Annotated in this window: 46 protein-coding genes, 1 tRNA gene and 1 pseudogene (2 of these 48 only partly in view); 17 read left to right on the plus strand and 31 right to left on the minus strand. The window is 68.2% G+C overall.

The window, feature by feature from the left end; translation table 11 throughout:
- Positions 1-288, plus strand: partial view of an NAD(P)H-dependent oxidoreductase gene (locus ACO07Z_RS10325; RefSeq protein ID WP_421698643.1) — the final stretch only. Its footprint begins 1,014 nt before the window's first position; only the last 288 of its 1,302 coding nucleotides appear in the window; its start codon lies off the left edge, out of view; the stop codon is at positions 286-288.
- Positions 289-363: 75 nt separating this feature from the next.
- Here the strand turns inward: ACO07Z_RS10325 and ACO07Z_RS10330 are convergent, their stop codons facing one another.
- The 7 genes from ACO07Z_RS10330 to ACO07Z_RS10360 all read right to left on the minus strand — a co-directional run bounded on the left by ACO07Z_RS10330 (position 364) and on the right by ACO07Z_RS10360 (position 9,864).
- A complete protein-coding gene (locus ACO07Z_RS10330) occupies positions 364-645 on the minus strand; it encodes a hypothetical protein (protein ID WP_421698644.1) in 282 nt (93 codons plus the stop codon).
- 76 nt (positions 646-721) lie between these two features.
- On the minus strand, positions 722-4,156 hold the full coding sequence (locus ACO07Z_RS10335; RefSeq protein ID WP_421698645.1) for an error-prone DNA polymerase: 3,435 nt from the start codon (positions 4,154-4,156) through the stop codon (positions 722-724).
- 7 nt (positions 4,157-4,163) lie between these two features.
- Entirely contained in the window at positions 4,164-5,603 is a 1,440-nt protein-coding gene (locus ACO07Z_RS10340) for a Y-family DNA polymerase (RefSeq protein ID WP_421700790.1), read from the minus strand.
- 64 nt (positions 5,604-5,667) lie between these two features.
- Positions 5,668-6,507 (minus strand): ImuA family protein, encoded by an 840-nt coding sequence (locus ACO07Z_RS10345; RefSeq protein WP_421698646.1) that lies wholly within the window; start codon positions 6,505-6,507, stop codon positions 5,668-5,670.
- 78 nt (positions 6,508-6,585) lie between these two features.
- Positions 6,586-7,029, minus strand: a complete 444-nt coding sequence (locus ACO07Z_RS10350; RefSeq protein WP_421698647.1) for a GtrA family protein — start codon at positions 7,027-7,029, stop codon at positions 6,586-6,588.
- 40 nt (positions 7,030-7,069) lie between these two features.
- Positions 7,070-8,758 carry an ArnT family glycosyltransferase gene (locus tag ACO07Z_RS10355; protein WP_421698648.1) on the minus strand — a complete coding sequence of 563 codons (1,689 nt, stop codon included), beginning with the start codon at positions 8,756-8,758 and terminating at the stop codon, positions 7,070-7,072.
- A 68-nt stretch (positions 8,759-8,826) separates the two neighbouring features.
- Positions 8,827-9,864 (minus strand): glycosyltransferase family 2 protein, encoded by a 1,038-nt coding sequence (locus ACO07Z_RS10360; protein ID WP_421698649.1) that lies wholly within the window; start codon positions 9,862-9,864, stop codon positions 8,827-8,829.
- 133 nt (positions 9,865-9,997) lie between these two features.
- Between ACO07Z_RS10360 and ACO07Z_RS10365 the strand changes: the two genes are divergently transcribed.
- Positions 9,998-10,903: a ChbG/HpnK family deacetylase gene (locus ACO07Z_RS10365; protein WP_421698650.1), complete on the plus strand. Its 906-nt coding sequence runs from the start codon at positions 9,998-10,000 to the stop codon at positions 10,901-10,903.
- Here ACO07Z_RS10365 and ACO07Z_RS10370 read toward each other — a convergent pair.
- Positions 10,886-11,251: a DUF983 domain-containing protein gene (locus ACO07Z_RS10370; RefSeq protein ID WP_421700791.1), complete on the minus strand. Its 366-nt coding sequence runs from the start codon at positions 11,249-11,251 to the stop codon at positions 10,886-10,888. The two genes, ACO07Z_RS10365 and ACO07Z_RS10370, sit on opposite strands and share 18 nt — an antisense overlap.
- A 393-nt stretch (positions 11,252-11,644) precedes the next feature.
- Here ACO07Z_RS10370 and ACO07Z_RS10375 point away from each other — a divergent pair, with 393 nt between their 5' ends.
- Entirely contained in the window at positions 11,645-11,857 is a 213-nt protein-coding gene (locus ACO07Z_RS10375; RefSeq protein ID WP_244379308.1) for a hypothetical protein, read from the plus strand.
- 30 nt (positions 11,858-11,887) lie between these two features.
- Here the strand turns inward: ACO07Z_RS10375 and ACO07Z_RS10380 are convergent, their stop codons facing one another.
- On the minus strand, positions 11,888-12,550 hold the full coding sequence (locus ACO07Z_RS10380) for an exopolysaccharide biosynthesis protein (protein ID WP_421698651.1): 663 nt from the start codon (positions 12,548-12,550) through the stop codon (positions 11,888-11,890).
- Between the two features lie 396 nt (positions 12,551-12,946).
- Here ACO07Z_RS10380 and ACO07Z_RS10385 point away from each other — a divergent pair, with 396 nt between their 5' ends.
- On the plus strand, positions 12,947-14,233 hold the full coding sequence (locus tag ACO07Z_RS10385) for an Hsp70 family protein (RefSeq protein ID WP_421698652.1): 1,287 nt from the start codon (positions 12,947-12,949) through the stop codon (positions 14,231-14,233).
- On the opposite strand, the gene ACO07Z_RS10390 is transcribed toward ACO07Z_RS10385, so the two are convergent.
- The gene (locus ACO07Z_RS10390; RefSeq protein ID WP_421698653.1) at positions 14,196-15,581 is read right to left on the minus strand and encodes an aldehyde dehydrogenase family protein; all 1,386 of its coding nucleotides are present in this window, start codon (positions 15,579-15,581) and stop codon (positions 14,196-14,198) included. The two genes, ACO07Z_RS10385 and ACO07Z_RS10390, sit on opposite strands and share 38 nt — an antisense overlap.
- A 242-nt stretch (positions 15,582-15,823) precedes the next feature.
- Here ACO07Z_RS10390 and ACO07Z_RS10395 point away from each other — a divergent pair, with 242 nt between their 5' ends.
- Positions 15,824-17,305: a diguanylate cyclase domain-containing protein gene (locus tag ACO07Z_RS10395; protein WP_421698654.1), complete on the plus strand. Its 1,482-nt coding sequence runs from the start codon at positions 15,824-15,826 to the stop codon at positions 17,303-17,305.
- Between the two features lie 31 nt (positions 17,306-17,336).
- Here the strand turns inward: ACO07Z_RS10395 and ACO07Z_RS10400 are convergent, their stop codons facing one another.
- Positions 17,337-17,762, minus strand: a complete 426-nt coding sequence (locus tag ACO07Z_RS10400; RefSeq protein ID WP_421698655.1) for a VOC family protein — start codon at positions 17,760-17,762, stop codon at positions 17,337-17,339.
- A 197-nt stretch (positions 17,763-17,959) separates the two neighbouring features.
- Here ACO07Z_RS10400 and ACO07Z_RS10405 point away from each other — a divergent pair, with 197 nt between their 5' ends.
- Positions 17,960-18,733 (plus strand): ferredoxin--NADP reductase, encoded by a 774-nt coding sequence (locus ACO07Z_RS10405; RefSeq protein WP_421698656.1) that lies wholly within the window; start codon positions 17,960-17,962, stop codon positions 18,731-18,733.
- Positions 18,734-18,775: 42 nt separating this feature from the next.
- Here the strand turns inward: ACO07Z_RS10405 and ACO07Z_RS10410 are convergent, their stop codons facing one another.
- Complete coding sequence (locus ACO07Z_RS10410) at positions 18,776-19,087, minus strand: hypothetical protein (protein WP_421698657.1); 312 nt, start codon at positions 19,085-19,087, stop codon at positions 18,776-18,778.
- Positions 19,088-19,246: 159 nt separating this feature from the next.
- Between ACO07Z_RS10410 and ACO07Z_RS10415 the strand changes: the two genes are divergently transcribed.
- Positions 19,247-19,732, plus strand: a complete 486-nt coding sequence (locus tag ACO07Z_RS10415; RefSeq protein WP_421698658.1) for a GNAT family N-acetyltransferase — start codon at positions 19,247-19,249, stop codon at positions 19,730-19,732.
- Positions 19,733-19,868: 136 nt separating this feature from the next.
- On the opposite strand, the gene ahcY is transcribed toward ACO07Z_RS10415, so the two are convergent.
- The 6 genes from ahcY to ACO07Z_RS10445 form a co-directional block, all read right to left on the minus strand.
- The gene (gene ahcY, locus ACO07Z_RS10420) at positions 19,869-21,275 is read right to left on the minus strand and encodes an adenosylhomocysteinase (protein ID WP_421698659.1); all 1,407 of its coding nucleotides are present in this window, start codon (positions 21,273-21,275) and stop codon (positions 19,869-19,871) included.
- Positions 21,276-21,495: 220 nt separating this feature from the next.
- Positions 21,496-21,783 carry an HPr family phosphocarrier protein gene (locus ACO07Z_RS10425; protein WP_421698660.1) on the minus strand — a complete coding sequence of 96 codons (288 nt, stop codon included), beginning with the start codon at positions 21,781-21,783 and terminating at the stop codon, positions 21,496-21,498.
- Positions 21,780-22,181, minus strand: a complete 402-nt coding sequence (locus ACO07Z_RS10430) for a PTS sugar transporter subunit IIA (protein ID WP_421698661.1) — start codon at positions 22,179-22,181, stop codon at positions 21,780-21,782. Before ACO07Z_RS10430 ends, ACO07Z_RS10425 begins: the two co-directional genes overlap by 4 nt.
- A gap of 183 nt (positions 22,182-22,364) precedes the next feature.
- Positions 22,365-22,841: an HPr kinase/phosphorylase gene (locus ACO07Z_RS10435; RefSeq protein ID WP_421698662.1), complete on the minus strand. Its 477-nt coding sequence runs from the start codon at positions 22,839-22,841 to the stop codon at positions 22,365-22,367.
- 8 nt (positions 22,842-22,849) lie between these two features.
- Positions 22,850-24,754 carry a stimulus-sensing domain-containing protein gene (locus tag ACO07Z_RS10440; RefSeq protein WP_421698663.1) on the minus strand — a complete coding sequence of 635 codons (1,905 nt, stop codon included), beginning with the start codon at positions 24,752-24,754 and terminating at the stop codon, positions 22,850-22,852.
- 7 nt (positions 24,755-24,761) lie between these two features.
- Positions 24,762-25,460 (minus strand): response regulator transcription factor, encoded by a 699-nt coding sequence (locus ACO07Z_RS10445; RefSeq protein WP_421698664.1) that lies wholly within the window; start codon positions 25,458-25,460, stop codon positions 24,762-24,764.
- Positions 25,461-25,647: 187 nt separating this feature from the next.
- Here ACO07Z_RS10445 and ACO07Z_RS10450 point away from each other — a divergent pair, with 187 nt between their 5' ends.
- Positions 25,648-26,400 carry a HugZ family protein gene (locus ACO07Z_RS10450; protein WP_421698665.1) on the plus strand — a complete coding sequence of 251 codons (753 nt, stop codon included), beginning with the start codon at positions 25,648-25,650 and terminating at the stop codon, positions 26,398-26,400.
- A gap of 117 nt (positions 26,401-26,517) precedes the next feature.
- Positions 26,518-27,999 (plus strand): phosphoenolpyruvate carboxykinase (ATP), encoded by a 1,482-nt coding sequence (locus tag ACO07Z_RS10455; RefSeq protein ID WP_421698666.1) that lies wholly within the window; start codon positions 26,518-26,520, stop codon positions 27,997-27,999.
- 15 nt (positions 28,000-28,014) lie between these two features.
- Here the strand turns inward: ACO07Z_RS10455 and ACO07Z_RS10460 are convergent, their stop codons facing one another.
- A complete protein-coding gene (locus ACO07Z_RS10460) occupies positions 28,015-29,469 on the minus strand; it encodes a sodium:proton antiporter (protein WP_421698667.1) in 1,455 nt (484 codons plus the stop codon).
- A gap of 282 nt (positions 29,470-29,751) precedes the next feature.
- On the opposite strand from ACO07Z_RS10460, the gene recR reads away from it, so the two are divergent.
- Positions 29,752-30,357, plus strand: coding sequence for a recombination mediator RecR (recR, locus tag ACO07Z_RS10465; protein WP_421698668.1), 606 nt, complete (start codon positions 29,752-29,754; stop codon positions 30,355-30,357).
- 16 nt (positions 30,358-30,373) lie between these two features.
- Here recR and ACO07Z_RS10470 read toward each other — a convergent pair whose 3' ends face one another.
- The 7 genes from ACO07Z_RS10470 to ACO07Z_RS10500 all read right to left on the minus strand — a co-directional run bounded on the left by ACO07Z_RS10470 (position 30,374) and on the right by ACO07Z_RS10500 (position 44,482).
- Positions 30,374-31,720 carry an AmpG family muropeptide MFS transporter gene (locus ACO07Z_RS10470; RefSeq protein ID WP_421698669.1) on the minus strand — a complete coding sequence of 449 codons (1,347 nt, stop codon included), beginning with the start codon at positions 31,718-31,720 and terminating at the stop codon, positions 30,374-30,376.
- A gap of 114 nt (positions 31,721-31,834) precedes the next feature.
- Positions 31,835-32,635, minus strand: coding sequence for a SapC family protein (locus ACO07Z_RS10475; RefSeq protein WP_421698670.1), 801 nt, complete (start codon positions 32,633-32,635; stop codon positions 31,835-31,837).
- Positions 32,636-32,842: 207 nt separating this feature from the next.
- Entirely contained in the window at positions 32,843-33,760 is a 918-nt protein-coding gene (locus ACO07Z_RS10480; protein WP_421698671.1) for a transglutaminase family protein, read from the minus strand.
- A complete protein-coding gene (locus tag ACO07Z_RS10485; protein WP_421698672.1) occupies positions 33,757-36,270 on the minus strand; it encodes a circularly permuted type 2 ATP-grasp protein in 2,514 nt (837 codons plus the stop codon). The genes ACO07Z_RS10480 and ACO07Z_RS10485 overlap by 4 nt, the downstream gene beginning before the upstream one ends.
- A gap of 144 nt (positions 36,271-36,414) precedes the next feature.
- Positions 36,415-39,726 carry a DUF2126 domain-containing protein gene (locus ACO07Z_RS10490; RefSeq protein WP_421698673.1) on the minus strand — a complete coding sequence of 1,104 codons (3,312 nt, stop codon included), beginning with the start codon at positions 39,724-39,726 and terminating at the stop codon, positions 36,415-36,417.
- A 295-nt stretch (positions 39,727-40,021) separates the two neighbouring features.
- Positions 40,022-43,216: an efflux RND transporter permease subunit gene (locus ACO07Z_RS10495; RefSeq protein WP_421698674.1), complete on the minus strand. Its 3,195-nt coding sequence runs from the start codon at positions 43,214-43,216 to the stop codon at positions 40,022-40,024.
- Positions 43,217-43,324: 108 nt separating this feature from the next.
- Positions 43,325-44,482 carry an efflux RND transporter periplasmic adaptor subunit gene (locus tag ACO07Z_RS10500; RefSeq protein WP_421700792.1) on the minus strand — a complete coding sequence of 386 codons (1,158 nt, stop codon included), beginning with the start codon at positions 44,480-44,482 and terminating at the stop codon, positions 43,325-43,327.
- Between the two features lie 545 nt (positions 44,483-45,027).
- Here ACO07Z_RS10500 and ACO07Z_RS10505 point away from each other — a divergent pair.
- Both ACO07Z_RS10505 and ACO07Z_RS10510 read left to right on the plus strand, forming a co-directional pair.
- Complete coding sequence (locus ACO07Z_RS10505; RefSeq protein WP_421698675.1) at positions 45,028-45,426, plus strand: hypothetical protein; 399 nt, start codon at positions 45,028-45,030, stop codon at positions 45,424-45,426.
- Positions 45,427-45,683: 257 nt separating this feature from the next.
- Positions 45,684-45,773 (plus strand) — tRNA-Ser (locus tag ACO07Z_RS10510).
- Positions 45,774-45,955: 182 nt separating this feature from the next.
- Here ACO07Z_RS10510 and ACO07Z_RS10515 read toward each other — a convergent pair.
- Together ACO07Z_RS10515 and ACO07Z_RS10520 are read right to left on the minus strand one after the other, a co-directional pair.
- Positions 45,956-46,174, minus strand: coding sequence for a hypothetical protein (locus ACO07Z_RS10515; protein ID WP_421698676.1), 219 nt, complete (start codon positions 46,172-46,174; stop codon positions 45,956-45,958).
- Positions 46,175-46,212: 38 nt separating this feature from the next.
- Positions 46,213-47,967 (minus strand): hypothetical protein, encoded by a 1,755-nt coding sequence (locus ACO07Z_RS10520; RefSeq protein ID WP_421698677.1) that lies wholly within the window; start codon positions 47,965-47,967, stop codon positions 46,213-46,215.
- A 236-nt stretch (positions 47,968-48,203) separates the two neighbouring features.
- On the opposite strand from ACO07Z_RS10520, the pseudogene ACO07Z_RS10525 reads away from it, so the two are divergent.
- Positions 48,204-48,398 (plus strand): annotated as a pseudogene (locus ACO07Z_RS10525) (hypothetical protein); the annotation flags it as partial.
- Between the two features lie 1,088 nt (positions 48,399-49,486).
- On the opposite strand, the gene ACO07Z_RS10530 reads toward ACO07Z_RS10525, so the two are convergent.
- The 3 genes from ACO07Z_RS10530 to ACO07Z_RS10540 form a co-directional block, all read right to left on the minus strand.
- Positions 49,487-49,921, minus strand: a complete 435-nt coding sequence (locus tag ACO07Z_RS10530; RefSeq protein WP_421698678.1) for a hypothetical protein — start codon at positions 49,919-49,921, stop codon at positions 49,487-49,489.
- A 190-nt stretch (positions 49,922-50,111) separates the two neighbouring features.
- Positions 50,112-51,812 carry a methyl-accepting chemotaxis protein gene (locus ACO07Z_RS10535; RefSeq protein WP_421698679.1) on the minus strand — a complete coding sequence of 567 codons (1,701 nt, stop codon included), beginning with the start codon at positions 51,810-51,812 and terminating at the stop codon, positions 50,112-50,114.
- Positions 51,813-51,897: 85 nt separating this feature from the next.
- Entirely contained in the window at positions 51,898-52,788 is an 891-nt protein-coding gene (locus tag ACO07Z_RS10540; RefSeq protein WP_421700793.1) for a LysR family transcriptional regulator ArgP, read from the minus strand.
- Between the two features lie 72 nt (positions 52,789-52,860).
- Between ACO07Z_RS10540 and ACO07Z_RS10545 the strand changes: the two genes are divergently transcribed.
- The 4 genes from ACO07Z_RS10545 to ACO07Z_RS10560 form a co-directional block, all read left to right on the plus strand.
- Positions 52,861-53,502: a LysE/ArgO family amino acid transporter gene (locus ACO07Z_RS10545; protein WP_421698680.1), complete on the plus strand. Its 642-nt coding sequence runs from the start codon at positions 52,861-52,863 to the stop codon at positions 53,500-53,502.
- Positions 53,503-53,586: 84 nt separating this feature from the next.
- Entirely contained in the window at positions 53,587-54,954 is a 1,368-nt protein-coding gene (locus tag ACO07Z_RS10550) for an ABC transporter substrate-binding protein (RefSeq protein WP_421698681.1), read from the plus strand.
- Positions 54,951-56,876, plus strand: a complete 1,926-nt coding sequence (locus tag ACO07Z_RS10555) for an ATP-binding protein (protein ID WP_421698682.1) — start codon at positions 54,951-54,953, stop codon at positions 56,874-56,876. The genes ACO07Z_RS10550 and ACO07Z_RS10555 overlap by 4 nt, the downstream gene beginning before the upstream one ends.
- Positions 56,873-57,671 carry the 5' portion of a sigma-54-dependent transcriptional regulator gene (locus ACO07Z_RS10560; protein WP_421698683.1) on the plus strand. It continues 578 nt past the right edge of the window, so only the first 799 of its 1,377 coding nucleotides appear in the window; it begins with the start codon at positions 56,873-56,875; its stop codon lies beyond the right edge, outside the window. Before ACO07Z_RS10555 ends, ACO07Z_RS10560 begins: the two co-directional genes overlap by 4 nt.

Below are 57,671 nucleotides of genomic sequence, written 5' to 3' on the forward strand. Positions count from 1 at the left end.
GACCATCCCGTCGCCGAATGCACGGCGGTGGCCAAGCGCGACCTCAAGCCGGGGGATGTCCTCGGCAAGATCGGCGAATATGATTATCGCGGCTACACGATGAGCTGGCGCGATGCGCGCGACAGCTTCGCCTTGCCGCTCGGCCTTGCCGAACGGGCGCGAGTGCTGAAGCCGGTGAAGGCTGGCGAGCGGCTGACCTATGACAATTGCCTGCCCGACGAGCAGCTCATCGTCACCCAGATCCGCCGCCGCCTCGATCAGACCGACGCACAGTTCCTCGCGGCGTAGCGGGACTGGCTAAAGGTCACATCACCGGCCGGCCCGCAGGGCCGCGCCGGGATCGGGCGGTGAAAGGCCCTCGCCTCAGGCGTTGCCGGGGCGTGAGGTGGCGATGTTGGTGAAGCGGGCATCGGCGAGGCGCGCCTCGGCCTCGGCCAGCGCTTCGGCCAGCTGCCGCACCTGGGCGGGGTCGAGCACCAGCTGCAGCGCTGGCACGGGCTCGCCGGGCTTGGGCTGCTGGGTGCCGATCTCCAACCGAAGGCCCACCTTGTCGGTGCCGAAAAGGGCGGTGGTGAAGGCCAGCATCGGCCACACCTTCAGATGGCCCTTGTCGTCCTTCTCCCAATCGTCGAAGCGCTGCGCCATGGGGTGTCTCCTCCTTATGTCGCTCCCCGTCTAGCACCGAACCGGCCGCACGCGACAGGCCGGGCTGCCGGTGGCTTCAATGGAAATCCCGCGATTTCGGCAGCACCCGCACCTGTCGGGGATGACCCTGCCCGGAACGGCGGCCAGCGAGCAGATGTCCGGGCGGCGAGGGTTTCCCCTGCCCCCGCACATCCTCGCCCGGGTCGGCCTGCGGCGAGGGCATGGCACGCACATCCTCGAACAGGCGGGCGAGTTCGGCCGTGCGGTCGAACACCCGCTCGCCCATCACATGCACCACTCCCTCCTTGCTCTTCTGCACCCGTCCCTCCACCACGACGAGCCGGGCGCCCATCACTTCCGCCCGGTAGCGCTCGAACTGACGGGTCCATAGCAGCACATTGACGATGCCGGCCTCGTCCTCCAGCGTCATGAAGATGGCGTTGCCCTTGCCCGGCCGCTGGCGCACCAGCACGATGCCGGCCGCGCGCAGCCGCATCCCGTCCCGCGCCGCCGCGACCTCGGCGCTGGAGGCCACGCCCTCAGCGGCGAACACCGCACGCAACATGCCCATGGGATGCCCTTTCAGCGACAGCCGCGTGGTCTGGTAATCTACCGCGATCTGCTCGGGCAGTGGCATCAGCGGCAGATGCGCATCCGTATCGCTGCCGAGTTCGCGCGCCTCGACCGCGGCGAACAAGGGCAATGGCGCATCGTCCGGCAGGCGGCGCATGGCCCAGGCGGCCTCGCGCCGGTCGAGCCCCATGGAGCGGCAGGCATCGGCATCCGCCAGCTTGGCGAGCGCTGCCGCCGGCAGGCGGGAGCGGTGGGCGAGCGTCTCGACATCGTGCAGGAAGCCCCGCGCCCGCGCCTCAACCAGTTGCTCGCTCCATTCCTCCTTGAAGCCGTCGAGCTGGCGCAGGCCGAGCCGCAGCGCCAACGGTACACCGGGCGCGTCACGCTCCAGCGTATTTTCGTGGAAGCTGAAATTCACGTCCGGGCCACGGATCTCCACTCCGTGCTCTTGCGCATCACGCACGATCTGCGCCGGGGCATAGAAGCCCATGGGCTGGGAATTGAGCAGCGCGCAGGCGAAGATCGCGGGATAGCGGCATTTGAGGAAGGCGGAGATATAGACCAGCTTGGCGAAGGAAGCGGCGTGGCTTTCCGGAAAGCCATATTCGCCAAAACCCTTGATCTGCTCGAAGCAGCGGGCGGCGAAAGCGGGGTCGTAGCCGCGCGCACTCATGCGCTCCACCAGCAGCTTCTGGAAGGTGCCAATGGTGCCGTTATGGCGGAAAGTGGCCATGGCGCGGCGCAGCCGGTTCGCTTCTGCATCGGTGAATTCCGCCGCCACCATGGCGAGGTGCATCGCCTGCTCCTGGAACAGCGGCACGCCGAGCGTCCGCTCCAGCACATCGCGCAGTTCGCCCGACGGGTTCGGCGGGGCCGGCGAGGGATAGTCCACCGTTTCCAGCCCGTCGCGCCGACGGAGATAGGGATGCACCATGTCGCCCTGGATCGGGCCGGGGCGGACGATGGCGACCTGGATGACGAGATCATAGAGCCGGCGCGGCTTCAGGCGCGGCAGCATGTTAATCTGCGCCCGGCTTTCCACCTGGAACACGCCGATGGAATCGCCCTTGCACAGCATGTCATAGACATCCGGCTGCTCGCGCGGCACCTCGGCGAGGCCCCAGTCGATTTCCTCATGCGCGCGCAGCAAATCGAGCGACTTGCGGATGCAGGTGAGCATGCCGAGCGCCAGCACGTCGACCTTGAGCAGGCCGAGCGTGTCGATATCGTCCTTGTCCCATTCGATGAAGGTGCGGTCCTTCATCGCGGCATTGCCGATCGGCACCGTCTCGTCGAGCCGGTGCTGGGTCAGCACGAAGCCGCCGACATGCTGGGAGAGGTGGCGGGGAAAGCCGAGCAGGCGCGTGGCGAGGCCGATGGCCCGCGCCACCATCGGATTGCCGGGGTCGAGCCCGGCCTCGCGCGCTTGGCGCTCTTCGATCTCCTTGCCCCAGCTGCCCCACACCGTGCCGGCGAGGCGGGCGGTGATGTCCTCGGTGAGGCCGAGCGCCTTGCCGACATCGCGGATCGCGCTTTTCGGGCGGTAGGAGATGACGGTGGCAACGATGCCGGCCCGTTCCCGCCCATAGCGCGCATAGATGTACTGTATCACCTCCTCGCGCCGCTCATGCTCGAAATCGACATCGATATCGGGCGGCTCGTTGCGCTCGCGGGCGATGAAGCGTGAGAACAGCAGGTTGCTGGTGGCGGGATCGACGGCGGTGATGCCGAGCACGTAGCACACGGCGGAATTGGCCGCCGAACCACGCCCCTGGCAGAGAATGCCCCGTCTCTCCGCAAAATCGACGATGTCGCGGATGGTGAGGAAATAGGGCGCGTAGCCGAGCTCGCCGATCAGATTCAGCTCGGTCTTAAGCTGGTCCTCCACCTTTTTCGGCACGCCGTCGGGATAACGGATGGCGGCGCGCTGGAAGGTCAATTCCTCCAGCCGCTGCTGCGGCGTGTAGCCCGGCGGGACGGGTTCGGCGGGATATTCATATTTCAGCTCCCCGAGCGAGAAATCGAGGCAGGCGAGATAGGCGGCGATCTCCTCCACCGCCTCCGGCGCCGCGCGGAACAGCCGTGCCATCTCGCCCGGGCCTTTCAGATGACGCTCGGCATTGGCCTCCAGCAGCCGCCCGGCGGTCTCGACGGTGACGCCCTCGCGGATGCAGGTGAGCACGTCCTGCAAATCGCGCTCCTCGGGATGATGGTAGAGCACGTCATTGGTGGCGAGGAGCGGCAGGCCTGCCTTGGCCGCCAGCGCTTTCAGCCCCGCCAGGCGGCGCCGGTCATCGCCCCGCCGGAGCATGGTGGCGCCGAGCCATAGCGCACCGGGTGCCGCCTGCCTCAGCCGGGCGAGAACGGGCGCGAGGTCCGGCAGCTTCTTAGCCGGCATATCATCCGGCGGCATCACAATGAGCGAGAGTCCGCCGGCATCGGCCAGCAGGTCATCGAGAAGCAGCCGGCACGCCCCCTTGCCGACCCGCAAATTGCCCTGCGTGAGCAGCCGGCAGAGCCTCGCCCAGCCGGCGCGCGAGCGCGCATGGGCGACGATATCGGGCGTGCCGTCGGCAAAGACCAGCCGCGCGCCCACGGCGAGGGTGAAGGGCAGCGCCGCCTCGCGCGCGGCATCGGCCGCCGCCTCCGCCCGGTGGCGCAACACGCGGGTGAGGAGATCGTCTTCCTCCACCGCTGCTGGCGCGGGGGGCGGGTGCCCGTTCCGCCGAGCGGTCCAGAAGGCGGCGTAGCGCTCGGCGCATTCCTTCACCGCCGCATGCGCCCGCACCACGCCGGCGACGGTGTTGCGGTCGGCGAGTCCGAGCCCGCCATGGCCGAGCAGCAGCGCCTGCGCCACCAGATCGCCAGCAGCCGAGGCGCCGCGCAGGAAGGAGAAGTTCGAGGCGGCGACGAGTTCGGCATAAAACGGCGCGCTCATCCCCGCCTCACGGAAACAGGCCGTGCAGGAACCAGCGCGGCTGGCCGGTAAGCCCCGCCGCCTCGCGGCCGTAAAGCCCGGCGCGGAACAGCCAGAAGCGCCGGCCCTCGCGGTTTTCCACCCGATAATAGTCGCGTGTCGGCGCCGCCGGCTGGCGCCACCATTCCGGGGCGAGCCGCTCCGGCCCCTCGGCACGGGCAACCTCGTGCACCACCCGTCGCCAACGGAAGCGCAAGGGCGGGCCGTCCGGCACCTCGGCCAGCGCCTCCACCGGCTGGGGCGGGTCGAACAAAGTGAGCGGGCGTGCCGGCACCTCCGGCAGGGTCGGCGCAGGCGATGGCGCGGGTGCGCCGCCCGCCGGCACCAGCGCGCTGGCACGGTCGGGGTCATGGGTGTCGCGCTGAAGGAAGCGCAGCACCCGCTCGCGGCCCAGCCGCACGCTGAGCCGGTCGATCAGCGCGGCGACCTCCTCTTCCTCCACCGCGCGGCCGTCGAGGCTCACCTGCGCCGGAGTGAGCGGTTCGGCCCGCAGCACGCCGAGCCGCACGAGATCGAAGCCGAAGCCGGGATCGAGCGGGTCGGCCAGCGCCTCGATCCGCTCGCGCCACAGCCGCGCGAGCGCCGCCCCGTCGCGCAGCGGCCGCGCGGTCTCGATCCGCAGCCGTCGCACAGCGCCATCCGTGCGGAAGAAGCCGGCCTCGAAGACCCGCCCGCCCGCGCCGCGCGCCTCCAGCATCAAGGCGAGGTCGTCCACCAGCAAAGCGAGCGTCGCCTCGATATCGGCGGTGCGGGCGATGGGCTCGGCGAAACGCCGCTCGGCGATACATTCCGGCAGCGGGCGGCGCGGCACCAGCCGCACATCCTCGCGCCCCAGCGTGCGCGCCAGACGGGTCAGCAACTCCATGCCGAAGCGGGCGGCGAGCGGCGTGCCAGGGCGGGCGGCAAGGTCGCCAATGGTCTTGAGCCCGGCGCGGGACAGCCCGGTGACGATCTCCGTACCGATCCCCAGCCGGGCGACGGGCAGGCCGGCGACCGCCTGCGCCTCCCCGCCCGGCGGCACCACCCCGCCCTTGCCGGAACGGGCGAGCGCCCGCGCGGCATCCGGCGTGCCGGCGATGACGGCGAGCGCCTCGAGGCCATGGTGCTGGAGATGGGCGAGAAGCCGCGCGCGCAGCGCCGCCTCGCCGCCGAACAGATGCGCGCAGCCGGTAATGTCGAGCATCAGCCCATCCGGCACGCCGTCGGGTGTGTCGAGCGCCACCAGCGGCGTCCAGCGGTCGCAATCATCCGCCACCTCTTCCAGAAAGGCGGCATCGGCGGCGGGGTCGTGGTCGAGCACGGCAAGATCCGGCACACGCGCGCGCGCATCCGCCAATGTCAGACCGGGCGCCAGCCCGGCGCGGCGCGCGGCCCGGTCGAGCGCGGCGAGGCGCAGCGTGTTGTGCACCTTCTCGACGAAGACCAGCGGCGCAGGAGCCAGAGGATCTGTTGGAGCACCGGTCCGCCCGGCATCAGCCGGCGCGGCGCAGCGCGACGACCTCGCCCCGCCGCGCTTCCGCCGCAGCCGCTCGATCCGGTCGGCCGGCAGGAACGGGAACCATAGCGCGAGATAGCGGGTCGAGGTCGCGGAAGCTACAGGCCTCATGGTCCCACTCCAGTTTCCAATCGCCACCCTCCACCGGCCGCCCGCCCTCGCCGCCGCGATGGCGCAGCAAGGTGGCGTGGAAGGCCGGGACGCCCGGCGCGTCACCCTCCAGCGGGAAGGAGGCCGCCGGTGCCACCTGCCAGCGCGTCGCCACCGCCGTCGGCGCGGCTTGCGCCGCCCGGTGCAGCAGAAAGCTCGTCACCCCGGAGGACGCCGCCCGCAGCCCGAGGCGGCGCGTCGCGGTAAGGTCCAGCGCCTTCGGCGTGCCCCAGATTTCGATCAGCAGCCCGCCAAGCCCGGCGCAGCGCACGGCGTCTCCGGCCGCGCGCAGCGCCTCCGCCCCGTCGCGCGCCCGCACCAGGATGAGGCGGGACGGGTCAAGGCCGAGCGCGGCAAGGCCGGGCGCGTCGAGCCGGCCGAATTCGGTGTCCGCCATGTCCTGGCGTACCCAAAGCAACGGCCGCCCCTCCCCCGAGCCGTCGCGTCGGGCACGCAACGCCAGCGCCAGCGCGAAGCCGGTGGCGGCCGGCATGTCGGCGCTGGCCAGTGCCTGCACCTCATGCAAGGCGCCCCGGGCGAGGCGCACGCCGCCCTCTTCCGGCCCGGCGGCACCAAGGGAGAAGAACTGTTCGACGCCGGGCAGACGCTCCGCCTCCAGCCCGGCGAGCATCTGCCGCAGCGCCGCCACATCGCGGATCGGGTCCATGGGGCGCTCATATGTTCATGCTTTGTTCCCTCTAAAACGACTCCATCCGCGCCGAGAGTCAAGCCGTCTTGAAAAGACTCACCCCTGCTTCGAAGACTGCGCCGGGTGCGCCGCCCGGAATGTCCACAAAGCATTGCCGGCATAGTGCCAGAGCACCAGAAGCCCGGTGACAAGGATTTGCGCCGGCAGATAGGGCACGGCCAGCGGTCCGGTGAGCAGCGTCATCAACAGCGCGTTCAGTGTCAGACCGATGCCGGCGACGGTGAAGAACTTCGCCATGGCCTCGCCATGCGGCTTGGACGAGCGAAACACCAGCCGCCGACCGAGCTGGTAGTTCACCAGCCCGCCGGCAACGAAGCCGGCGCAGGAACCGGCCACTGGCCCGGCAAGGCCGCTCTGCACCAGCGAAATGAGCACGGCATATTGCGCCAGCGTACCGACGCCGCCGAGCGCGGCGAACAGCAGAAGATGGCGCAGCCGCGCGAGAAGCGCGGCCTTCCGGCCTATGGCCACCTCGCTCATGCCAGGCTCCGCGTGGAACGATGCGTCATGGACTGTTCACTCACGGCTTGGCCTTGGCGACCTGCGGCCCCGCCCCCTGCGCGCCGTTCTGCGAGACGACGGGCGCATCGACATCGGGGGCGTCGAGGTCCGGCCCGTCATCGTCCTGCTGCGGCACCTCCACCGGCGTGTGGCGCAGGCGCTGGTCCCGCACCGAGGCGAAAGCGAGACCCATACGTCTCACCGTCGCATAGGGCAGGCCCGGCGCCGCATCGCAGCCGACATGGCGGGCGGTCAGGATGAAATCGGCGTCTTCCCAGTCCTCCACCGCCTCGAAACGCGGACCGAGATAGGTCAGAGCCTGCACGTCCTCGGCGCAGACCGAAACCTTATAGGGATGGGCCGGCGGCTTCTCGCGCTCCATGCCATGGCGCAGCGCCAGCGCCGCCTCACGCAGGCTCGACGACCAGTAATCGCCCTCGAAGCGCCCCCACGCCCCCGGCGTGCCGCCGACGAGCTGGTTATAGGCGACATATTCGTACGGGTGCAGCCGCCACAGCACCGACGCGTTGAACAGGAACAGCCCCAGCGCCGCCAAGGCGAACGCCGCCCCGGCCAGCCGCGTCTGCCGGCTCAGCGCGTGGAAGGCGCCGACCAGCCCGAGCGAGGCCAGCACCGTCACCGGCGGCAGCACGAAGAGGAAATGCCGGATGCCGTTGTAGAGCGGCGGGTCGGTCAGTACCGCGACGGCCACCGGCACCAGGATCGCCAGCGCCAGCGGCACAGCGAGGAGCAGGCGCTCGGCCGACAGACCTGTGCCGGCCAGGCCTGCGCGGGTACGGGGCGCGCGCAGGCGCTCCACCAGCCCCCAGAGTGCCAGCCCAAGCCCGGCGAGCAGGCCGAACAGCGTCACCTCTGGCAGCTTGATGACGAGATATTCCGGCATGTAGGTCGCCGGCAGCTGGTCGATCGGCAGCAGCCGACCATTGATCAGCGTCTTCAGATCGAAGCTGAAATGGCTGAACGCGCCCAACGCCTTGAACAGGTTGGTCGGCGGCAGCAGCGACCAGGGCCAGGTCACCGCCATGATGGCGAGCGCGACCAGACCCGCGACCAGAAGGCGCGGCAGTAGCCGCACGAACAGGCGCGCATCCCGCAGCAGCAGCATCGCCGCGCCGAGGGTAATGGCGAGATAGAGAACCGCGAACACCCCGCCAACCCGCAGCCCCAGCGCGCAGCCGACCGCCACGCCGAGGCCGAGCATGGTGCGCCAGCGCGGCAGGGCCAGCATCTCGCCCGCGAAGGCGGTAATGAAATACAGGCTCCACACCATGGCGGCGGCGAAGGGCACGTCCTTGGTATGGGTGAACATCGCCCCGCCATACATGCCGGTGACGGCAAGCAGCAGCACCGCCACCACCCCGGCCCCCTCGCCGCCAAGGCGGGTCGCCAGCCGCCACGTGCCGATCAGACCGACAAAGCCGAAGCCGGCCGACAGCAGATGGCGCCACTCATAGAGCGGCAGCGGCACATAGGGCTCAAGGCCGGCCGCGATCAGATCGAACAGCCCGCCATAGAGATAGAGGTTGATGTAGTGGAACGCCCGGTCATCGGTGAAGCCGCTCGCATACCAGGCCAGCAGCAGCTGGCCATAGGTGTGCTGCACCGGCTCGTCATTGCTGATGCCGTAATCGCGGAAGGTCAGGACGATGAAGGCCGCCACCGCCGCGAAGACAGCGAGAGTCGCCAAGCGGGCCAGCGGGAGGGAGCCCAGTCCGGTGGACGGGGCGACGCGGAGATCAGACGAGGGGAAGAAGGTCACGAGGCGAAGCCCTCGGGAACCAGCGCCGGCGCGGTCCGGGCTTCAGCATGCAGCGACGCGGCCGGCAGCGCCGCGGGCGGGGCGAAGCCGATCTCGTCGGCAATGAGATAAAGCGGACGACGCTTCACCTCGGTGAAGATACGTCCGACATATTCGCCGATGACGCCGAGGCTGATGAGCTGAACGCCGGAAACGAAGAGCATGCTGACCATGATGGTGGGGAAGCCGGGGGTGCGCACGCCGAAGACCAGCGCCTCGCCCAGAAGATACAGACCGTAAAGCCCCGACAGCCCGGCGAGGATGACACCCGCGAGCGACCAGACACGCAGCGGCACCATGGAGAAAGAGGAGAGGCCGTCGACTGCATAGCGCAGCAGGCGCAGCGTGTTGAACGAGCTCACCCCGCCGGCGCGCTCGGCGACCTCGAACTCGACCTCTTCCTGGCGGAAGCCCACCCAGCTGGTGATGCCCTTCATGAAGCGGTTGCGCTCGGGCAGGGCGTTGATGGCGTCGACCACCCGGCGGTCGAACAGGCGGAAATCGCCCGCGCCCTCGGGAATCTCGACCTCACACAGCGCGTGGAAGAAATGATAGAAGCCGCGCGAGAACAGCCGGCGCCCCAGGGGATCGGTGCGGCGCGAGCGGCGCACCGCCGTCACCATCTGGGCGCCAGCGCGCCAGCGTTCGATCATCTCGGGAATGACCTCCGGCGGGTGCTGCAGGTCGGAATCCATCAGCACCACAATGTCGCCCACCGCCGCCCGCAACCCAGCGGCCATCGCCGACTCCTTGCCGAAGTTCCGGGCGAAGCGCAGCGCCTTGATGACGGGGTCCTGCGCGCCCAGCGCCGCCAGCAGCTCGAAGCTGCCGTCGCGGCTGCCGTCGTCGACGAAGACGAACTCCCGCTGCAGGCCGGGATAGGCATCGAGCACCGCACACAGGCGCGCATGCAGCGCCGCCAGGCAGCGCGCCTCATTATACACAGGCACCACGATCGAGATCAGGCCCGGCCACCTACGAGAAGCTGTCATCATGTTTTCAAGCTGATTTTACTTGATTGCGGACCCGCCAGCGGCGATGTTTACGTCAGGTAAGACATTCTTCCCTATAGTAAACACGCGCCAACTTTCGCGAAGCTTGCATTGAAGTAGGCGCCGATTGTGAACTTTGTTTGTCGGCCGAGACAGGGGCAAAATTCTGAAACCAATTGTCATCTGCGCCGATGATTACGGGCTGAGCGATGGCGTCAGCGCCGCGATCGAGGAGCTTATCGAACGCGGCCGTCTCTCCGCCACCGGCGCCATGACCGGGATGCCGGGCTGGAAGCGGCGGGCGGCCGGGCTGAAGGCGCTGGTGGCGCGTCATCCCGCCGATATTGGCCTGCACTTCACCCTCACCGGCCAGCGCGCACTCTCACCGGCACTGGGCCTCGCCCGGGATGGCCGCCTGCCGGAGATCGGCCCGCTGGTGCTGCGTGCGCTCGCCGGCGCCTTGCCGCGCGCCGCGTTGCGGGACGAGTTGCGCGCCCAGCTCGATGCCTTCGAGGATGAATGGGGCGCGCCGCCGGATTTCATCGACGGCCACCAGCATGCCCACGCTCTGCCGGGCATCCGCGCCATCCTCATCGCCGAGCTGACGGAGCGCTACGGCGCGCGCCTTCCCTGGCTGCGCAACTGCACGGAGCCCGCCTCATGGGCGCGCCAGCGCAAGCTCGGTCTGCGCAAGGCGCTCATCGTCGGCACGCTCGCGGCCGGCAGCGCGCCGCAGGCGGCCAAGGCCGGCATCGCCACCAATGACAGTTTTCGCGGCCTCTACGGCTTCACCGCCGATCCGCCCTATCGCGCCGTATTCCGTGCGAGCCTCAGCGGGCCGGGCGCGCGGGTGCTGGTGCATTGCCATCCCGGCATCGTCGATGATGAACTGCGCCGGCTCGACCCGCTGCTGGAACCGCGGGAGCGCGAACTCGCCTATTTCCGCTCCGAAGCCTGCGGGGAGGATCTGGCGGGCGCCGGCGTGCGGCCGGCCCGCTTTCACGAGACCGCGCCGGCGCCGGCCTCAGTCGCGCGTGGCTGAGCCGGGCTCCGGGGCGTCGCCGGTGACGAGGCGTCCCTCCTCGGCCTTGTAGTAGTATTGGCTCGCCACCAGCCAGCCCTTGAGCGGGCGCAGCGGCGGAATGCAGGTGAGCAGCAGCACCGGCAGGGTGGTGACCAGATGCACCCAATAGGGCGCCTGGAACGCCACCTCCAGCCACAGGCCGAAGATCACCGCCGGCACGCAGACGAAGCAGATGACGAAAAAAGCCGGCCCATCGGCGGGATCGGCGAAGGAATAGTCGAGCCCGCAGGATTCGCAGCGCGGCGCCAGCTTGAGAAAGCCGTCGAACAGCCGGCCCTGTCCGCAGCGTGGGCAGCAGCCCCGCATCCCGCATTCAAAGGGCGAAAGCTTGGGGTAATGGCGGTCGGCCACCGGCACGGAGGGCAGGCGGACGGACTGCAGCGGCACTGTCGAGGGACGGGCACTCGATGAACCGGCAGCGGAAGAACGGACAGTAGAAGAACGGACCGACATGGCGGCACTCCTGAACGCCAGCGCACCATACGCACGCGACGTTGCAGTCAAGAAATAATCAGTCCGCATTCAATGTCAATACAATCTCCTATTGTATGTATATTGACTGCATTTTGACCCTGTCCGCACTGACCCCAACGCCGTCGACGCCAGGCCGGTAATGGGAGCGGGTCATTAACCAATTCCGGGCATGTTTCCGGGGATAAACGCCAAGGCGATTCGCCCGAACCCGAGTCCTGAAGTCGCATGAGTAACGTTGTTCCGTTCCCCGTCCGCGTCGCCGCCCCTGAGAGCGAAAGCGATTTCGACATCGACCTGATCACCGCGGTCGATGTCGCCATCCGCGACCTGCGTGACATCGCCCTCCGCCTGCGCGGCGACGTGAGCGGCCAGGAACAGGCGCATGAATGCCTCGACATGCTGACCCGCGCGCTTGAAAACGCCCGCGCCCAGGGCTGACGCGACAGCGCCCGCACGCGTGCCGCCGCTTCAGCCGATCAGCTGATGCAGCAGGTACAGGCCGGCCTTGATGAAGGCCCAGACAACGCCGGAGACGACGCCGAGCGACGCCACGGCGATCGCCATGCCGGCGAGGATCCACACCCCGTCGCGCTCCAATATGCCGAGCGCCAGCACACTGATGGCCAGCGCCGGCAGCATGTTGCCGAGCGGAATCGGCAGCACCAGGATCAGCGCCAGCACGAAGCACATCACCCCGACGATGTTCTCGGCCGGCGGGTGCGCCAGCCCGCCGAGGCGCGGGCGCAGCAGCTTCTCCGCGCGGGCGAGCCAGGGCGTCGCCTTGCCGACAAACGCGGCGAAGTCCTTCCGGGCGATGGAGCGCCGGGCAATGAGCGGCGGCAGCCAGGGCGACCAGCCGAGGGCAAGCTGAGCGGTGAGGAATACCAGCGGCGCTCCCAGAACCGAAGACGTGCCGGGCGGGGTCGGCAGCACGTTGGGCAGGGCGAAGATCAGCATCAGCGGCCCGAAGGCCCGCTCCCGCATCACCTTCAGCAGGTCGCCCACGGCGATGCGCTCGCGCGTCTCATCGGCCGCAATGGCACTCAGCACCTCGGAGAGGCGAAGCGTCGCATCCGGCTCGGCGCGCGGCCGGGCATCGGCACTTTCGTCGGTGGGCGGCGGGGACAGCACGGCGGGCGACACTCCTCCCGGAAACCATGAGACCGGGGAGCGTGCCTGCCGCCGCACGAGGCGGGCCGGCACTCCGGATCAGGCCCTCATCGGGACCCTGCCTTCACATAGGCACGGAATGTGACGTTAGCCAGAACTTCGGGGCAGAAGCCGCCTGCGGACCAGGCGCCGCCCTGCCCGTCAGGTCCAGCTGAACAGGAAGGCGCCGACGGCCACCAGCGTGATCACGACCACGGCGATCGAGTGCTTCATCGTCCAATTATGCAGCGTCACGGCGTTTCCCCTACGGATTGTCGTCCAGAAGTGGCCTCTCCGGCCGGCGGCGTCAACATCATGTCAGTTGAACAGCGTCAGCGAAGCCTTTAGGAAGGCGCCCCTTCCGGCGGGAGCCTTCCGATGAATTTCTGCGGCCTCGACTTCGGCACATCCAACACCACTCTCGCCTTCTGGCGCGAGGGCGCCCCGGTGCTGGCGGCGCTGGAGGCGGAGAAGACCACGGTGCCGAGCGCCGTGTTCTATGACCGGCAGGGCCACCTCACCATCGGCCGCGCCGCCATGGCCCGCTATGTCGGGGGCGAGGACGGGCGGCTGATGCGCTCGCTCAAGGCGGTGCTGGGCAGCGCGCTGATCGAGGAAAAGACGCAGATCGGCAAGCGCGCCATCGGCTTCCGCGACGTGATCGCCGATTATCTCCGGGCGGTGAAGGGACGGGCCGAAGCGGATGCCGGCACGGCGCTCACCCGCGTCGTGCTCGGCCGGCCGGTGTTCTTCGTCGATGAGGACGCGGCCGCCAACGCCAAGGCAGAGGACACGCTGCGCGCCATCGCGGCGGAGATCGGCTTTGCCGACGTGTCGACCCAGTTCGAGCCCATCGCCGCCGCGCTCGACTATGAACAGCAGACGCGGGCGGAGGAAATCGCGCTGATCGCCGACATCGGTGGCGGCACCTCGGATTTCTCCATCGTCCGGCTCGGCCCCGCCCGCCGGGCGCGGGCGGACCGCAGCGGCGACATTCTCGCCAATGACGGCGTGCGCATCGGCGGCACCGATTTCGACCGCACGCTCAGCCTTGGCACGCTGATGCCGCTGCTCGGCTTCCGCAGCCCGATGAAGCGCCCCGGCCGCGACGTGCCGAGCGGCTATTTCCACGAGTTAGCGACCTGGTCCAGCATCAACCGGCTCTACACCCAGAAGACCCTGCGCGAGCTCAACGAGGTGCGACGCGAAGCGGCCGAGCCGCATCGGGTGGAGCGGCTGATCCGAGTGATCGAGGAGCAGCGCGGCCACACGCTCGCCATGGAAGCGGAAGCCGCCAAGATCGCGCTGGCCGAGGTGGCGGAAGCGCGGGTCGATCTGGGCTGGCTGGAGGCGGGGCTTTCCGTCGGGCTGACGCCGGCGGAACTTGTTGCCCACACGCAGGGCCTCGCCGAGCGCATCGCCCGCCGCGTTGACCTTTGCCTCGCCCAGGCCGGGCTCGGTGCGGGCGACATCGATGCGCTGTTCCTCACTGGCGGCTCGACGCGGCTCGCCCATGTGCGTGCCGCCATCCGCGCCGCCGTGCCGCAGGCGCGGGTGGTGGAAGGCGACACATTCGGCTCGGTCGGCACCGGCCTCGCCATCGAGGCCGCCCGACGCTACGGTTCGCTCAGCCGTGGCGCAGATGGAACGATTTCGGCCGCGTGAGCATCTCGAAGCCGATGCGCGAGAGCGAGGCCCCGCGCCCGGTGTCCTTCACCCCGGTCCAGGCGAGGCCGGGGTCGAGATAGTCGCAGCGGTTCATGAACACGGTGCCGGTCTCGATTTCGCCGCCCAGCCGCTCGGCGGCGACCAGGTCCCTTGGCCAGACCGAGGCAGTGAGGCCGTAGATGCTGTCATTCATCAGCGCCAGCGCCTCTTCGTCGCCGCGCACCTTCATGATGCCGACCACCGGGCCGAAGCTCTCCTCGCGCATCACCGACATGGTGTGGTCGACACCGGTCAGCACCTGCGGGGCGAGATAGGGCGTGCCCTCCTTGTCCGCCGGGAAGCCGGCGGGGTCGATATGGGCCTTCGCGCCCTTGTCCACCGCCTCGCGGATCTGGCCGCGAATAAGGTCGGCGAAGCGCTTCTGCGCCATCGGCCCCAGCGTCGTCGCCTCGTCCAGCGGATTGCCCAGCACATAGCGCGAGGTCAGATCAACGAAGCCGTCGACGAAACGGTCATAGAGGCTCTCATGCACATAGATGCGCTCGATGCCGCAGCAGCACTGGCCGGAATTGTAGAAGGCGCCGTCGACCAGATTGCCCACCGCGAAGTCGAGATCGGCGTCGGCGCGCACATAAGCGGGGTCCTTGCCGCCCAGTTCCAGCCCCAGCGGGGTGAACGTGCCCGCCGCCGCCCGTTCGATGGCGCGCCCGCCTTCCACCGAGCCGGTGAAGTTGACGAAGTCGACCGCGCCCGAACCGATCAGCCGCGAGGTCTGGTCGTGAGTCAGCACGAGATTGGCGAACAGCCCCGCCGGCAGGCCGGCGCGGTCCATCGCCGCCTGGAACCGCTCGCCGATGAGAATGGTCTGCGCGGCATGCTTGAGCAGCACCGCGTTGCCGGCAATCAGCGCCGGGGCGATGGTGTTGACGGCGGTGAGATAGGGGTAGTTCCATGGCGCCACCACCAGCACGAGGCCGAGCGGGTCGCGTTTGATGTAGCGGGTGAAGCCGGGCCGTGCGTCGTGCGGAATGACCGGGGCGAGAGCTTCTTCCGCCATGTCGACGACATAGCGCACCCGCTCCTCAAAGCCGCCGAACTCGCCGCCATAGCGCACCGGGCGGCCCATCTGCTGGGCAAGTTCGGGCACGATTTCCTGGCTCATCGCCAGCATGGCATCGAGGAAGCGCAGCACGTGGGTGGCGCGCTCGGCGATCGGCACCTGCCGCCACGCGCGCTGGGCCGCGCGCGCGCCAGCCACCGCCTGCGCGATCGCCGCCTCCGACGCCGCCGGGCGGCGCGCCAGTTCCGTGCCGTCGATCGGCGAAATACAGACAATATCGCTCATGCCACACCTGCACCGGTTTCGCGGAGGGGTCCCCGCGCGGGAGGGGAAGATATAAGATACCATTGCCGCGTACAGCCCCGGCACGGCGGGGGCTCATCACGGGTTGCAGGCGCGACGAATCTCACGTAATCCGGCCTAAATCATAGTGAGCGGCCCTATGTTACCGTCGCGCCATGCTTGGAATGGGTAGGGTACGGATGACCGCCTCAACCTCTCCTCGTGACCATGGTCGGTATGCCGCGATGAAGCCGAACAAGTCGAGCGTATCGCCGCTGGGACCCCGCATCGCCGCGCGGGCGGAGCCGAGCGAGCATGAATCCATGTTCGAACTGGCCCCTATCTCGCTGTGGCTGGAAGATTTCAGCGCGGTCCGCGCGCTGTTCGACCGCTGGCGGGCGGAGGGGGTGACCTCGCTGCGCGAACATTTGCGGGGCCATCCCGAACGTGTCGCGGAATGCTCGGCGCGCATCGAGGTGCTCAAGGTCAACCAGCGCACGCTGAGCCTGTTCGAGGCCAACAGCCTGTCGCATCTCGTCGCCAATCTCGACAAGGTTTTTCGTGACGACATGCTCGTCACCCATATCGAGGAGCTTTCCCAGCTCTGGGACGGACACACCAGCTTTTCCAGCCAGGCGGTAAATTACACGCTGGGCGGCCAGCGCCTCGATATCCAGCTCAAGGGCACGGTGCTTCCCGGCTATGAGGAAAGCTTGGGGCGCATTCTGCTCTCGGCCGAGGATGTGACGGCGCGCGAGACCGCCCGCCGCCAGGCCGCCAATGCCGAGCGCTACGCCACCGGCCTGTTCCAGCACTCGCCGGTGTCGCTGTGGGTGGAGGATTTCTCCACCATCAAGCAGCTGATGGATGATGTGCGGGCGCGCGGCATCGAGGATTTCCGGGTGTTCACCGATGTGCACCCGGAATTCGTCGAGCGCTGCCTCAGCGAGATCCGCGTGATCGAGGTCAACCGGCACACGCTGGACATGTTCGGCGCGTCCAGCACCGCGGAACTCGTCGACAACACCGCCGAGATTTTCCGCGACGACACGCACCGGCATTTCCGTGAACAGTTGATCGAGCTCTGGAATGGCCGCCTGTTCCACACCCGCGAGGTGGTGAACTACACGCTCTCCGGCGAGACGCTGCACGTGCATCTGCAGTTCTCGGTGTTGCCGGGCCACGAGGATGATTGGTCGCTGGTGCAAGTGGCGCTGACCGACATCACCGCCCGCAAGAAGGCCGAGGCCTATCTCGAATATCTCGGCAAGCACGATGTGCTGACCAAGCTCTACAACCGCAGCTTCTATGTCGATGAGCTGAACCGGCTGGAGCGGCGGGGTCCTTTCCCGGTCACGCTCATCTCCATTCACCTCAATGGCCTGCGACGGGTGAACGAACAGCTCGGCCAGGCGGCGGGCGACATGCTGCTGCGCCGCGCCGGCGAGATCATTGCCAAGGCGGTGGACCCACCGCATTGCGCCGCCCGCATTGCCGGCAATGAGTTCGCCGTGCTGCTACCGGGCACCGATGCGGAGATAGGCCACACGGTGATGGAGAACATCCGCGAGCTGGCCGTGCTGAACAACCAGTTCTATTCCGCCACCACGCTCAGCCTGTCGCTCGGCCTCGCCACCAGCGCGCCCGGCGAAAGGCTGGAAGCGGTGGTGCGCCGGGCCGAAGCCGCGCGCGAGGCCGATCGGCAGCCTTCCGATCTCGGCCTCTGACGCCGCTTCGGCGCGTGCGCGGAAGGGTGGCTCAGGCGCCGCCGCGCACGGTCAGGTCTTCCAGCTCGGCGAGGTGGACGAAGCACAGCTTGTTGCCCTCGGGGTCGCGGCCATAGGCGCCGTAGTAATCGGGCGCGTAATTCGGCCGCAGGCCCGGCGCACCTTCATCGATGCCGCCATGGTCGACCAGCGCGCGCCACGCGGCATCCACCGCCGCCGGCGAGGGGGCGGCGAAGCTGACCTGCGTGCCGTTGCCCCAGCTGGCGGGAAGTCCGTTGAACGGCAATTGCACGAAGAATTGCGGCCAGCGCCGCCCCGGCATCACCCACATGGAGCCGGCCGGACCACCATCGGAGGGCTCATCCACCCGCACCAGACCGAGCGGCAGCAGCACGGCGTCGTAAAAGGCGGTCAGCCGGTCGAGATCGCGGGCGCCGAGAATGATGTGGCTGAACATGGGGTCTCCTTGATCCTACGCATGGCACCGCCCGACCGGCGGGCGATGGTTGTCGCTTGGCCCGTTTCGCGCAAGCCGTCATTGCCGTTTCCCCGCGCGGGAGAGGGTCGACACCGGCGCGAATGCGCAGTAAACCGGGGCCAAGAATTACATCAGCTTCCAGTTTGTTCGGAAGTTTTCACTTGTATGGATTGTAAATGAGCAATCTCCACACTGAGCGCGTGCTGTCGGTTCACCACTGGACGGACAATCTGTTCACCTTCACCACAACGCGCGACCCGGCGCTGCGGTTCAAGAACGGCCAGTTCGTGATGATCGGCCTTCAGGTCGAGGGCAAGCCGCTCCTGCGCGCCTATTCCATCGCCAGCGCCAATTATGAGGAAACGCTGGAGTTCTTCTCCATCAAGGTCGCGAATGGCCCGCTGACCTCGCGCCTGCAGCATCTGAAGGTCGGCGACGAGGTGATCGTCGGGCGCAAGCCGACCGGCACGCTGCTGGTGGACTATCTCGTGCCCGGCCGCCGGCTGTATCTGCTCTCCACCGGCACCGGCCTCGCCCCGTTCATGAGCCTCATCAAGGACCCGGAGACCTATGAGGCCTATGAAAAGGTGATCCTTGTGCACGGCGTGCGCACGGTGGGCGAGCTGGCCTATCAGGATTTCATCGAGAACGAGCTGCCGGACAATGAGTTCTTCGGCGAGCTGGTGCGCGAGAAGCTGGTATATTACCCCACGGTGACGCGCGAGCCCTATCGCAACCAGGGCCGCATTACGGATCTCATTACCTCGGGCAAGCTGTTCACCGATCTCGGCCTACCCCCGCTCGACAAGGAAGACGACCGCGTCATGCTTTGCGGCAGCCCGCAGCTGCTCGACGACATGCGCGTTATCCTGAAGGCAAAAGGCTTCGAGGAAGGTTCGACCACGGAGCCGGGCGACTTCGTGATCGAGAAGGCCTTCGTCGAGAAGTGAGGGCCTGAAAACAGGGCCGGCGGCCGCACCGGCCGCCGGGCCTCAGCGCACCCGGCGGCCCGCGTCCCAGCGGTCGCGGTCGGCGCGCGCCGCCTCTTCCGGCGACAGCACGCGGTATTCGGCCTCGATGATCTCGGGGCCGGACGTGCCCGCCGCGCGCCGACGCCCGCCGAACAGGCGGTAGGCGAGGCCGGCGATGACGATGATGGGAAAGACCACGAGGAACACGCTGGCCGCCACAAGGGCCAGAGCCGTGCCGAGCGCCAGCGCGACGGCGACGACGAGCGCCACCTGCCACCAGCTCACTTTTCGGACGGTGAAACGCACGCGATCGAACGGGTCGGTCGAGCTCATCCTTTAGGTCTTTCCTCCTGGCGCGGTCTCCCCGCGTTTAGGCGATATGGGGAGCCGGCGCGCGGCATGCCAGCGCCGCCCGTGTAATTTCGATGACACGGAAGCGCGATCGCCCTTCAATGACGTTCGCCGGCCCGGACCGGCGCAACGGGGAACATGATGCTACGCGACGCAGTGGAAGACGACCTCTCCGGCATCCTCGCCATCTATAACCATGCCGTGCTGAACTCGACCGCCATCTGGAACGACACGCCCGCCGATCTTGCCGCGCGCCGCGCCTGGCTGCGCGACCGGCAGGGGCGCAACTATCCCGTCATCGTCGCGGTGGAGGGCGACGAGGTGCTGGGCTATGCGAGCTTCGGCGATTTCCGCCCCTTCGAGGGCTTCCGCATCAGCGTCGAGCATTCGGTCTATGTCGCCGAGGCTGCGCGCGGGCGCGGACTCGGGCGGGCGCTGGTGGAAGCGCTGTTCGCCCCGGCGCGGGCGCTCGGCAAGAAAGTGATGATCGGCGGCATCACCGGCGGCAACGAGGCGTCCCTCGCCCTGCACGCCCGGCTCGGCTTCGTCGAGACCGGCCGCATGCCCGGCATCGGCACCAAGTTCGGCCGGCGGCTCGACCTGATTTTCATGCAGAAGGAGCTGTGACGCGAAACCAATGACCCATGCCGTCATCCCGGCAGGAGCGCAGCGCCGGGATCGCATGCCGCATGCCCGGCACGTCGATCCCGGATCGGCCTTGCGGCCGTCCGGGATGACGGGAGGCAGGTGATCAGTAGCGGGATCAGTAGCGGTAATGGTCGGGCTTGAAGGGGCCTTCCACCGGCACGCCGATATAGTCGGCCTGCTCGGGGCGCAGCTTGGTCAGCTTCACGCCCAGCTTTTCCAGATGCAGCGCCGCCACCTTCTCGTCGAGCACCTTCGGGAGGGTGTAGACCTTGTTGTCGTACTTCCCGACATTCGCCCAGAGTTCGATCTGCGCCAGCGTCTGGTTGGAGAAGGAGGACGACATCACGAAGGACGGATGGCCCATCGCATTGCCGAGATTCACCAGCCGGCCCTCCGAGAGCAGGATGATGCGGTTGCCGGCGGGGAACTCGATCTCGTCCACCTGCGGCTTGATGTTGGTCCACTTGAAGTTCTTCAGGCCGGCGACCTGAATCTCATTGTCGAAATGGCCGATATTGCAGACGATGGCCCGGTCCTTCATCTGCCGCATATGGTCGACGGTGATGATGTCCTTGTTGCCGGTGGCGGTGACATAGATGTCGGCGCGGGAGAAGGCGTCCTCGATGGTCGCCACCTCATAGCCTTCCATCGACGCCTGCAGGGCGCAGATCGGATCGACTTCCGAGACGATGACGCGCGCGCCGGCCTGGCGCAGCGAGGCGGCCGAGCCCTTGCCGACATCGCCGAAGCCGGCGACGAAGGCGACCTTGCCGGCCAGCATCACGTCGGTGCCGCGACGGATGGCGTCGACCAGCGATTCACGGCAGCCATAGAGATTGTCGAACTTCGACTTGGTGACGCTGTCATTGACGTTGATCGCCGGGAACAGCAGCTTGCCCTGCTCGGCCAGCTTGTAGAGGCGGTGAACGCCCGTGGTGGTTTCTTCCGACACGCCCTTGATCGAGGCCGCGACTTCGGCGAACCAGCCCTTCGGCTTCTCCGCCAGCAGCTTCTTGATCAGGGCGAAGAAGATCTCTTCCTCTTCCGAGCCGGGCTGATCGAGGAAGGCAGTGTCGCCCTTCTCGGCGCGCAGGCCGTAATGCACCAGCATGGTGGCGTCGCCGCCATCGTCGAGGATGAGGTTCGGAACGCCGCCGCCGTGCCAGTCGAACAGCTTGGCGGTGAAGTCCCAGTACTCGGTCAGCGTCTCGCCCTTGAAGGCGAAGACCGGCGTGCCGCCGGCGGCGATGGCGGCGGCGGCGTGGTCCTGGGTGGAGAAGATGTTGCAGGAGACCCAGCGCACATCCGCGCCGAGCGCCTTCAGCGTCTCGATCAGCACCGCCGTCTGGATGGTCATGTGCAGCGAGCCGGCGATGCGCGCGCCCTTGAGCGGCTGCGCCGGGCCATATTCGGCGCGGATGGCCATGAGGCCGGGCATTTCGGCTTCGGCGAGGTCGATTTCCTTGCGGCCGAAATCGGCGAGGCCGATGTCCCTAACGATGTAGTCGGTGGCGATGGCCATGAGAGACTTCCTGACGGTGTGACGGGTTCGGCACGCGGTTTAGCAGCTACAGCCTGACACAGCAATAACGACATAAAGATGTCTTTATGTCGCGTGCCGACCCAGAGGCTCCATGTGGTTTTACCGGCACGACGAGGCCCGCGCCATGCGAGACGCTTCCAGTCCGGACCATTTCGGATGTGCGGCGAGGCGGCGTGCGGGCGCCCGTGCCTCGTGGTGCCTACTCGTCCTCGCCGAACCGCTCGGCGATGAGGTGGGTGAGGGCGTCCAGCACGGCCTGGGCTTCCCGGCCGGAGGCAGCGACCTCGATGGTGGTGCCGGGCGCGGCGGCCAGCATCATCAGGCCCATGATGGACGTGCCGCCCACCGTCTCGCCGCAGCGCGTGACGCGCACATCGGCGTCGAAGCGCTCCACGGTCTGCACGAATTTGGCGGAGGCGCGGGCGTGCAGGCCGCGCTTGTTGACGATGGGCAGTTCACGGGTAAGGACGACCGAGGTGTCCATCATTTGCCCGCGAGCACCCGGCTGGCGATGTTGATGTATTTGCGGCCGGCATCCTGTGCCTGCACCACCGCCTCTTCCATCGGCACTTCGCCGCGCACCGTGGCGAGCTTGACCAGCATGGGCAGGTTGATGCCCGCGACCACCTCGATATCCGGGGAAGTCATGACAGAGATGGCGAGGTTGGAGGGCGTGCCGCCAAACATGTCGGTGAGGATCACCACGCCGCCGCCGGTGTTGACCGTCGCCACCGCGTCGACAATGTCCTGCCGCCGCCGCTCGATGTCATCATCCGGCTCGATGGTGATCGCTTCGATCTGGGTTTGATTCCCCATCACATGTTCGAGCGCGGCGCGGAATTCGCTGGCAAGGCGTCCGTGCGTTACGAGTACGAGACCTATCATCTTGCTCCGCCGCACGCCGGTCCGGCGCGACTGCAATGCTTACTGCAGGAGGCACCCCGATAGGATCGCCCGCCGCCCCCTTTGCGGGGCGCACATCATCGTTGCGCTGCACATGAATGGCAAGTACCGCTGGGGAAAATCCGCACGGGCCCGCATCCGGTTAAAATTACCGTTGACGGTGTGCTAGTCGGGTCCCGGGGCGGTGAGCAGCAGCGCAAGCACCTGCTGCAGCCCATCGCCGCCGGAAAACAGCGGCAGGCGCTCGATTTCTACCCCCTCGATCACCACCCGCCGCGCCGCCGGTTCCGGCAGACGGGCCGCATCGGCGGCGCCGAGATCGACAACGAGGTCGATCGTCGTTTCCGCCGCGAAGGGCAGACGCCGCAGCCCGACCCCGCGCACCTCGATCAGTCCGGCGAGCGCGTGCGGTGCGGCGGCGCACAGCGTGTTCCCGCGTTGCGTCAGAACCACCCGGTCATCCGCCACCAGCTCCACCGGCGGCACCAGTCCGCCGCGCCCGGCGAGGATGAGCGCGAAGGCGAGGCGCGACTTGCCCGCCCCCGACGGTCCCCGGATCAGAACGCCCCGGTCCCCGACCCGCACGCAGGAGGCATGCACCGTCGGTTGAAGGCCGTCCGCCGCGCCATCCGCCGGTGCCATAGCGCGCCTCAATTGGCCGGCAGGCGGACGATGAAGCGGGCACCGCCGAACGGCTTCGGCGCGGGCGGCACCGTCTCGTCCGTCGCGTGCGCCTCCTCCGTAACCGCCGCCTTGGCCTTGGCACGCGAGGCGCGCGGCTTCTTCGGCGCCGGCTCGGGCGGGCGCGCCTCTGCCGGACGGTTTTCCGCCCAGATGCGGCCGCCATGCGCCTCGACGATCTGGCGCGAGATCGACAGGCCGAGGCCGGAATTCTGGCCGAAGCCCTGCTCCTCTGGCCGGTCGGTGTAGAAGCGCTCGAAGATCCGGCTCAGCGCATGCGGCGGAATGCCCGGCCCGTCATCGTCGACGAGGATCTCCACCGTGTCGCGGTGGCGCCGGCAGGTCACGCGCACCTCCCCGCCCTTGGCGGAGAAGGAGCGGGCATTGTCGATCAGATTGTTGATCACCTGGCCCAGCCGCGAATCATGGCCGGAAATGACATAGGCCGCCCCTGTGCCCGGCGGCGGCTCGAAGGCAAGGCTCACCCGCACGCCGTCGCCGCGCACCACGTCATTGTGCACGCCGGTGACGGTGTTGAGCAGGCGCACCAGGTCCACCGGTTCGGATTCCTGCCGCTGCAATTCAGCATCGAGCCGCGAGGCGTCGGAGATGTCGGTGATCAGCCGGTCGAGCCGCTTCACATCGTGCTGGATGACTTCCAGCAGCCGGCCGCGCGAATTGTCGGACTTCGCCAGCGGCAGCGTCTCCACCGCGGAACGCAGCGAGGTGAGCGGGTTCTTCAATTCATGCGAGACATCGGCGGCGAAGCTCTCGATCGCCTCGATGCGCGAATAGAGCGCGTCCGTCATGTCGCGCAGCGCGCCGGAGAGGTGGCCGATCTCGTCGGAGCGGCTGGTGAAATCGGGAATCTCCACCCGCGAGCGAGTCCGCCGGCGCACGCGCTCGGCGGCATCGGCCAGCTTGCGCACCGGGCCGGCAATGGTGCTGGCGAGCAACAGCGACAGCACCACCATGACCGCCATCGCGACGAGGAATACCCGCACGATGACGAGCCGCTCCGCCGCCACCGCCTCGTCGATCTCGCCGCCCTGGGTGGAAAGCAGCAGCGCGCCGAGAATGGCGCGGAAGCGCTGCACCGGCACGGCGACCGAGACGATCACCTGCCCGCGCTCATTCACCTGCACCGCGCTCGCCTTCTTGCCCTGCAGCGCCTCCATCACCGCCGGGTAGCCCTTGCCATTGTTGGGGCCCAGCTCGCGATAGAGCGGCAGGTCGCCGCGCTCGAACCAGAACTTCATGCTGTTCCAGCCGCGCTCCATCCAGTTCGGCTTGGGCGTGGTGGGGGCGGGCATGTCGAAGCGCAGGATTTCGCCGCGCGCATAGAGCGAGCGGGAATCCACCAGCAGGGCGCCGTCGCGGTCATAAATGCGCGCGCGCGTGCCGGTGGGCTCGACCAGGCGCTTCAGCACCGGGGCGATGCGCTCGGGATTGATCGGGAATTCCAGCGGGGCGAAGCCCTCCTCGCCCGGGCCGTAGCTCTCGCCCGCCTTTAGCTCCAGCAGCCGGTCGGGGTCGATGGTGATGGCGTTGGTTTCCACCTGCGCCGAGGCCGCGATGGCGCTGGCGATGATCTCGCCCTGAACCAGCAGGCTTTGCACCCGCGCGTCGATCAGCCCGGCACGGAACTCGGAGAGGTAGAGAATGCCCGACACCAGCACGCACATGCCGGCGAGGTTGAGCAGCACGATCCGGCGGGTGAGGCTGGAAAAGCTTTTGAAGGCAACGAAGTTGCGCGCCCGGCGCAAGGCGCCGAGAAGCCCCGCCCGCTCGGAAGAGCGGGGCGCGTCCCCCATGTCCCCGTCCTCGGCCGCCGCCGGGGCGGCGCCGTTCCGGGTCAGTTCCGGATCGAGCAAGGGCTCGCTACTCCTTGAAGCGATAGCCGACGCCGTACAGCGTCTCGATCATCTCGAAATTGTCGTCCGCCACCTTGAACTTCTTGCGCAGCCGCTTGATGTGGCTGTCGATGGTGCGGTCGTCGACATAGACCTGATCGTCATAGGCCGCATCCATCAGCGCGTTGCGGCTCTTCACCACGCCGGGGCGGGTGGCCAGCGCCTGCAGGATGAGAAACTCGGTAACGGTGAGGGTGACGTTCTCGCCCTTCCAGGTGCAGGTGTGGCGCTCGGGGTCCATGCGCAGCAGTCCGCGCTCCAGCACCTTGGCGCTGTCGGTCTCGCGCGGCAGGGCGCCGTCCTTGGGCGCGAAGCGGCGCAGCACCGCCTTCACCCGCTCTACCAGCAGGCGCTGGGAGAACGGCTTCTTGATGAAGTCGTCGGCGCCCATCTTCAGACCGAACAATTCGTCGATCTCGTCATCCTTGGAGGTGAGGAAGATCACCGGCATGTCGCTCTTCTGGCGCAGGCGGCGCAGCAGCTCCATGCCGTCCATGCGCGGCATCTTGATATCGAAGATGGCGAGGTCGGGCGGGTTGGTCTTGAAGCCGTCAAGGGCGGTGGCGCCGTCGGTGTACGTCTGGATACGATAGCCCTCCGACTCCAGGGCGATGGATACGGAGGTAAGAATGTTGCGATCGTCGTCGACGAGAGCGATGGTCGGCATCTGCGCACTTTCCTGTTCGGCGGCGGTACACGAAGCGGTGAACCCCGCCGGCGTGGCCACAATGTGACACGCAAACTGATTCAACGGAAATTAGCGCGTTTCGTGCCCGCCCGCCAATCCACACCGCCGGGTTGACGGCGGGCGCCGCCGCGCACACCTCTTGAGACCCGACAGGCGGAGCTTTGCCATGCCAGCGACCCCGACCACGCCCGACACCTTCGACGCGGCCCGCGCCGTCAAGCGGCTCGTCCGCGAGAGCCAGACCGGGGCGCTCGCCACGCTCGATGCCGATGGCGCGCCCTATGCCTCGCTGGTGCAACTCGCCACCCTGCCGGACGGCGCGCCGCTGCTGCTGCTTTCCCAGCTCGCCCGCCATACGGTGAATCTGCAGCGCGATGCCCGCGTCTCGCTGCTGGTCGACGAACACCGCACCGGCGACGAGCTGCAGGGCGCCCGCGCCGGGCTGAAGGGGCGCATCGCCGCGCTGACCGAGCCAGAGGCCATCGCAACCGCGCGCCGGCGCTATCTCGCCCGCCATCCGGACGCGGCGGGCTTTGCCGGCTTCAGCGACTTCGCCTTCTACCGCCTGGAGGTGGAGAGCGCCCATCTCGTCGCCGGCTTCGGCCGCATCAAAGATGTGGACGGGACGGCGCTCGCCACCCGCATCGACGACGCCGCCGGCGTGCTGGCAGCGGAGGAAGGCGCGGCGGCGCATATGAATGCCGACCATGCCGACGCCATCCAGCTCTATGCGCTTCACCTCATCGGCACCGGCCCCGGGCACTGGAAGCTGGTCGGGCTCGACCCCGAGGGCTGCGACCTGATGGACGGCACCCAGGTACGCCGGCTCGACTTCGGTCAGCGCGTGACCAATGCGCAGGAAATGCGCGCCGCGCTGGTCGAGCGTGCCAATGCCGCACGCGCCTCGGCGGTGCAGTGACACCTTGAAAGGCGCATAATCCCCGGTTTGGCCACATAATCGACCCGGAATTTCGCGCAAAACGCCCCTTTGGGCTCCCATGGTCCCGCCTCCTGTCATGCGTAGGAGGAGCCGACCGTGAAGCAAACCGGCACGCAGAGCGACCAATCCGGCCTTGAGGGGCTCGATCCCGCCGGCACCGGACGGGTGTTCTGGAATCTGGGCAGCGCCTATCTGTGCGAGCGGGCCGTGGCGCGCGGCGAGGTGCGGCTGTCGCATACCGGCGCGCTGGTCGTCACCACCGGCCCGGCCGGGCAGCCGCTCGCGATTGCCCGGGTCAATGATGCGGCGGAGGGCGGAGAGCCTGCCGGCGCGACGGACGATGCGACGCTCACCCGCGCGCAGTTCGAGGCGCTGAAGGCCGACCTGCTCGCCTATGTCGCCCGCCGCACCCTGTTCGGTCAGGATGTCGGCGTGGAGGCTGGCCCCGCCGGCGGCGTCGCCGTGCGGATTCTGTCGGATCAGGCCTGGCACGCGCTGGTCGCCCGCCATCTCCTGCGCCCGCGCCAGACGGCGGCGGACGCGGACGCGCCGCGCCTCACCGTGCTGTGTGCGCCGGGCTTCCGCCCCACGCCCGAGACCCATGGCGTCGCCGCCGAGGGCGTACTGGCGCTGGACCTCGCCAACGGCCTCGCGCTCATCGCCGGCACCGGCCGCAGCGAGACGCTGCGGGCGGCGCTCGCCCATCTCCTCGCCGAACCGCTTTTGGCGGCGGGTGTGCTGCCGCTCGAAGGCGCGGTCCGCACCGGGGCGGACGGCGCGATCTCCCTGCTGATCGGCGCCTCCGGTGCCGGCAAGAGCGCGCTGGCGCAGGGCGCGGCAGAGGAGGACGGCGCGACGCGGCGCCTCGACGGCGCGCTCGGCTGGGGCGATGGCGGGCTCATCGCCCTGGAAGCCGGCAGCTATTCGCGGCCGGCGGACCTTGCCCAGGCGCCCGACGCGGCCCGCTTCGGCACCGTCCTGGAGAATGTGCCGCTCGACCCGGCGACGCGGGTGCCCGGTATTGACGCGGCCGGCGCCGACGCCCGGATCATCCACCCCGCCACCACACACGTGCAAACGCTCGGCACGCCGGCGCATCTGTTCATGCTGGTGCAGGATGAAGAGGGTGTCCTGCCCGCCCTCGCCCGGCTAAGCCCGGCACAGACGCTTGGTGCCTTCCGTGAGGCCACCGGCGTCACCGCGCCACACATTGCCCGACTGCACGCACAGCTGGAGCGCCACGCGCCTGTCTGCTGGCTGGTGAATACGGGCCGGATCGGCGATGGCGGCGAGCGCCGCGTGCCGCTGGAGGTCAGCCGGCGGCTCGTCGCTGCGGCGCAGACGGGTGAGCTGGCGTCGGGCGAGTGGCGCACCGACCCGGAACTCGGCCTCGACGTGCCGGCCGCTGTGGAGGGCATCGACCCGGCCCTGCTCGATTCCCGCAAGGGGTGGGCGAACCGTGGCGATTATCTCGCCGCCGCCCGCCGCTGGACGCAGCGCCTCGCCGCCCCGCTTGCCGAAGGCGACACCGCTTCTGGCACCGACGCGACGCCGGGGATGGCGGTGGCGGCGGAGTAGCGCCGCCGCCCGGCGTCAGAGGAAATACAGCCAGGTGAGCAACGCGAAGCAGGGCAGCAGGAACACGCCCGACCACGCCATGTAGCCAAAGAAGCTCGGCATGGCGACGCCGCGCCCCTTGGCGATGGCCAGCACCATGAAATTGGGGGCGTTGCCGATATAGGTCAGCGCCCCCATGAACACGGCGCCGGCCGAGATCGCCTCCAGCGTCACCGGCAGGCGGGTCATCAGCTCCTGCGCGTCGCCGCCGGCGAGGTTGAAGAAGACGAGATAGGTCGGCGCATTGTCGAGGAAGCCGGAGAGCAGGCCGGTCATCCAGAAATAGCCGGCATTCACCGGTCCGCCGGCCGCATCCGTCACCAGGGCCACCAGCGGGGAAAGCGCGCCATTCGCACCGGCCTTGAGGATGGCGATGACCGGGATGATGGTGAGGAAAATCGCGGCAAACAGCTTCGCCACTTCGCGGATCGGTTCCCAGTCGAAGCCGTTGCGCTCGCGGATGAAGGCCGGGGTGATGGCGATGGAAATCCCCGCCAGCACCAGAAGGCTCAGATCGCGGGCGATGGAGGGCAGCGGCACATGGGTGCCGAGAATGTTGAACTCGATGCCCGGCTTCCACAGCGCGCTCATCAGGATGGCGGCGATGACGCCGGCGAGCAGCGGCAGGTTGCGCAGGCCGCGCAGGCCGAGCCGCTCCGTGTCCGGCGTGGGATCGGGCTTTTGCGGCAGATTCTCTTCGCGGGCGTAGAAATGGCGGTCGAGCAGATAGAACGCCCCGAGCAGCAGCGCCGCCACCAGCGCGGTGTCGTGGAACAGGTGCTGGGTGGTCCAGAAGAAATCGACACCCTTGAGGAAGCCCAGGAACAGCGGCGGATCGCCGAGCGGCGTGAGCGAGCCGCCGATGTTCGAGACGAGGAAGATGAAGAACACCACAGTGTGGACGTTGTAGCGGCGGTCGTCATTGGCGCGCAGCAGTGGGCGGATCAGCACCATGGAGGCGCCGGTGGTGCCGATCAGGCTCGCCAGCACCGTTCCGATGGCGAGCAGCGCCGTGTTCACCCCCGGGCTGCCGTGCAGGTTGCCGGTGAGCAGAATGCCGCCGGAAATGGTGAACAGCGCGAACAGCAGGATGATGAAGGGGATGTATTCCAGCAGCGCCGCATGCGCCACCTCATAGGTGGCGAGCCCGGCGCCATGGGTGGCGACGAAGGGCACCAGAAAGGCCAGCGCCCAGAACAGCGCCACCTTGCCGTAATGATGGTGCCAGAATGCGCCCGCGACCAGCGGGATGATGGCGATGGAAAGCAGCATGCCGACAAAGGGCAGTCCCCAGAGCAGCGGCAGGCTCGCCCCGTCAATGCCCATGCCCTCGGCCGCCTGGGCCGGGCCACCCATCGCCAGCAGCAAGGCGGGAACGCCAGCCGCGGCAAGGCATGAAAGGGCGCGGGCGGCGGCTTTCGTCGTCGTCATCTTCTTCCCCGGTCGGCTGGCGTCGCTGGGGTCGGGGTTAGCAACCCCCTCGCCGGGTGTCGAGCAAAACCGGAGGACCTACCTATATAACGGGCGCCGACAACGGCACCCGCCCCGCACCCCAGCCGCCCCTTTGCGGCCCGCGCCCGCCTGCGCTAGAGCATTTTCGAGCGAAGTGGTTTCCGGTTCGCGTGAAGAAAATGCGTTCAGACAATAGGCTAGTGCCCTTGCGGGCTCTAGACGAAGCCGGCCGGCGGCCCCCCGACCGGCGATGAGGATGCCATGCCCCGCGCCGTCGCCGGCCCCGAGATCGAACGCCTGATCCAGCTGCTCGCCCGCGTGCCGGGCCTCGGGCCGCGTTCCGCCCGCCGCGCGGCGCTGCACCTGATCAAGAAGCGCGAACAGCTGATGAGCCCGCTCGCCAGCGCCTTTGGCGAGGTGCTGGGCAAGATCTGCACCTGCCGCGTCTGCGGCAACATCGATGTGCGCGATCCCTGCTCGATCTGCTGCGACGACACCCGCGACCCGACGCTGCTGGTGGTGGTCGCCGATGTCGCCGACCTGTGGGCGCTGGAACGCGCCGCGGCGCTGAACGCCCGCTACCATGTGCTCGGCGGCACGCTCTCCCCGCTCGACGGCATCGGCCCGGAGGAGCTCAACCTTGCCGCGCTGCTCGCGCGGGTGCAGGGCGGCGCGGTGAGCGAGGTGCTGCTGGCGCTCGGCGCCACGGTCGACGGCCAGACCACCGCCCATTACATCACCGAGCTTCTGCGCGAGACGCCGGTGAAGGTCACCCGCCTCGCCCATGGCGTGCCGGTGGGCGGTGAGCTCGATTATCTCGACGAGGGCACGCTCTCGGCGGCGATCCGGGCGCGCACGAGTTCCTGACGCCGGCGCCGCGCCCTCAGCCCCTCGCCGCCGCCAGTTCGCGGAAATGGCCGCGCGCCTGCAGATAAGCGAGCAGCGCCAGCCCCGGCAGGGCAGCGAGCGCGGTGATGGCGAAGAACACCATCCACCCCGTCGCCTCGGCGACGAAGCCGGCGGAGGAGGCGAGGAAGGTCCGCCCCACCGCCGCCAGCGCGGTCAGCAGCGCGTATTGGGTCGCGGTATGGGCGCGGTTGCCACACAGCGCCGAGATATAGGCGACGAAGATCACCGTGCCGATGGCGCCGGTGAAGTTCTCGACCACGATGGTCGCGGTCAGCGCCGGCACATTCACCCCCACCCAGGCCTGCCAGGAAAAGGCGAGGTTGGAGAGCATCTGCAGCAGGCCCGCCACCCACAGCGCGGTGGCAAGCGGCAAAGCGCGGGCGATAACCCCGCCGGCGAAGCCGCCGAGCAGCGCCGCCGCGAAGCCCACGCCCTTTACCACCCCGGCATAGGTCGCCTTGTCAAAGCCGATATTGATGACGAACGCCCCGGTCAGCGCCCCGGCAAAGGCATCGCAGAACTTGAACAGCACCACGAACAGCAGGATGGCGACGGCGCTGTTGCGGGTAAGGAATTCGGCGAAGGCGCCCACCGCCGTCGCGCCGATCCGGCGGAAGACGTTTTCGTCATGCCGGATCGCTGGCGCCCCGGCCGGCTCCTTCGCCAGCAGCGCCGCCAGCAGGCCGACGCCGACCATGGCGGCGGCGGCGAGATAGCCCCACGCCCACACATCGGCGCGCGGCACGCCCAGCACCTCGAACCACGCCACCAGCAGCACCACGCCGGCGCCGGAGGCCAGCATGCCGACGCGGTAGGCGGCGACATAGCCGGCCATGCCGGCGGCCTGTTCGCGCACCTCCAGGCTTTCGACGCGGAAGGCATCGACGACGATGTCCTGCGTCGCCGAGGCGGTGGCGACCAGAAGCGCGCCGAGCGCCACATGCCAGGGTGCGTTCACCGGGTCCTGAAACCCGAGCCAGGCGACGGCGAGGATCAGCAGAAGCTGGGTGAACACCAGCCAGCCGCGCCGCCGCCCCAGCCAGCGCCCGAGCAGCGGCACATCCAGCGCATCGACCAGCGGCGCCCAGATGAACTTGAAATTATAGGGCACCCCGACCAGCGCGAAGAGGCCGATCGTGGTGAGGTTCACCTGCGCCTCAGCCATCCAGATGGTCAGCGTGGCGCCGGAAAGCGCCAGCGGCAGGCCGGAGGAAAAGCCCAGAAGCACCACGATGAGCACGCGCCGGCGCAGATAGACCGCGAGACTGGCGAGAAAGCCGTCCTCGTCGCGGGCGGGTTCGGTGCGGGCGGTGTCGGTCATGGTCAGCGGTCTCGATGGCGGGCGCGCCGGCGCGCGATTCGGGCTGCGTCCCGCCTATCTCTAAAGCGCTTTGGCAACGGATTGAATCGCCAAGGCGCCCCGCGGGCGCCCGCCTCAGTGTGCGACGTCGGCGCGGACGCGAGCGGACATATCCACCAGTTCGCGCCAGCGCTGCTGCGAAGCGAGGTGCAGCACGATGAGATCGAGCCAGCCCTTGGCGTGAAACTCGACCACCGCGGCGGCGGGGAGCGCCCGGAACGCCGCTTCGTCGACCAGCTGAAAGCCCTGCACCACGGCGCGGCCGGCATCGGCATAATTGACCTGCGCGCTGCGCGGCACCAGCAGGCGCTTGTCCTTCAGCGCCTGGACGAAGGCCAGGGTGCGGGCGTGTTCGGTGGCATAGGCCTCGCACAGCGCCATCGCCGACTGGGCGGCCCGGGTGGCCGCGCCCCTGAGGTCGAACAGCATGTCGGCCTCCTTCTCGCCCTCGTCCGCCAGCCGGTCGCTGGCGAGGTCGACGCCGAGCATGATGGACCCATCATTCTCGGCGGTGATGCCAATGAAGGGGTAGCGTCGGACATAGCCGGGAATGTAGCTGCCGGCGCGCCAGCGCCCGTCCGCCTCGACGAACAGGTTCTGCTCGGCGGCAACGCCCGTCACCGCCAGCGGCATCGCGCCCTCGTCGCTGGCGAAGACGATGGGATAGTCGCGCCCGGCCGCCGCGAACTCGCCGGTCACCAGCGGCAGCGACGTCGCGCCGGCCGCGAAGCGGAAATCCACCGCGCGCCGAAGGCTGAGCCGTCCATGGTTCTGGAAGCGCAGCAGCGCCGGCTTGCGGTAGAACAGCGGCAGCGCGGCCGCAGCGGCGGCGCTGGTCTTGCGGGCCTTGGGCGCTTTTGCGGGCGTTTTCGTCATGGCAAGACCTTTCGCGAAGCGGAGCGAGGGACGGCCCTGTCAGACGGGTGCGTCCGGCGGCGCCAGACACCCCGCAGCCTTCGGCGAGAGGGTCCGTGTCGACCCGCCGGAATTAGCCGATCGGCCGGGGCGCGACAACCATTCTTACCTCCGCGCCGGCCTCCGGAATTGCCTCCGCACGACCGCGCGCACCGCGCCAGCACCGTGTCAGGCTGGCGGTGCGGCCGGGCCCTTGCGCGGCGGCTCCTCCGGCATGGGGATCACGTCCACCTCGACCTTGAGCTTCTGCCGCCCCGAGCCGAACACCACGCCGCCAATGGGGGCGACATCGGTGTAGTCGCGCCCCACCGCCAGCACGACGTGATCGGTGGCGACGGTGAGCGCGTTGGTCGGGTCGAGCCCCTGCCAGCCGATCGCGTCCCCGCACCACACCGCCACCCAGGCATGGGTGGCGTCGGCGCCCTGCAGGCGCTCCTTGCCGGGGGGCGGCTCGGTGCGCAAGAAGCCGGAGACATAGGCCGCCGGCAGGCCGAGCCCGCGCAGGCCGGCGATCATGATATGGGCGAAGTCCTGGCACACCCCGGCCCGCAGCTCGAACGCCTCCAACGGCGGGGTCGAGACATCGGTGGCGCGCGGGTCATAGGTGAACTCCGCATGGATGCGGTTCATCACCTCGATGCAGGCGGCGAGCATCGGCCGGTCCGGCGGGAAGCTCGCGGCCACCCATTCGGTGATCGCCGGGCTCAGCGGCACGGCGGGGCTGGGAAACAGGAAATGCGCCGGCGAGCGGCCGGAGAGATCGAGGCTCGCATTCGCCGCCGCGCGCGTCTCTTCCCAGGAAGGGCCGGAATCCGGGGCGATGTCGGGCGGCGCGTCCACCTCCACCCGCGCCCGTGTCTTGACGACGAAGCTGCGATGCGGCGTCTCGATGCGGATATGCACCACCTTGTTGCCGAAGAAATCGCGGGTCTCGGTCCATTCCACCGGCTCGGGCTCGACGGCGAAATGACTGGCGACGACGCGCTGGTTCGGCCGCTCCACCGGCACCATCCGCACCACATGGCGCGCCACCGGCACGGAGGAGGCATAAGAATAGGTGGTGGCCTGGTGGATGTCGTATTTCATGCCTGGAGGTCCCATGGCGTTTCCACCGGCTGGCGGTGGATGAAATAGCGCTCCGCCACGTCGTTGGAGAGCTCCATCAGCTGGGCCTCGACCTTGGCGAGCCGCGCATCGTCGAACTCGACCGCGTCGAACGCCTTCATGCTCGCGGACAGCCGGGCGACGAGGCGCTCCTCCGGCGGGGGCAGCGCGTCGCCGGCATGGCCGGGCAGCACGTCGAGATGGTCGCTGATGGCGGCGATCTGGAAGGCGAGCGAGCGCGGATTCACCGGGTCCAGCAGCACGAGGTCGAGCACCGGCGCGCGACTTTCCACCATCACATAGCGCGAGCGATAGGTGATCTGGCTGTCGCACAGCTCCAGCAGCACGTCGAGCGTGCTGGCGCTCGGCGTCTCGCCCACCAGCGCGCGGGCGAAGCGGCACACGGCGATGCCGCGTTCGATGCGGCGGCCGAGATCGAGGAAGCGCCAGCCGGCGAGCCGGTTCATGTTCTCCGAGGCGAGGCCGGAAAAGGCGGCGAGCGCGCGCAGCGCCCGGTCGGCGCGCTCATAGGCGTCCGGCTCGGCGCTGCCCGGCGGCACCGGCTCGTCCAGGGTCAGGCCGAGATCGGCCAGGGTGCGCCAGGCATCCGGGGAGAGCCGGTCGCGGATCACCGAGGCGGTGTGGCGGGCGCTGTCGATGAGATTGGGAAGGGCGCCCGGCCGCTCGCGCCCGGCCAGCGCCGCCAGAACATGGCGGATCGGGCGGGCGCGCGTCAGCTCGTCCGGCACCGCGCCCCAGGATTGCAGCAGGTCGAGCAGCGCCGGCACCGAGCCGCCGCCGCCATCGGCGGTGGAGGAGAGCCGCCCGGCCAGCGTGCGCAGCAGGCGCAGCGTGCATTCCGCGCGCTCGACATAGCGCCCGAGCCAGAAGAAGTTATCCGCCGCACGGCTCGGCAGCGGCCCGGTCTGGCGCTTCACCTCCACCGTGTCGGGCGCCGGCAGCAGGCTCGTCTGCTCCACCGGCGCGGCGTCCAGCACCCACACATCGGCCGAACGGCCACCGCCCTGCATCGAGACGGCGCGGGAATCGAGCGTGTCGGAGACGCGGCAGAAGCCGCCGGGCATCACGGTCCAGCCGTTCTCGGTGGCGGCGACGAAGATGCGCAGGATGAAGGGGCGCGGCTCCAGCCTTCCGTTGCTCCACACCGGCATGGTGGAAAGGCGCACCGCCTCCTGCCCGACAATGTCGACGCCGCGGGTGCGGATGGCGCGTTCCACCGCCGCGCGCTGGGCGGGATCGAGATCGGCGCCGATCACCGGCCCGTTCTCCAGCGCCCCCGGCACCGGCCGGCGGAAGGCGGGCGAGATGACGAGATCGTCGAGGCTGTCGAGCACCCTTTCGCGCTCGGCCGGCTGGCCGCACCACCAGGTCGCGACATTGGGCAGGATCGGCGCCTCGCCCAGCACCTGCTGGCCGAGACGCGGCAGGAAGCCCATCATCGCCGGCGCCTCGACCACGCCGGCGCCGAGCGCGTTCGCCACCGCCACGCCGCCGGCGCGGATCGCCTGCATCAGCCCGGGCACGCCAAGATGCGAGGACGGGTTGAGTTCCAGCGGGTCGGCGTAGTCGGCGTCGAGGCGGCGCAGCAGCACGTCCACCCGCTTCAGCCCGGCCACGGTGCGGACATAGACCACATTGTCGCGCACGGTGAGGTCGTCGCCCTCCAGCAGCACGAAGCCGAGATAGCGGGCGAGATAGGCGTGCTCGAAATAGGTCTCATTCAGCGGACCGGGGGTGAGCAGCCCCACCCGCCCCTCGCCGGAACGGTCCAGCTTGGTCAGCCCGGCCCGCAGCCCCTGGAAATAGCCGGCCAGCCGCATGACGTTGAGCGAGCGGGCGAGGTCCGGCAGGGCGCGGGCGATGGCAATGCGGTTCTCCAGCGCATAGCCGGCACCGGAGGGCGACTGGGTGCGGTCGGAGAGCACCCACCAGCGCCCGTCCGGCCCCCGGCCGAGATCGGCGGCGTAAATCTTGAGGAAGCTGCCGCCATGCGGGTCCACCCCGACCATGGGGCGCAGGAAATCGGGATTGCCGGCCACGACAGCCGCCGGCAGCGCGCCCGCCCGCACCAGCTGGCCCTCGCCATAGAGGTCGGAGAGCAACCCTTCCAGCATCTGCGCGCGCTGGATCAGCCCGCGCTCCAGCGCCCGCCATTCCGCCGCGTCGATGACGAGCGGCAGATGCGAGATCGGCCAGGGCCGCTCGCCGCCATTGGGGTCGTCATAGACGCGGTAGAACACGCCCGAGCGGTAGAGATGCCGATCGGCGGCGCGGAAGCGGCGATTGACCTCCTCCACGCCCATTTCGGCGAGGGCGGCCAGAAGCGACGTCCAGTGCGCGCGCGGGCGCCCCTCGCCGTCCACGAGTTCATCGTGGACGCCGGGCAGCGGCTTGTACTGCGCCAGCAGCGCCTCAACGGCCGCTTCCTCGAAGCGGCGCGTGCGCGCCTGCGGCTCCGTGCGACTGGGCATGGCTCCCTCTCAGCCCGGCAAAGGATGGGCATACCATCCCCGCGCCGCCGCCGCACGCCCCTTCCCCGCCGAATGCCCCCCGCCGCGCCCGCCGGCGCGGCAGCGTGGGGATAAGGAATCCGTCCCAACCGTCATGGCGCGCCGTCAGATCCGCGCCGGGCGGCGCAGATCCAGCGTCGCCGGGAATTCGGTGGATGGCTCCTCCGCCGGGACGAAGAGATAGCCCGGCGTGTGCCCATGATCCTGGAAGCGCGCCAGCCGGCGGGCCTGCGCCTCATAGGAATTGACCGGGAAGGTCTCGTAGTTGCGCCCGCCGGGATGGGCGACATGGTAGACGCAGCCGCCCAGCGAGCGGTTCGACCACAGATCGACGATGTCGAAGGTGAGCGGCGCCTGCACGGGAATGGTCGGGTGCAGGCCGGAGGCCGGCTGCCACGCCTTGAAGCGCACCCCGGCGACATATTCGCCGAAGCGGCCCGTCGGCATCAGCGGCAGGCGCCGGCCATTGCAGGCGACGACATGGCGGGCCGGGTTGAGCCCTTCCACCCGCACCTGCAGCCGCTCCACCGAGGAATCGACGAAACGCACCGTGCCGCCGACCGCGCCTTCCTCGCCCATCACATGCCACGGCTCCAGCGCCTGCCGCAGTTCCAGCGTCACCCCGCCATGTTCCACCTGCCCGAAATAGGGGAAGCGGAATTCGCGCTGCGCCTCGAACCACAGCGGATCGACGCGGTAGCCGGCGCGGGCGAGATCGGCCAGCACGTCCTGGAAATCGGCCCAGACGAAATGCGGCAGCATGAAGCGGTCGGCCAGCGCCGTGCCCCAGCGCACCAGCGGGCCTTCCTGCGGCGTGCGCCAGAACCAGGCGATGAGCGCGCGCAGCAGCAATTGCTGGGCGAGCGACATGCGCCAGTCCGGCGGCATCTCAAACGAGCGGAACTCGACGAGGCCGAGCCGCCCCGTCGGCCCGTCCGGCGAGAACAGCTTGTCGATACAGATCTCGGAACGGTGGGTGTTGCCGGTGACGTCGGTGAGCAGATTGCGGAACAGCCGGTCCACCAGCCAGGGCGGCGGCACGAGGCCCCTTCCCGGCGCGGGCACCTGCGCCATGGCGATTTCCAGCTCATACAGGCTGTCATGGCGCGCCTCGTCGACGCGCGGGGCCTGGCTGGTCGGGCCGATGAACAGGCCGGAGAACAGATAGGACAGCGCGGGATGGCGCTGCCAATAGGTCACGAGGCTTTTCAGCAGGTCCGGCCGGCGCAGGAACGGGCTGTCCGCCGGCGTGGCGCCGCCCACCACCACATGGTTGCCGCCGCCCGTGCCGGTGTGGCGCCCGTCGACCATGAATTTCTCGGTGCCGAGGCGGGTGAGCCGCGCCTCCTCATAGAGATCGCGGGTAATCTCGACGCAGGTCTGCCAATTGGCGGCCGGGTGGACATTCACCTCGATGACGCCGGGATCGGGCGCCACGCGGATGACGTTGAGCCGCGGATCGACCGGCGGCGTGTAGCCCTCGACATGCACGGGCAGGCCGAGTTCCTCCGCCGTCACCTCGATGGCGGCGAGCAGTTCGAGATAATCCTCCAGCCGCTCGGTCGGCGGCATGAACACGCAGAGGCGTCCATCGCGCGGCTCGATGGAGAGCGCGGTGCGCACCGCACCGGTGCCGGTGAGCACCTGGTCAACTTGGTCCTGCAACGGCTCCTCGCGCGCCGAGCGGCGGTAGAGCTGGTGCAGGGTTTCCGCATCCGGCAGGTCGCCGGAGATCGCCATCGGGTCGGCGGGGTTCACATAGGGGTAGGCGGCCGGCGGCACCCAGGGCAGGCTCGCCAGCGGCAGGCGGAAGCCGAGCGGGGAATCGCCCGGCACCAGCAGCAGCCGCCCCCGGCGGAAGCGCCATTTCTCGCTGACCCAGCCGCGCACGCCGCGCGCCTGCCAGCGCTGGATCGGCAGCACATAGCCGCTGGGCTTGCCCAGACCGCGCTCGAACACCCGGGCGAAGCGCGCCCGCGCCTCGGCATCCTCCAGCTTGGTGTCGAACGGGTCGGCATTCTCCGGGAGGTCGCCCTCCTTCAGCAGCCAGTGGGCGGCGTCCTCATAGGCCGGCTCGGCATAGGCGGCGCCGACGCCGAGGCTGTCGGCCAGCGTGGTAATGAAGCGCTGCGCCTCGTCGATGGTCGCCCCCTTCTGGGTCTCGACGGCGACAAGCGCCGGGTCGCGCCAGATCGGCTTGCCGTCCTTGCGCCAATAGAGCGAGAAGGTCCAGCGCGGCAGGCTCTCGCCGGGATACCACTTACCCTGCCCGTAATGCAGCATGCCGCCGGGGGCGAAGCGCGTGCGCAGCCGGCGGATCAGCTCGTCCGCCCGGGCGCGCTTGGTTGGCCCGACGGCGGAGGTGTTCCACTCCGCGCCCTGATAATCGTCGATGGAGATGAAGGTCGGCTCGCCGCCCATGGTCAGGCGCACATCCTGCGCCGCCAGATCCGCATCCACCCGGTCGCCCAGCGCGTCGAGCGCCGCCCAGGCCTCGTCGGAGAAGGGCAGCGTCACGCGCGGCTTCTCGGCGACGCGGGTAACCCGCATGTCGAACTCGAACTCGGTCTTGGTGCCCTCCTCGGCGGAGAAGCCGCCGGTGATCGGCGCGGCCGAAGAAGGGCTCGGCGTGGCGCACAGCGGCAGATGGCTCTCGCCGCACAGCAGGCCGGAGGTGGGGTCGAGGCCGATCCAGCCGGCGCCGGGCAGATACACCTCGCACCAGGCGTGCAGGTCGGTGAAATCGACCTCGGTGCCGGTGGGGCCGTCCAGCGCCTTCACGTCGGGCTTGAGCTGGATGAGATAGCCGGAGACGAAGCGCGCGGCGAGGCCGAGCCGGCGCAGCACCTGCACCAGCAGCCAGCCGGAATCGCGACAGGAGCCGGAGGCGAGCGCCAGCGTCTCGTCCGGCGTCTGCACGCCCGGTTCCATACGGATGAGATAGCCGACGCGGCCCTGGACCTTCTGGTTGAGGGCGACGAGATAGTCGACGGTCATCGCTCCGTCGTCAGGGCGCACCTCCTCGACAAAGGCGTCGAGCAGCGCCCCGCCCTCCTCGCGCTCCAGATAGGGGATCAGTTCCTTGGCCAGCGCCGTCGGGTAGGCGAAGGGCAGCGTCTCCGCATATTCCTCGATGAAGAAGTCGAACGGGTTGTACACCGTCATGTCGGCGATGAGGTCGACCTCGACCCGGAACTCCGTGACCTTCTCCGGGAAGACGAAGCGGGCCATCCAGTTGCCGAACGGGTCCTGCTGCCAGTTCACGAAATGGTTCGAGGGCGTGACCTTGAGCGCGTAGCTCTTCACCGGGGTCCGGCAATGCGGCGCCGGGCGCAGCCGGATGATCTGCGGACCGAGGGTGACCGGGCGGTCATAGCGGTAGGCCGTGACGTGATGCAGGCTGGCGAAGATTGTCATAGGCACCCACTGACCAACAGGGAACACGGCGCCCACGCCCGGGACGGCGGGGCGCGGTGCATTGGCCACGATCAACGCAGGAATCGTGCCGCAGGGCAATGGCCGGCAGGACGGGGCACCACGATGAACCGCAACGAAAAGGCACAACGCTGGGCGCCGGCATGGGCATCAAAAGAGCCGGCCTCGCGCAGCCGCTATCGCAGGCGTCAGAACGGGCGCCGGGCGTCCGGCGGAATAGCCGGGCGCCCACCGAAGCGTCACCCGGCTGCCGATAGTTGAGGCGACGGCGCTGTCCTCACGCCGCCGATTGCGGCGCGCCCTCGGGCCCGGCAGGCGCGGTTCCTGCGGGCGTGGTTCCTGCGGGTGTCTTGCCACGCGCGCGCCATTCCTCGAAGCGCTGCAGCACCGTGTAGAAGGACGGCACGAACAGCACGGCGAGGCAGGTGGAGGCGAGCATGCCGGAGAACACCGCGATGCCGATCGACTTGCGCGAAGCCGCGCCCGCGCCGGTGGCAAGCACCAGCGGCAGCACGCCGAGGATGAAGGCGAAGGAGGTCATCAGGATCGGCCGGAATCGCAGCCGCGCCGCCTCCGTCGCCGCCTCGATGATCTCCATGCCCTCCGCCCGTTTCTCGCGCGCGAATTCCACGATCAGGATGGCGTTCTTGGCCGATAGGGCGATCAGCAGGATGAGGCCGATCTGGGTGTAGAGATTATTGGCAAAGCCCAGCCCGGTAAGGGCGCCGACCGTGCCGAGCAGCGCCAGCGGCACGGCCAGCAGCACCGCGAAGGGCAGCACCCAGCTTTCATACTGGCCGGCGAGCACGAAATAGACCAGCAGGATGGCGAGGCCGAAGACGAAATAGACCTCATTGCCGACCACCACTTCCTGGTACGACATGGCGGTCCAGTCGAAGCCCATGCCCGGCGGCAGAGTCGAATCCGCGATCTGGTCCATGATCTGCAACGCCTGGCCCGAGGAGAAGCCGGGCGCCGGACCACCCTGGATGGTGGTGGCAGGGTAGAGATTGTACAGGGTGATCAGCGGCGGGCCGAAGGCCGGCTCCACCTCCGCCAGCGTGCCGAGCGGCACCATCACCCCTTCGGGCGTGCGGATCTTCAGGCCGAGAATCTCCTCCGGCGTGCGGCGGAAATCCGCCTCGGCCTGGATATAGGCCTGGAAGGTCTGGCCGAACTCGTTGAACTGGGTGACATAGCTCGACCCGACATAGCCCTGCACGGTCGAGAACACCTGGCCGACCGTGACGCCCAGCGTTTCCGCCTTGATGCGGTTGATCTTGAGCAGCAGCTGCGGAACGTTGGCGCGGAACGAGGTGGAGAGGCGCTGCAGCGCCGACTGGGTGGAGGCGTTGGCCAGCACCTGCTGCGTCACCGCCTGCAACTCGGCGAAGTCGAAGCTGCCGTCCTTCTGCTGCACCATCATGGTGAAGCCGGAGGCGTTGCCGACGCCCTGGATCGCCGGCGGCACCAGCACGAAGGTGAAGGCCTTGTCGACCTGCTGCAGTTCCTTGTTCAGCGTGTCGTAGATGAAGCGCAGCCCATGGCCGGCCTTGTCGCGCTCGTCCCAGGGGTCGAGCATGACATAGGCGACGCCGCCATTGGGCAGGGTGGCGTTGTTGTCGAGCACCGAGACGCCGGAAATCGCGATGACATCCTTCACGCCGGGCGTGGCGCTGGCGATCTTGGAAATCTGGTCCATCACCTCATTGGTGCGTTCCAGCGAGGCCGCGTCCGGCAGCTGGGCGCCGATCAGCACATAGCCCTGGTCCTCGGTCGGCAGGAAGCCGGTGGGCACCCGGGTAATGCCCCAGATGGCGAGGCCGATCAGCACCAGCCCGACGGTGACCACCACCGCGCTCGCCTTGACCATGTGGTGGATCAGGCCGGCATACCAGTGCTCGGCGCGGTTATAGACGGCGTTGAAGCCGCGGTAGAAGAAGTTGCGCTGATCCTCCGGCACCGGCTTGCGCAGCCACAGCGCGCACTGGGTCGGCTTCAGCGTCATCGCGTTGATCGCCGAGATGAAGGCGGTGGCGGCGATGACGAGGGCGAACTGCTTGTACATCTGGCCGGTGAGGCCCGGCATGAACGCCGCCGGCAGGAACACCGCCATCAGCACCAGCGTGATGCCGATGATCGGGCCGAGCAGCTCGTCCATCGCCTTTTCCGCCGCCTCGCGGCCCGGCAGCCCGCGTTCGATATGGCGCGCCACGCCTTCGACGATGACGATGGCGTCGTCGACGACGATGCCGATGGCGAGCACGATGGCGAACAGGGTGGAGAGGTTCACCGTGAAGCCCATCGCCGCCATGGCGGCGAAGGTGCCGATGATCGTCACCGGCACGGTGGTGGCGGGCACAAGCGTCGCCCGCCAGTCCTGCAGGAAGACGAGGATGACGATGAGCACGAGGATGCCGGCCTCGAACAGGGTCTTGTAGACCTCCGTCACCGAGGCGTTGACGAAGACGGTGGTGTCGAAGGGCACGGCATAGGCGAGGCCGGGCGGGAAGTTCTTGGCGAGCTGGTCCATCTTCGCCCGGACCTCAGTCGCCACCTGCAGCGAGTTGGCCTCGGGCAGCTGGTAGATGCCGAGCGCCGCCGCCGGCTTGTCGTTGAAGGTGAAGACCTGGCTGTAGGTCTGCGCGCCGATCTCCACCCGCGCCACGTCGCGCAGGCGCGTGATGCGCCCGCCATCGGCGTTCGACACCTTGACGATGATGTTCTCATAGTCGGCGACATCGTTCAGCCGGCCGTCCATCAGCAGCGAGAACTGGAAGTTCTGCCCCTTCGGCACCGGCGGCATGCCGACCACGCCCGACGCCACTTCCTGGCTCTGCTGCTGGATGGCGTTGACGATGTCCTGCGGGGTGAGCTGGCGGGCCTGCAATTCGTCCGGGTTCAGCCAGACGCGCATCGCATACTGGCCGGCGCCGAACACCGCGACATTGCCGACGCCGTCGAGGCGGGCGATCTCGTTCTGCAGGTTGATGACGCCGTAATTGGCCAGGAACAGGCTGTCATAGCGCCCGTCGGGCGAATAGAGCGTGACGAATTGCAGGATCGCCGTCGACTTGATCTGCGTGGTCACGCCCTGCACCTGCACCGCCTGCGGCAGCGAGGCAAGCGCGATGGCGACGCGGTTCTGCACCAGCACCTGCGCCATGTTGGGATCGGTGCCGATGGCGAAGGTCACGGTCAGCGTGTAGGTGCCGTCGCTGGCGCTGGTGGACTGCATGTACAGCATGTCCTCGACGCCGTTCACCTGCTGCTCGATCGGCAGCGCGACGGTGTCGACCAGCGTGCGCGCGCTGGCGCCGGGATAGAGCGTCGTCACCTGGATGGTCGGCGGCACGACGTTGGGATATTGCGCCACCGGCAGCGAATAGAGCGCCACGGCGCCGATCAGCACGAAGACCAGCGCGAGAACGTTGGCAAGGACCGGCCGTTCGATGAAGAAGCGGGAGATCATGTGACGGGCCTTCGGTTCAAGCGGGCCGGAGCGGAAGTCGCGGGGCCGGTGGCAGTCGTTCGGCGTGGCGGATGGGCCGGCCGCTGGCGGGCGGCCGGCGCCGGTCGGTCAGTTCGCCGGCTTGGCCGCAGGGGCCGCGTCGGCTTTCGCTGCGGCGGGCGCGGCGGCGCTCGTCGTCTTCGCCTCCACCGGCGCCACCTTGCTGCCCGGGGTCGCGCGCTGGATGCCGCCCACCACCACCCGGTCGTCGGCGGCGAGGCCGGATTCGATCACCCGGTTTTCGCCGATCTGCTGGCCGACGGTGACGATCTTCTGCTCGACCACATTGTCCTTGTTGACGACCAGCACATACTTGCCCTGCTGGGCGGTGCCGATCGCCGTATCGGCGACGAGGAAGGCGTTGGGAATCTGCTTGGCGGGAATGCGCACGCGCACGAACAGGCCCGGCAGAAGCGCCAGCTTCGGGTTGTCGAACACGCCGCGCACCAGCAGCGTGCCGGTGGCGGGATCGACCTCGGGCGACACATAGTCGAGCCGGCCCTTATGGGGGTAGTCGTCGCCCTCGTTCTGCAGGCCGAGATCGATCTCGATCTGCTTCACCTCCTCGATGGTCCGCCCCTGCGCCGCCAGCGCCTGCTTGATGCGCAGCACCTCGTTCTCGCCAATGTTGAAATAGGCGTAGATCGGGTCCATCTCGACGATCGTGGCGAGCGTGGTCGGCTGGCTGTGGCCCACGAGCTGGCCGACATCGGCGAGATGGCGGGTGACGATGCCGTCGAAGGGCGCGGTCACCGTGGTGTAGCCGAGATTGATGGTGGCGATCTCGACATTGGCCTTGGCCGCGTCCACCGAGGCGATGGCCTCGTCCCGCGCCGCGCGCGCCTTGTCGACGGTCGCCTGCGAGGAGAAGTCCTGCTGGCCGAGCGTGGCCTGCCGCTGATATTCGGCCTGGCTGTTGGTCAGCTGGGCCTGGGCCGAGGCCAGCTGCGCCTTCGCCTGGTCGAGATCGGCCTGATAGGTGTCCTGCTGGATGAGGAAGAGCCGGTCGCCCTTCTTCATCACCGCGCCGTCCTTGTAGTCGATCGACATCAGGAAGCCTTCGACACGGGCGACGAGATCGACCGAGTTGATGGACGCGGTGTTGCCGGTGAATTGGAGATACTGCGTCACCGCCTGCTGCACGGGCGCGGCGACCGTCACCTGCGGCGGCGGGGGAGCGACATATTTGTTCTCTTCCGAGCACGCCGCCAGCATCACGGCCACCATGCCGACGCCGAGCCAGCCGGCTCCCGCACGCCGCCAACCGGCCTTACTCACGCTCGGACCCATCCCACTCTCCCGTGGCGCCATTTCCGCCACCGGACTATACCGCCGGCGGCCCCCTTGTCTAGTTACACCGATCTTCACGTATTCAATAAAAAGAAACGCCGCAGAAATAGAGGCAAGCGAAATATACCTATGTTTTCTTGCCATTTCATGATGCGCTGAGCTGGCCGAATCCGCCGCCGGCGGCCTATTCGTCGCGCGAGCGCACCAGCAATAGTTCAGCTCACCCGTTCTCCGCACGGCACCGGAGCACCATGGCCGTGAAGACCGTGCGAACGGTCAAATCGTGTCACGGCAGATCTTTCCATGCGCCCGACCGAGCGCCCCTCGCCCGCCCGCCCGCACGGGCTATCCCGCCGCCCGCGAGCCGTTCGCCCCATCCGGTCCGGCTCGACTTTTACCGCGCATCGACTAGGCTGCGCCGGCGCGACGGGGCGCTCTCCCCGCCGCCGGTCCGAACGCCGCAGCCGACCGCGAGGCCCTTCATGTCGCTCCTTCTTTCGTCCCGCTTCGCCCGTCGCCTCGCCCCCTCGCTGGCGGCGCTCCTGGTGGCCGCGCTGTCCCTGCCGGCGGGCGCGCCGGGCGCCCGGGCGCAGAGCGGCGATGCCCGCTTCGCCGGGCTCACGCTTTCCCAAGGCGACATCTTCACCAATGACGTGGGAACGGTGATCGGCGTCGCCGTCACCAACAACACCGCCGCGACGGTGGGTTCGGTCGGCGTCAGCTGCAGCTTCACCGTCAAGGGCAAGGCGGCGGGATCGGCCAGCACCACCATCTACAACATCGTCGCCGGCGCGAAGGGGCAGGATCAGGTGCATCTGATGGGTCCCAAGGCCGATGCCGCCAGCTGCGCCATGACCTCCATCGGCAAGCCTCTCGACTGAGCCGCTCGACCGAGGCACGCGAGGGCGGCGCGAGGGCGGCAAGCGGCCGCGCCGTCGCCCGATCCGCCCTTGCGCGGCGATCGCGCCTCCTGTGAGCGTGATGAAATCAGCGCTTTTCAACAGCCGGTGACGATTGCGTGTCGATCCCGTCGCGCGGCGCTTGCCACGGAAGCGGGCTTCGCTATATTCCGCGCCTCTTCGCTGGTTCGCGGGCACGCCCGCACCCTGCGCAGACATCCGGCCCCAGGGCTGGCGACGGAGGGGTGGCCGAGTGGTTGAAGGCGCACGCCTGGAAAGTGTGTATACGGGAAACCGTATCGCGGGTTCGAATCCCGCTCCCTCCGCCAAATTTTCAGCTTAAAGCGTTGATTTTAAAAGCCGTTTACAGCTGATCCAGTCCAACAAGCCTCATTTTGCCCCACCTCTTTGAGGTGCTGCGCCTCCTGATCGAGGGTTGAGCGCCCTCTCACTGGGGCTGCGGTCTTCAGATGCTTCACGGGTGCCCAGTCGTGCGCTGCGGCCCGACGCTTTACGGCGAAGCGGAGGCGATCTCCGTCGAAAGGTCGACGAAGGCGCTCGTGCGGATGCCCTTCGGATTCCGCTTGAGATCAACGGTCTGCACGACAGCCAGCCGTTTGGCCGGCACGACGGCGATGATCTGTCCATCGTAGCCGGCCCCGTACAAGCCGTTCTTCCGCCAACTGGCCGCCGGAAGTGTCCACCACCTATAGCCATAGCCCTGCCGCATGGCGTCGTTTCGGGGATGCGATCCGATTCAGGACGTTATTACGGAAAGCGCGTCACAGGTCCCCTGAGGTGACATTCCAGGTCCCTGATCTCGATCGCGGCGGAGGGGCCGCCATCCGCGGCATCAGCGCCCTCGCCGGCTTTTCTTGCCGCCTCAAGGGACAGGCGTGCCACCGCATCGATGGTGGGAAAGGCGAAAACGACGCCCTGACCGAGTGGGATCTCCTGCAGGGCCGCGGCGGATGAGACCTTCAATAGGCCGTCTCCCGGCGCTCCCGCGACGGTGAAGGTCAACGACGTCGTCCCCACCGGGCAGGCGACAAATGCGGGCTGCGTCGCGGAAAGAAAGCGCCCCTCCTGCAGTCCTTTCACTTTGATGTCGCGCGAACGGAAGAGCCAAAGATCGTTCCGATAGAACAGTTCGAGACCGCGCTTTACCTGAACAGGGTCCCAGAGCAGCGTGGCAGGACCTTTCGGCGGCAGCTGATCCTCGCGCGTCGCCAGGATATCCAGCGCATAGGAAGCGACACCGGCCTTCCACTCCCGAACATAAAAGGACTTGATCCAGTCACCTCGGAAACCGACGAGACCACTCGCGGTGAGCGCAACGAACCCGATCATCGCCAGCAGCGTCCGCCAGGACCCTACCGTCCCACGGTCGATCTTTACGCCCAGCCAGATAAAGATGCCGACCGGCAAGAACTTGATATGCGTGGCGTACCACTGCCCCGCACCCCCATCCACCCCGTTTCTAAAGCGGAAAAACGAGACAAAGAGAATGGTGACAATGGAATAGGTGATGAGCAAGAGAACGAATACGTCCAATTTACTCGCATTACGGCGGAGGATGCGACGCGAGACATCGGTCACGGCCAGTGCCGTCACCAGGAGCAAGAGAGCGCCAACGTAAAAATAGACGTCTGGCCGCCCCATTTGCTCAATGAGTGTACTGCCGAGAACGCTGGCAGCCGACATGACCAGGGCGAACTTGATCAGAGTGAGCAAACTGAACGAGGCTTCGCTTGGCACGTTTGAAAACAGCGCGCCGTATTTATACACGAGTAAAATGTACAAAATAACGGAGCCTATGAAAGTCGCTAGAGTATAAATCGCACATGAGCGCAGCGGCCTTGACCGAAACATCAAGGCAAAACCCACGACACCGACCGCCATGAACCCTGCGGAATACCCGCCCAGAAAGAATATGAAGGCGACAGGTACCAGGAAGAGAGGAAAAACGAAGCCTCGATTGTCGCACACGGCATGGCAGAATGCGAAGATGACCAGGAGCACGATGAGCGTGCCGACCTGCGCCGCAAGGGCCATACCCCAGAAAGCATTGTTCGTCGGCGACAAAAGATTAAGGCTACATCCGAACGTTGTGAAATATAAACCTACGTAATGGGAGCTCCAGTTCCGGATGACGAATCCGACAACGATAACAGCACTTATGATTACAGCCGCAGCGGATAGAAAAACCGTAAAACTTCCATTTATTTTAAATAAAACGTAATTAAAAAATAATATTAAATTATATCCAGGAAACAAATGTTCGCCGAATGCCGTCATAAATTTTCGTACACTCATGCCTCCATCTATGAGGCCTGCGATAAATGGAATGTGCAGAAAATCCGCCTCATAGAACACATCATAAGATACGTTCCATGTGTAGATGGCATAAAGACACGAAAATAAAATGAATACAGAAACGGTAAAAACTAGAAAAATTTTCCTATGCAGCGACCCCGACAGAAATAAATCTCCTATTCCATGATTTGATTGTTCTATATTCATCTATAAATATTCCCTCAGAAAATTCCGACCCGGCAATGACGCCGATGAGACTGATTTACTGGAACGCTCCACGCGCCTGCAACACAAAAGCGTCGCCATCGGCGAAGCCGCGGATCCCCTGGCCCCCTTCAGGCACAGGACGCCGCTCCCCCGCCTCTCGTGACGGGACATGTCGGAAGGCGCTGGTCGTGTCGCTGCCCCCCGGCTAGGCGGCTGTGTGAAGCCGTACTCGAGCGGCCCGCGCCGAGGCGCGCGTGTCGCTCGGCATTGCCGTGGTCAGCGGCATGCTCGCCTCCACCGGGCTCGTCGTGCTGTTCGTCCCCGCCTTCTTCACGGTGCTGGAACGGATGCGGGGCAAGCCGGCCGCCCCTCATGCGGCGGCCTCATCTTCCGAGCCGTCGCCCGAATTTGATGCCCTTAAAGGGCTTTGACCTTCGATCACCGACGCCGCAGGCATCTCGTTCCACGTCCGCCCGCGGAATACGCGGCTTATCTTCGCCCCAAGTGCCCGATCGCTCAAATAAGAAAGCCGTTCCGTACGTTTCGCCTGGCGAGCCCGTCCGCGTTGCAGCAAAACAGCGAAGTCATACGGGCCGCTCGCCGCCCCCTCTTGTCAGGCGTGACATCGCGTAAAGCAAAAAGAGCGCCTGTATCATAAGCGAGCGCTATGGGACGATATTCGCGACAACCTATTCGTACAAATCCTTCGCGCAAGGGAGATGATTTTCCATTTTGGTCACGTGGACAATCGATGGGATATTATTTTCCACTGGATCAAGCCTCGATATTAATTCAAATTTACCATTGTCTTTACGAATTACGCAAAACTTATAATTAGTATCAAACAATACATAATTTTTATTAATTACTGGAATTGGAAACAAGTTGCTACTAAAGAAATACGCAACCACATCCGAACTTATCGAAATACCACTTTCATCAACTATTGCATAACATACATTATCGACACACTCCTCTTTTATACTAATGCATTTATTATAAAATATACAGACAATAAATGACGCAATGTTCTTAAAATAAAATAAACATACAAATAATAGCGAAATCAACATTACTAATTTTAAATTCTTCATTTTAGCCGCCCCCCACACCATTATCAGTGTCTAGATCCGAGCCTGGTCGGCGCGATGCGCCTGCCGATGGCGCAAGAGCCATCTCGCGCCCTGTCATAAGTCGGGGGGTGCGATCTCCGCCGTCCGCCGCCTCCGTCTGTGACGGTCAAGCGCGGCAGCCTGTCATGGGAAAAGATGGCCACCGCCGCGCAAGCGTCGGCCCAGTCCGCGGCGGGAGGCTGCGCGGCAGGCGCGCGCGAGCATGTCGTACTGGTGGAGCCCCGCCTGATCGGATCGGCGATGGCGAAGCGCGTGGCGGGCTCGTCGCCGGCCAATATCGGCGCGCGAGTGTCTTCCCCTCGGGCCCGGCGCGCTCAGAAACGACCACCGCGCTGGGCGGAGAACGGCAGGGGCGGTGTCTGTCGCGGCCGCCCCCGCCGCCTGTCTCACTTCAGCGAGAGAGCCAGCCCGCTCAGATCGAGGCTGACGATCACGCCCTTCTGCTCGCCGCTGAGTTCCAGCACGGCGCCGTTCTGGTTGGTCAGCACCACCACCTGCGCGCCCTTCACGAAGGCGGCGCCGGCGCCGCCCTGGGCATAGACGCCCGACACGTCGGACGCGCGCTGGATATTGCGCACCTTGCCGTGCAGGCGCGTCTCGGAAGCGCCGAAGGTGAAGCCATAGCTCAGCCCGCCGACCGAGAGCGGATATTTCCGGCCCTGGAAGGTCAGCACGCCCTCGCCGGCGGAACCGCCGACGACGAACCCGGCCTTCACGATGCGGATGGTGATGGAGCCGTCCGCGGCGCTGGCCAGCGACATGCCGCCGATGAGCGCTGCCAGGGCGAGGAGCCCGACCCGTAGTACCGACAAGAGTTTCATCGGCGATAACCTTCCCTAGTGGAGCAACGTGCCATGTTGGCACCGTCGAATAACGCTCACTCTGGCGGTTCGTTGCGGGACAATCAACCGCCGAACCGAGCGCCATGACGCGGCGGACGGGGAAGGCGCCGAAAAGGCGACGCCCGGCATTGCCGCCGCCGGGCGCCTCTTCTCGTCGGTGCGGCGCGCGTTAGGCCGCGCGCAGGGTGGTCACGAAGCTGCGCACCTCGGTGTTGAGCTCCACCGCCTGGCCGGAAAGCTGCTGCGACAGGCCCTTCAGCTGCACCGAAGCGGCGCCTGTAGTCTCCGCCGCCTCGCCGACGCCGTGAATGCTGCCATTGACGATCTGGGCACCCTCGGCGGCCTGCTGGGTGCTGTAGGCGATTTCGCGCGTCGCCGCCCCCTGCTCCTCGATGGCGGCGGAAATCGCCGCCGAGGCGGTGCGGATCTCATTGATGGTGGTGGCGATCCGCGCGATCGACGCCACGGAGCGGTCCGTCGCGTTCTGGATCTCCGTCACCTTGGCGGAAATCTCCTCCGTTGCCTGCGCGGTCTGGCTGGCGAGGTCCTTCACCTCCTGCGCCACCACGGCGAAGCCCCGGCCCGCCTCGCCGGCGCGGGCGGCCTCGATGGTGGCATTGAGCGCCAGCAGATTGGTCTGCCCGGCGATGGTGGTGATGAGGTCGATGACCGCACCGATCTGGCTCGCCGCCTGGGTCAGTTCGGCGATCTCGCTCTGGATGCGGGTCGAATCATTGGAGGCGCCGTCGGCGATGCTCGCGGCGCGGACCACCTGCTCGGCGATCTCACGCACCGAGGCCGACATCTCCTCGGTGGACGCGGCCACCGTTTGCACGCTGGCCGAGGCTTCCGTCGCCGCCTCGCTCAAGGCGCGGGCCTGACGGGTGGTCTGTTCCGCTGCGGCGGAGAGGCTGGTGGCGGCCTGCGCCACCTCCGTGGAGGAGTTGGTGAACGATTGCGCGAGCCTGCCCATGCGGCTCTCGAAGGTGGCGGCGATCTCCTCCTTCTGCTGGCGCAGCCGCTCGGCCGAGCGCTGCTCCTCGATCGCCGCCTGCTCGCGCAGTTCGGCATTGGCGATCAGCTCCTGCCGGAAGCGCGCCAGCCCGCGCGCCAGCCGCCCCACCTCGTCGCGGCGTTCGGTTTCCGCGACCTCGGTCTCGAAGCGGCCGGAGGTCAGCGCCTCCATGACACCCACGATACGACCGATGGGACGCACGATGCCCCGCGTGGCGATCAGGAAGGCGAGCACCAGGCAGACGAAGATCGCGGCGCCGGTGCCGGCATAGAGTTCGACCTGGGTGGCGTCGGCCCGCGCGTGCAGGTCCTGCTCGCGCTGGTGCATCTCCTCCTGCAGGCCCGAGATGAGACTGACCAGTTCCACCCGCACCTTCTCCAGCGCCGGCTCGCACTCCGCCATCATCATCTGGTTCGCGTGGTGTTTCTCCGGGGCGGTCGTGGCCGCGATCGCCGTCTGGATGGTGGCGGCGCAGGCGTTCTTCACCTCCGCGTCAAAGCGGTGCACCAGCGACTGGATGGAAGCGGCGTGATCGGGCAATGCCTTCTGAGCCTCGGCGGCGAAGCGATGCAGTTCCTCCAGCCCTTGCCCAAGCTGGGTCTGCGCCTCGCGGCCTTCCTCGATGTTGGTCGAGGCCAGCGCGTGGAAGATTGACCGTTCCGACCAGACAACCTGTCGGTTCACGCGCGCCAGGGCCACTGCCGCCCGGGCATCGCCCTCCAGCAACGCGGTATAATCGTCCTGCATTTCCGCCATCCGGCGGCCGGCGAATAGTGTGCATCCGGTCGAGCACAGCCCGAGCAGAGCGACCACCAGGGAGATTTTCCCCAGTATGGACCAGTTGGCGAAGCGCATCGCGGGCATCTCGTAAGGTTAAGTTAGCCTCCACTAGAGGCCGGCTGGCTTGCGCGAGGCTGATGGCACGCCCGACCCCCGCTCCTCAGCCGCGCAGCACGGCGCCCGCCGCCGCCCGCACCGCGCGTGTCAGCCGGCTCAGCGCCCCGGCGTGCAGGCGGGTCACGGTCCAGAACAGCGGCACTGCGCTGCGCTGGCCTGGCACCAGTTCGATCAGGCGGCCGGCGTCGATCTCCGCCTCGACCATCACTACGGGGTGCAGGCCCCAGCCGAGCCCCAGCCGCGTGAGATCAAGAAAGCCATGGGTGGACGGCACCCAATGCACCGGGCCAAGCCGCTCCACCCCCAGCGCTGCCTGCGCCCAGCGCGCCTGCAGGAAGTCCCGCCGGTCGAAGCGCAGGCAGGGCGCCGCTTCCAGAGCCCTCGCGGTGACGCCGTCGGGGAAATGTCGCGCGTAAAAGTCCGGGCTGGCGCAGGCGGCATAGGCCAGCGCCCCGAGCGGCAGCGTCCGGCAGCCCGGCACCGGCTCGCGCTCGGCGGTGACGGCGGCCAGCACCTCGCCCGAGCGCAGCCGCGCGGCAGTGTGCGCCTCGTCGTCGAGCGCGATGTCGAGCATCGCCTGCGTTTCGCGGGAGAAGGCGGCGGCGGCGGTCGGAAACCAGGTGGCGAGGCTGTCGGCATTCACCGCCACCGGGAGAGTGAGGCCCTCGCCCGCCCCGGCGGCGGGGCCGAGCGCCGGGGCGAGGTCGTGCTCCAGCAGCCGCACCCGGTCGAGATGGGCGCACAGCGTGCGCCCGAGCGCGGTCGGCGTGCAGGGCTGGCCGCGCACGATGAGGATTGCACCGAGCCGTTCCTCCAGCCCGCGCACGCGCTGCGACACCGCCGAGGGCGTGATGCCAAGCGCGGCAGCGGCGCGCTCGAACGTGCCTTCCCGCACCACGGCGGCGATGGCGGCAAGCGAGGGGTAATCCAGCATGATGAAGTTTTGCTTCATCGGATGTAGCAGAACAAGTTTTACTTCGCGCCCGCCGCGCGCCACCAAGGCGGCATGACACAGCCGCTCGCGCCCGCCCTCCTCCCCTTCGTCACCGGCTTTCTGCTTTCCGCCGCCCTGATCATCGCCATCGGCGCGCAGAACCTGTTCGTGCTGCGCCAGGGGCTGCGGCGCGAACATGTCGGGCCCATCGTGCTGTTCTGCGGCACCGCCGACGCGCTGCTCATCGGCGCCGGCGTCGCCGGGCTCGGCGCCTTCCTCAACGCCCTGCCCCAGCTCGCCACGGCGCTCGCGCTGGGCGGCGCCGGCTTTCTCGGCTGGTATGGAGTGCAGGCGCTGCGGCGCATGGCGGCGACAGACGCGATGACGGTCGACGCGTCGGCCGGCACCACGCTCCCCCGCGCGCTGCTCGCCACCGCCGGCTTCACGCTGCTGAACCCGCATGTCTATCTCGACACGGTGCTGCTGATGGGCGCGGCCGGCGCCGCCCAGCCGGAGACGGCGCGCCCGGTCTTCGTCGCCGGCGCGGCGCTGGCGAGCTTCCTCTGGTTCGCCGCGCTCGGCTATGGCGCCAGGCTGCTGCGCCCGCTCTTCGCCCGGCCGGCCGCCTGGCGGGTGCTCGATGCCGGGGTGGGCGTCGTCATGCTGGCGCTGGCGGCCTCGCTGGTGGCGCGCGCCCTCTCCGTCCCCGGATGATCGCCCGCCCCCCGGTGCCCGAGGTTGCGGTGCGCCGGCGCTGCGGCGATGGTGGCGCGGTTCGTCCCGTCGCCGGAGAAGCTGTTGAGGTTCCGCGCCGCCGCTTTTGTCGTCATCGCCCTATGCCTGCTGCTGGCGCCGGCGGCGCAGGCGCGCCCGCTGCGCATCGTCACGTCCTTTCCGCCGTCGATGATCGAGCTCTACCGCGCGGCGTTCCGGCAGGCGCGGCCGGACATCGAGGTCGAGTTCGTTCAGCGCAAGACCACCGCCGCCGTGGCGCTGATCACCGGCGGCGAGCGGCTCGACGCCGATCTGTTCTGGGCCTCGGCGCCCGATGCGTTCGAGCTGCTGAAGCTGGAAGGCCGGCTCGCCCCGCTGGCCCCGCGCGACACCGGCACGCCGCCGGTGGTGGCGGGCTATCCCGTCAATGATCCGGCTGGCCTCTATCTCGGCTTCGCGCTGTCGGGCTATGGCGTGGTGTGGAACGAGACTTATCTGGAGCGCCACCGGCTCGGCGTGCCGCAGCGCTGGCGCGATCTCACCGCGCCGGTCTATCACGGCCATATCGGCCTCTCCTCCCCCTCGCGGTCCGGCACCACCCATCTCATGGTCGAGGCGCTGTTGCAGTCGCTGGGCTGGGATGAGGGCTGGGCGGTGTGGCGGCAGGTCGGCGGCAATCTCGCCACCGTCACCGCCCGCAGCTTCGGCGTGGCGGCGGGCGTGTCGCGCGGGCGGTTCGGGGTCGGCATCACCATCGATTTCCTGGCGCGGCCGGGCGAACTCGACGCCGGGCCGGTGCGCTTCAGCTTTCCCGACCAGAAAGTGTTCACCCCGGCCAGCATCGCCCTGCTCAAGGACGCGGTGAATCGCGAGGCGGCGAACGCCTTCGTCGATTTCCTGCTGTCCGTGCCCGGCCAGCGCCTGCTGCTCGACCCCCGCATCGACCGCCAGCCGATCCGCCCGGAATTCTACGCCGAGGGCGCGACCGTCGGGCCGAATCCCTTCGCGCAGAACGACGAGGCGGCGACCTGGAGCTTCGATGCCGGCCGCTCGGCACAGCGCTATGAGCTGATCAACATCCTGTTCGACGAGCTGATCACCTTCCCGCTCAGCGATGCCACCGACATCTGGCGCACCGTCTATGAGGTAGAAGCCGCCCTGCTCCCCGCGCCGCATACGGAGGCCGCGCGCGAGGTGACGCGGGCGCGGGCGCTGCTGCGGCAGATGCCGTTCGATGAGCCGGAAGCCACGCGCCTCGCCGCCGGGGTGAAGCTGGTGCGCGTGCCGCGCGGCCTGCCCGCCGCGCCGGAACAGGCCGCGCTCACCGCCCGCGTCCAGCGCTGGGCCGCCGCCAATCTCGCCGAGGCGCGCGCCGCTGCTGAGACTGCCCGGCGCCTCCTGGTGGAGGATGGGCGGCTGCCGGCGCTACGCGCGGGACGCGGGACGCCATGAGAGGGGAGCGCACCCGTTTCGGCATTGGCGGGCGGCTGCTGCTCGCCTTCATCGGCGTGGGCGGGCTGGCGGTCATCGCCTGCCTCGTCGGCTGGCTGTCCTATGCCCGGCTGTCGTCGGAACTCGATTCCACCGCGCGCGGCCATGTGCCGGCGCTCGTCTTCGCCGCCCAGCTTTCGCAGGCGGGCGGGCGCCTCACCGCCGCCGCCACCGAGCTCGCCACCGCCGAGCGGCGCGACGACCATGACCGCGCCATGGAGCGGGCGCGCGAGCGGCTCGGCGCGCTCGGCCAATTGCTGGAAACCGCGCCGACCCGCGAAGGCGCGCAGGGCTTCGCCGCGCTGCGCCGGCTGGTGGAAGCGCTCGGCACCACGCTCGACGCGGTGGACGCCGCCGCCCGCCGCCGCTTCGACATCGAGGCCCGCACCCGCGCCATCGTGGAGGAATTGCGCTGGCTGCAGGCCGATCTCGTCGACGAGGTCGAACCGCTGGTGGAAGACGCGCGCTTCAACATCCACGCCGCTCTCGCCCAGGCGGGGCAGGCGGGCGAGGCCGGGCAGGCGGCGCAGCGCATCCTGCGCGACGAGACCTCCAAGACCGAGGCCATCCTCGCCTTGAGCGCGCAGGCGCATCTCGCCATCGGCCTTCTCGGCCAGGTGGCGAGCGTGCGGGTGACCGAGGACCTGCGCCAGACCGGGCATTTCCTCGGCGAGGCGGTGGACGAACTCGTGGTCGAGGCCAAGCGGCTGCAGGGCTGGGCGGACAGCATCACCGTGCGCCAGATCGTCGGCCGTCTCGCCGCGCTGTCGGAAGCCGACAGCGGCCTGCCGGGGCTGCGCATGGCGGAAATCGCCGCGTCGGAGGAAGGGCAAGCGCGGCTCGCCACCAGCCGCGATCTCGCCGCCGAGCTCGGCGGCAGCATCGGCTCCGTGGCGCGGCAGATCGAGACCGAGGCCCGCGCCGCCGCCGCCCGCGCGGCGGAAGCCATCGTGATCGGGCGCGGCCTGCTGCTCGCCATTGCCGGGCTGTCGCTCGGAGTCGCGGTGCTGGTGGGCTGGTTCTATGTCCGGCGCAGCCTCATCGCCCGGCTGGAACGGCTCACCCTCGCCGCCGGGGCCATTGCCGGCGGCGGCGCGGTGGCGCTGCCCGCGCCCAAGCCGCAGGGCTATTTCGGCGCCGACGAGCTGGACGACCTCGCCCGCGCCCTCGTCATCTTCCGCCAGACGCGCGACGAGCTGGTGCAGTCCGCCAAGCTCGCCGCGCTCGGCCAGATGGCGGCGGGCATCGGCCACGAGCTGAACCAGCCCCTCGCCGCCATCCGCTCGCACGCGCATAACGGCGCCGTGCTGCTGAAGCGCGGGCGCGGCGACGACGCGGCGGAAAGCCTCGCCCGCATCGAAGGGCTCACCGTCCGCATGGCGCAGAGCATCGCCCATCTCAAGCGCTTCGCCCGCCGGCCGGAGCCCGCCCTCGGTGCGGTGGATCTTGAGCATGTGGTCGAGGGCGCGCTGTCGCTGTTCGCCCAGCGCATTGCCGATGAGCGCATCGAGGTGCTACGGGCGGTGCCGCCGGGGCTGCGGGTCCGCGCCGAGGAGGTGCGGCTCGAACAGGTACTGGTCAATCTCATCGCCAATGCGATGGACGCGGTTCACGACGCGGCCACGCGCCGGATCGAGGTCCGCGCCCGCCGCGAGGGAGAGCATGTGAGCATCGAGATCGTCGACAGCGGCACGGGAATCGGGGACGCGCAGCGCTCGGACATTTTCGACCCGTTCTTCACCACCAAGCCGCCGGGCTCCGGCCTTGGGCTCGGCCTGTCGCTGTCCTTCAACATCATCCGCGATTTCGGCGGCCGGCTGCTGCTGAAGCACAGCTCGCCCGCCGGGAGCATCTTCGCCATCGAACTCAGCGAGGCGGCATGAGCGGGGCGCCCGACATCGTGCTGGTGGACGACGACGCCGAGGTCCGCCACGCCTATGGCCAGACGCTGGAACTCGACGGCCTCGCCGTGCTGCCGGCCGCCGGTGCGGCGGCGGCGCTCAAGGCGCTGTCGCCCGGCTTCGAGGGCGTCGTGGTGTCGGATGTGCGCATGCCCGGCATGGACGGCTTCGCCTTTCTCGACGCGGTGCGTCGGCTCGACGCCGATATTCCCATGCTGCTGATCACCGGCCATGGCGATGTGCCGATGGCGCTGCGCGCCCTGCGGGCCGGGGCGTGGGACTTCATCGAGAAGCCGGCGGACCCGGTGCTGCTGGTGGAGACGGTGCGGCGCGCGCTGGAACAGCGCCGTCTGGTGCTGGAAAACCGCGCGCTGCGCGAGGAGGCTTCGCGCGACGACGCGGCGGAGGAGGATGTGTGGGCCGCCCGGCTCATCGGCCGTTCCGAGGCGATGCAGCGCCTGCGCCGCACCCTCGCCGTGCTCGCCGACACCCGTACCGATGTGCTGATCTTCGGCGAGACCGGCACCGGCAAGGAGATGGCCGCGCGCGCCCTGCACGATTTCGGCCGCCGCCGCGCCGGGCGCTTCGTCGCGGTGAACTGCGCCGCCATTCCTGAGAACATGATCGAGAGCGAGCTTTTCGGCCATGAGGCGGGCGCCTTCACCGGCGCGCGCGAGCGCCGCATCGGCAAGATCGAGCACGCGCACAAGGGCACGCTGTTCCTTGATGAGATCGAATCCATGCCGCTGGCGGCGCAGACGCGGCTGCTGCGGGCGC

This window comes from Ancylobacter sp. (assembly GCF_965229075.1).
In the GTDB taxonomy this organism is placed as follows: domain Bacteria; phylum Pseudomonadota; class Alphaproteobacteria; order Rhizobiales; family Xanthobacteraceae; genus Ancylobacter.

Coding starts and splice junctions, on each gene's coding strand:
- ACO07Z_RS10435 (WP_421698662.1), bottom strand. CDS start 22,841: ATGGCACCGGCGGATGGCGCGGCGGACGGCCTTCAACCGACGGTGCAT.
- ACO07Z_RS10400 (WP_421698655.1), bottom strand. CDS start 17,762: ATGTTCAGCCACATCATTCTCGGCGCCCGCGATCTCGACCGGCTGACC.
- ACO07Z_RS10375 (WP_244379308.1), top strand. CDS start 11,645: ATGAGTAACGTTGTTCCGTTCCCCGTCCGCGTCGCCGCCCCTGAGAGC.
- ACO07Z_RS10520 (WP_421698677.1), bottom strand. CDS start 47,967: ATGAATATAGAACAATCAAATCATGGAATAGGAGATTTATTTCTGTCG.
- ACO07Z_RS10385 (WP_421698652.1), top strand. CDS start 12,947: ATGAATTTCTGCGGCCTCGACTTCGGCACATCCAACACCACTCTCGCC.
- ACO07Z_RS10530 (WP_421698678.1), bottom strand. CDS start 49,921: ATGAAACTCTTGTCGGTACTACGGGTCGGGCTCCTCGCCCTGGCAGCG.
- ahcY (WP_421698659.1), bottom strand. CDS start 21,275: ATGGCCATCGCCACCGACTACATCGTTAGGGACATCGGCCTCGCCGAT.
- ACO07Z_RS10555 (WP_421698682.1), top strand. CDS start 54,951: ATGAGAGGGGAGCGCACCCGTTTCGGCATTGGCGGGCGGCTGCTGCTC.
- ACO07Z_RS10345 (WP_421698646.1), bottom strand. CDS start 6,507: ATGGACCCGATCCGCGATGTGGCGGCGCTGCGGCAGATGCTCGCCGGG.
- ACO07Z_RS10425 (WP_421698660.1), bottom strand. CDS start 21,783: ATGATGGACACCTCGGTCGTCCTTACCCGTGAACTGCCCATCGTCAAC.
- ACO07Z_RS10415 (WP_421698658.1), top strand. CDS start 19,247: ATGCTACGCGACGCAGTGGAAGACGACCTCTCCGGCATCCTCGCCATC.
- ACO07Z_RS10545 (WP_421698680.1), top strand. CDS start 52,861: ATGACACAGCCGCTCGCGCCCGCCCTCCTCCCCTTCGTCACCGGCTTT.
- ACO07Z_RS10535 (WP_421698679.1), bottom strand. CDS start 51,812: ATGCGCTTCGCCAACTGGTCCATACTGGGGAAAATCTCCCTGGTGGTC.
- ACO07Z_RS10335 (WP_421698645.1), bottom strand. CDS start 4,156: ATGAGCGCGCCGTTTTATGCCGAACTCGTCGCCGCCTCGAACTTCTCC.
- ACO07Z_RS10430 (WP_421698661.1), bottom strand. CDS start 22,181: ATGATAGGTCTCGTACTCGTAACGCACGGACGCCTTGCCAGCGAATTC.
- ACO07Z_RS10395 (WP_421698654.1), top strand. CDS start 15,824: ATGAAGCCGAACAAGTCGAGCGTATCGCCGCTGGGACCCCGCATCGCC.
- ACO07Z_RS10445 (WP_421698664.1), bottom strand. CDS start 25,460: ATGCCGACCATCGCTCTCGTCGACGACGATCGCAACATTCTTACCTCC.
- ACO07Z_RS10470 (WP_421698669.1), bottom strand. CDS start 31,720: ATGACCGACACCGCCCGCACCGAACCCGCCCGCGACGAGGACGGCTTT.
- ACO07Z_RS10505 (WP_421698675.1), top strand. CDS start 45,028: ATGTCGCTCCTTCTTTCGTCCCGCTTCGCCCGTCGCCTCGCCCCCTCG.
- ACO07Z_RS10480 (WP_421698671.1), bottom strand. CDS start 33,760: ATGAAATACGACATCCACCAGGCCACCACCTATTCTTATGCCTCCTCC.
- recR (WP_421698668.1), top strand. CDS start 29,752: ATGCCCCGCGCCGTCGCCGGCCCCGAGATCGAACGCCTGATCCAGCTG.
- ACO07Z_RS10450 (WP_421698665.1), top strand. CDS start 25,648: ATGCCAGCGACCCCGACCACGCCCGACACCTTCGACGCGGCCCGCGCC.
- ACO07Z_RS10370 (WP_421700791.1), bottom strand. CDS start 11,251: ATGCGGGGCTGCTGCCCACGCTGCGGACAGGGCCGGCTGTTCGACGGC.
- ACO07Z_RS10495 (WP_421698674.1), bottom strand. CDS start 43,216: ATGATCTCCCGCTTCTTCATCGAACGGCCGGTCCTTGCCAACGTTCTC.
- ACO07Z_RS10540 (WP_421700793.1), bottom strand. CDS start 52,788: ATGCTGGATTACCCCTCGCTTGCCGCCATCGCCGCCGTGGTGCGGGAA.
- ACO07Z_RS10460 (WP_421698667.1), bottom strand. CDS start 29,469: ATGACGACGACGAAAGCCGCCGCCCGCGCCCTTTCATGCCTTGCCGCG.
- ACO07Z_RS10350 (WP_421698647.1), bottom strand. CDS start 7,029: ATGAGCGAGGTGGCCATAGGCCGGAAGGCCGCGCTTCTCGCGCGGCTG.
- ACO07Z_RS10405 (WP_421698656.1), top strand. CDS start 17,960: ATGAGCAATCTCCACACTGAGCGCGTGCTGTCGGTTCACCACTGGACG.
- ACO07Z_RS10485 (WP_421698672.1), bottom strand. CDS start 36,270: ATGCCCAGTCGCACGGAGCCGCAGGCGCGCACGCGCCGCTTCGAGGAA.
- ACO07Z_RS10500 (WP_421700792.1), bottom strand. CDS start 44,482: ATGGTGGCCGTGATGCTGGCGGCGTGCTCGGAAGAGAACAAATATGTC.
- ACO07Z_RS10490 (WP_421698673.1), bottom strand. CDS start 39,726: ATGACAATCTTCGCCAGCCTGCATCACGTCACGGCCTACCGCTATGAC.
- ACO07Z_RS10390 (WP_421698653.1), bottom strand. CDS start 15,581: ATGAGCGATATTGTCTGTATTTCGCCGATCGACGGCACGGAACTGGCG.
- ACO07Z_RS10330 (WP_421698644.1), bottom strand. CDS start 645: ATGGCGCAGCGCTTCGACGATTGGGAGAAGGACGACAAGGGCCATCTG.
- ACO07Z_RS10515 (WP_421698676.1), bottom strand. CDS start 46,174: ATGCGGCAGGGCTATGGCTATAGGTGGTGGACACTTCCGGCGGCCAGT.
- ACO07Z_RS10410 (WP_421698657.1), bottom strand. CDS start 19,087: ATGAGCTCGACCGACCCGTTCGATCGCGTGCGTTTCACCGTCCGAAAA.
- ACO07Z_RS10475 (WP_421698670.1), bottom strand. CDS start 32,635: ATGACGAAAACGCCCGCAAAAGCGCCCAAGGCCCGCAAGACCAGCGCC.
- ACO07Z_RS10360 (WP_421698649.1), bottom strand. CDS start 9,864: ATGATGACAGCTTCTCGTAGGTGGCCGGGCCTGATCTCGATCGTGGTG.